This is a genomic window from Bradyrhizobium sp. SZCCHNS3016 (assembly GCF_032484535.1).
Classification (GTDB): domain Bacteria; phylum Pseudomonadota; class Alphaproteobacteria; order Rhizobiales; family Xanthobacteraceae; genus Bradyrhizobium.
The window spans coordinates 261,438-319,108 of record NZ_JAUETE010000002.1 but is presented as its reverse complement, the minus strand read 5'-3'; the positions used below and the strand labels follow the sequence as shown (position 1 = coordinate 319,108).

Below are 57,671 nucleotides of genomic sequence, written 5' to 3'. Positions count from 1 at the left end.
GACGTCGGGAATGTCGGAACTACAAAGCCGGAACGCATCGCCCGTGCACGCCTGCTCCTGCTCGGGGGTATAGGCCCGTGCGGTTACGGGGACTAACAGCGCGGCGACTACGATCAGTACGGCAGAGATGCATGGATCGAGATCAATCCCTCTCATCGTCCCCTCCCCCTCGTTGCCGCAAAGTGTGATTGAAGGAGACAGGATTCGCAAGCAACAGCGCCACGCCGTGCTTCTGATCCGGCGCAGCAAACCGCAAGCGAGCGCACGCCCCGGCGATATATCCGTCGAAATACGGAGACCGGGCTCAGGCTTCCGCACAGCTCTGCGCACACGCCCAGTCTACAGCCATACGCGAGAGGACAGGGCTACAAGTCACGGCGCACGATCAATGGGGCGCGGAGCACGTATAGAGGTGAGCTAGCGAACGGCACAGCGATGGTCCTGGCCATGGTACAGTTGGGTGGGCTCGAACCACCGACCTCCTGTTCCACAGACAGATTTTTGGGTCCGCCGAGCTTACGACAGGGTATCCGAACGCACGAAAACCTCAATGATTTCAATGCGTCCGACCGCCACTGCCCGCCATACCTACGCTCCAATTTCTGCTACGGTGGTTGCTACGTGGTAGCTAGCAACCAAGGTAACCGATGGCAAATTTGGGTATCACAGTCCGAACGGTACAATCGCTCGGTCCCGGTGAAGCGATTTGGGATGCGGATCACAAGGAGGCCGTGCGGGGATTTGGCGTGCGGCGCCAGCGCGGTACGCCAGTCTATATCCTGAAGTTTCGCGCGTCCGGCCGACAGCGCTTCTTTACCATTGGTCCCCATGGATCCCCCTGGACCCCTGAGAAGGCGCGGAAGGAAGCGAAGCGCCTGCTCGGGCTGGTTGCTGAGGGAAAGGATCCGGCTGCCGAACGGGAACTTTTGACGTTGCAGACGGCAGACACGTTCCGAAAGGTTGCTGGCGAGTACCTAAAGACCGCCAAGCAAAAGCAGCGCCCCCGGACCTACGCGGAGATTGAACGCTATCTGCTCGGCGCGTGGAAACCGCTCCACCCGCTCCCGATGTCGCAAATCAGCCGTCGGCATGTTGCCGCTCGCGTCGGCGATATCGCGACGAAAAATGGAGCGGTCACGGCAGCCCGCGCACGCTCGGCTTTGTCAGCCATGTTCAACTGGGCCATTCGAGAGGGCCTTGAGATTCCGGCGAACCCGGTGCTCGGAACCAACCGCCCGGTCGCTCCGAGATCGAGAGAGCGGGTCTTGACCGATGCGGAACTGGCGGAGATCTGGACAGGCCTTGAGGACGACGACTACGGACGCATCGTCAAGCTGCTCATCCTGACTGCCCAGCGTAGAGACGAAGTTGGCGGAATGCGTTGGGCCGAAACCGACTGCTCAAGATGTCTCTGGACCATCCCCGGCTCCCGAACGAAAAACCATCGCGAGCACACGCTTCCGTTGACAGAAGCGGCGGTGTCGCTGCTCCCCGCTTCCCCAGTAAACCGAGAGTATGTTTTCGGCGACGGACCGCGACGGAAGGGCGATGCACCGCGCGGCTACTCCGGGTGGTCGAAATCCAAGGCCGCGCTCGATGAGCGGCTACTAGCCAGGCGCAAAGACAGGGCCGTAACCGGTGAAACGGTCGCTCCCATGCCCGAATGGTGGCTGCACGATCTTCGTCGCACCGCCGCGACGGTGATGGCCGATCGGCTAGGAGTACTGCCTCATATTATCGAGGCGGTGCTCAATCACGTCAGTGGCCATCGGGCGGGAGTGGCCGGCGTTTACAACCTTGCCCGATACGAAGCCGAAATGCGGGCTGCACTGACCGCGTGGGCAGGCCATGTCGACCGAGTTGTTCGAGGTATCGAGGCAATCGACCCAACAAGAGAGGATCTGGTGCGAGAGGCTCCTCCTGGCTTCGACCTGTAAACCCAAATTCGCGGAGACGAGGGATCAAAGCCGGTGTCACACAGGGCTTACTCATCGGTGGTTGTGGGGACGTGCAGCCACTGCCACACGAAAAGGTTAGGGCGTGGACTCATAAACTCTTGTCCAGAGGCGTGCTGAGGCAAGAGCTACCGCGGCGAGGAAGTTGCGCGCGAGCTTATCGAAGCGGGTAGCGATGCGCCTGAAATGCTTAAGCTTGCAAAAGAACCGCTCAACGAGATTGCGCTGGCCATAGATGCGTCGGCTGATGGAATGTTGGACTACTCGCTGGCTGGTGGAAGGAATATGAGCCCTAGCTCCGCCGGCTCTGATCATGTGCAGGAGGGCATCGGCGTCGTAACCACGGTCGGCCACGACATCACGACATTTGAGCCCTTGGAGCAGAAATGGCGCGGCACGCAGATCGTGGGCCTGCCCCGGGGTTAGCATCAGCCGGACCGGCAATCCGTTCTCGTCGACGACCGCATTGATCTTGGTGCTCAGTCCTCCACGAGAGCGGCCAATGGCGTGATCCTCGCCCCCTTTTTACCCCCAGCGGCGTGCTGATGGGCGCGGACGATGGAACTGTCGATCAGCGCCATCGACTGCGGCGAGCGAGCTGCCAGCACCTCGAAAATCTGGACCCAAACGCCTGCCTTGGCCCAGCGGTTAAAGCGGTTATAGACCGTCGTGTAAGGACCATAGCGTTCCGGAAGATCTCGCCAGGGCGAGCCTGTCCGCACAGCACATAGAAGATGCCGTTGAGAACCCGCCGGTCGTCGACCCGACCGACACCGCGTGGCTTATTCGGCAGCAAGGGCTTGATCAAAGACCATTCTCGATCGCTCAGGTCAAACCGCGCCATGTCCCCCCCCCAAATCACTTAAGGGGAGTGAATCACCGTTCGCCAGCTAACGGAACCCATTTAATGAGTACATGACCTAGTCCGTTGATTTCCCTTGGTATTCGAGAATTCGAGGATACCCATCAACTCGCCGCGCAACTCCCGCGTGGACCTCGCCACGCTTCCTACCGGATTGAGCACGATCTCGCCGATGAGCGAGCGCAGCGCCTCGGCGGCCTCGCGCCCGCCATCCGGATCGGTGAGCGCCTTGCTGAACCGGGCCACATTCTTGCGATAGCCATTGGCGATGTTGGGATGCATGTCGGGAATGTCGGCGGGAGCCTCTGACAGGCGCTGTGTGATCTTCGCCTTTTGCCGTTCAAGCTCGTCCTTCCGCTCCTTCCTCGACGGCTGGTAGAGCCCATTCTCGATCGCTGCCAATGATGCTGGCACCCGTCCGCTTGATCTTCTGAAGCGCGCTGTGGTCTGATTCCGCCTGTGCGCGCCGGTCGTAGTTCAGCCGGTTCGTCTCCTTGGCATAAGCGCACACGGCTTCTGCGACCGCCTCCGAGGAGACGAGGCGGTCCTTCAAACCCGCCAGCCCCCTCACCTCGATCTTGTCGCGCATGATTGTGCGGTTGTTCGCACAAGTCCCGCGACGATCGTGGTTGAGGCAGCCGTAGCGGTTCGGTTCGGCGGAGATGCCGAACTTGCCGCCGCAGCAGCCGCAGGTGAGAAGGCCGGAAAAGGAGAGAGACGGGCCGGTTGGCGAGCTGCAGCCGCTTGGCCCAGCTGATCTGAGGCCGGAAAACTGGACCAATTTTGGGTAGAGTCTTGCGCTGCCGAATCCCCTCGGCTGGGAGGAGCGGAAGACGATGAAAGCCTCGAAGTTTTCGGACGTCCAGAAGGCGTTTATCCTGAAGCAGGGCAATGACCTGTGGGCCTACCAGCGCGGCGTCGCGCTGGACTTCTCACGCCGGGGAAACCGACCGACAATGCCTTCATCGAAGCCTTCAATGGCCGCTTCCGAACCGAATGCCTCAACGCCCATTGGTTCCTGTCCCTTGCGGACGCCCGGCAAAAGGTGGAGACTTGGCGCAGATACTACAATGAGGAACGGCCCCACGGGGCGATCGGCAATCGGCCACCGATTTTGCTGCAAAATCACGCCGGCGCCACCAGCCCGCCAACGTGATGAGAAGCGCAAAACTCTAGTTCCGGGTGGTCCAAGTTCGGTCTCGCTGCACAGCCCCAACAGGACTCAAATGCTACTGGACGAAACTTCGGTGGCAGTTCAAACGATCGACGGGCCCGCACTCACCAAGCAGACAGCGCGAAATGATATCGGCGCGCCCGACTCTTCGAACGCGCCGATTACTATCTTGCCCAACTTTCTATGCGTGCCATGCCGCCGCAATTGATGCCTGCAGTGCCGGATCGTCGGGAGCAGTCTGGTTGCTTGAGCTGGTCGGATCGAAACCGGCATGGCTGGACGAATAGCTCGCCATCGCCTGCACCAACTGAGAAATCTGGCTGTCGATCTTGAGGCCGCCAGCGGTGATCTCCTGCAACTGGCTCGACGGAACCGAAAACCAGTCCTTCACTGTGACCTTGCTGTTCGTTCCCAACAAGTCGACTTCCAGGTTGTCGCCAGACTGAACAAGCCAAAGGTTGGTATCTGCAATACCTTCGCTAAACTCAAGCCGTCCGCTGGGCGCACCGCCCGACACTCCGTTCAAGATCGTAAGCGCGCCGGCATCTGACCCGAAAAGGTAACGATCACTACCCCCGCCACCGACAAATATGTCGTCGCCCCCTCCGCCTACGAAGGTCTCATCGCCTCCGGTACCCCACAGCGTGTCCGAACCCGAGGTTCCGGTGACAACTTGCCCCGATTGATCCGCGGCTGATGGCTGTGCCGTTTCCGCGGGCTGGTCGGCATTGGCCGCTGGATCAACACTCAGGTCCGTCGAAACAAGAGCGGATTGGACGAGATTCTGCATTGCCCCTAGCGCAGGCTGAATCACGCCATCGCCAGTCAAGTCCTGCTGGAACAGAGTCTCATACGATTGAATTGCGGAACTAGTGGGGGCCGCTGAGACAAGAGTACTCACGTAGTTCCCATTAGCGTCGACGCTCCAGATCGCCACCAGACCGGCAGTCGCGTTCTTGCATGCCACGTTGTAGCCGCCCTGAACTCTTTCGGCCCCTAGCAACGTCCAGGGCACCAATTGATCGGCGGTCAGCGGTGCTCCATTGAAATAGAGCACAGTTCCCGAGCCACCATCCGATGGGACCAGAGCGAAGTTCGCGCCGATCTGAAGAACGCTGGTCGTTCCATAAGATTCAACGAGCGTGCCGACGAATCCGATTGTCCCGTCACCATTCAGATCCTGCTGAAGTATCGGCTCGTATGCTTCGATCGACGCGCTGTTCGGTGCCGCACTGACTACTGTACTCATATAGTTTCCACTGCCGTCGACGCTCCAGATCGCCACCAGACCGGCAGTCGCATTCTTCCATGCCACGTCGTAGCCGCCCTGAACTCTTTCGGCCCCTAGCAACGTCCAGGGCGCCAACTGATCAGCCGTCAGCAGTGCACCATTGAAATAGAGCACCGATCCCGAGCTACCGTCCGATGGGACCAGAGCGAAGTTCGCGCCGATCTGGAGGACACTGGTCGTTCCATGAGATTCAACCAGCGAACCGACGAATCCGATCGTCCCGTCACCATTCAGGTCCTGGCGGAACATCGGCTCGTATGCTTCGATCGACGCGCTGTTTGGTGCCGCACTGGCTATTGTGCTCAAATAGTTTCCACTGGCGTCCACGTTCCAGATAGCGACGAGACCAGCACTCGCATTCTTCCAGGCGACGTCGTAGCCGCCGGAAACCGCCTCCGCACCAAGCATCGTCCAGGGGGCGAGTTGGCCCACCGTCAACGGTGCACTGTTGAAGTACAGCACCGGCCCTGAGCCCCCGGCGGCAGGAACCAGCGCGTAGTTATTATTAATCTGTACGACTCTGGTCGCGCCCCAGGCGTCGATGGTTGTGCGATTTGCCGCTTCTGCGATGGCGGCGACATCCCAGACAGTACCATCAGCAAACTTGATGGAGCTCAGCCCATAGACAGAGGAGCCGCCATTGTAGAATTGCCAGAGCGCCGTGAACGTATCACCGGTCGACAGAACCGAAACGATTAGCTGATTGCCAGATCGACTCAGCACCACGTCTGAAGGCAGCAGGTCCACGAGCTCCAACTGATCGCTGCGCTGATAGCCGCTCCCAGTATTGTCGAGGACATCATGGCCGTCGCCCTTCTTGAAGACGATACGGTTGGCACCCGTTCCAGAGACGGAGAGGCGATCATCTCCTGGACCTGCTTCAACATTCACTCCGTTTGATGGCAACGTGATCGAGTCATTGCCGTTCGTACCGCGAATCCAGGCATTGGCAGCGATGGTGGCCGCATCCCAAGCTGTCCCATCGGCAAACATGATGGACTCGATTCCCGACGCTGCGCCGGAGATCTGATTGTCTATCGTGATCCTGTCTCCCGTCGCGTTCACGACCACAATGACGTCATTGAGATCGGCAAGTGAGCGCGAAAACGTCAAGTCAGATGCGTTCAAGGTATCGAAAACCAGAACATCCGTATCCGAGCTCGCTCCATTTTCCTGGATCAGGCCACTGCCGCTTCCCGCTGCGTACCGATAGGTATCGCTTCCGCTGCCTCCCTGGATCGTCTTTCCGTTCTGGACAATGATCTGGTCCGCGCCCGAGGTTCCGGATACAATTCCGTCGCCATTGACATCGGCAAAAGTCGCCAGTGTCTGCAGGTTCGCAACTGTCCAGACCGTTCCATCTGCAAGAATGATCTGCTCCACGCCCTGGCTGTTGGAGCTGTTGAACTCGTTCCTGAGCCGGATGGAGCCGCCGTCTCCCGCGCCAGCCGAGCTCTCGGCCACGATCACTGCCGCCTCTGCTCCGTCACGCTGAACTGAAATGCGTGACGTGCTGATGCCGGAGAGCACCAGCTTGTCGGTTGCACCGTCATAATTCATCCCCTCTGTGATGACGTCCTTGCCGTCGCCCGAGCTGTAGACGAAGGTATCAGCGCCGCTGCCGCCATCCAGCTGGTCATCCCCTCGACCGCCGGTCAGCGTATCGTTGCCACCGAGACCCGACAGCGTGTCTGCGCCGCTCGTTCCCACGATGACGTCGCTGTTCTGGTTGAACCCTGTGATGGAGGTTGCCCCCGCCGCCATCTGCTGCGCCAGGAATGCATTCTCGAGGCCCTGCTTGCTCCAGACCGTGCCGTCGCCAAAGACGATCTGCTCGATCCCGCTTGCGTTGCCGACATCCTCGTTGACCAGGTTGACCGACCCGCCGACGCTGAACGTCAGCTTGATGTCGTTGCCGTTGCGGCTGATCGTTGTGGTCGATGGGGTGAGACCCGCCCCGAGAACGAGCTTGTCGACCGTCGTATCGTAGGTCTGCCCTTCAAGGATCGTGTCGTTGCCGTCACCGGCATTGTAGATGAAGGTGTCGGAATTGTACCCGCCATCCAGGATGTCATCACCAAGACCGCCGGTCAGCGTATCGTTGCCACCGAGACCCGACAGCGTGTCTGCGCCGCTCGTTCCCACGATGACGTCGCTATTCTGGTTGAACCCTGTGATGGAGGTTGCCCCGGCCGCCATCTGCTGCGCCAGGAATGCATTCTCGAGGTCCTGCTTGCTCCAGACTGTACCGTCGCCGAAGACGATCTGCTCGATCCCGCTCGCGTTGCCGACGTCTTCGTTGACCAGATTGACCGACCCGCCGACGCTGAACGTCAGCTTGATGTCATTGCCGCTGCGGCTGATCGTGATGGTTGACGGGGTGAGGCCTGCCCCGAGAACGAGCTTGTCGACCGTCGTGTCATAAGACTCTCCGTCCTTGACGGTGTCGTTGCCGTCACCGGCGTTGTAGACGAAGGTGTCGGAACCGTAGCTGCCATCCAGGATGTCATCACCCTCGCCGCCGATCAGCGTATCGTCTCCGCTATTGCCGCTGATCGTATCGTTTCCGGCACCGCCGCTCAGGTAGTCATTGCCGTTGCCGCCGCTCAGCGTGTCGTCACCGGCCAGTCCTTCCAGATGGTCGTTACCAGTAGTTCCCACCAGCGTGTCGTTTCCGCTGGTCCCCTTGATCCAGGTCGCCTCGGTGATGGCCTGCCTGTCCCACACCGTGCCATCCGCGAACACGATCTGCTCGAGCCCGGAATAGTCGGTGGCGGAGACAAATTGCTGCTTGACGGTGATGATATCACCCGTGCTCAGGACCTTGATCGTGAGGTCGGCGCCCTGCAATGCAAAGGCAAGATCAGCTGCATTGAGATCCACGAACCGCAAAGCGTCGATCTGCCCCGCGGCGTTGACCCCGTCGTTGATCGTGTCGCTGCCGTCGCCGCGCGCATAGATGACGGTGTCGTTTCCTGCGCCGCCCTGGATGACCTGATTGCCTTGACCAGGCTGCAACACATCGTCGCCGGCCGTGCCTGTGACGGTGCCGTTGGCCGACACCGTGCGGATCGGGGCGTAGAGGGTGATCTGCCCCCTGTCCCAGACCTCGCCATCGGAGAATGCGATCTCCTCCACGCCCCCCGGCGTGCTGGCGAACTGGCCCGCCACCGTGATGATGCGGGCCGTGCTGCGATTGCGGATCACGAGGTCTTGTCCCTCGCGCGAGAACAGCAGGTCGCTCTTCGTCATCCCGACCAGCTCGATCCGGTCGGTCCCGGCCTCGCTTCCTTCAGTGATCGTATCATTGCCGGCGTTGGCTTGGATCCGGTAGACGTCGCTGCCGCCGAGACCGACAAGCGTGCGGTCGCCCGAGCCGGCCTCCAGCACATCCCGGCCTCCGCCACCAGAAAGCGTCGATGTCCCCTGGCTACCGATGATCAGTTCCGGAGTGAGCCTCTGAAGGAGAGTCGCCCGGTCCCAGATCGTGCCATCGGCAAACACCATCTGCTCGATCCCGGCCCCCGGCGTGCCGGAGAGCTGGTTCTCGAGCACGATGGTGCTTCCATCGGTCAGCAGAAGCACGAGATCACTGGTCGTCAGCGATGAATGCCCGACGACCACGCTGGCGGGATCAATCCCTGCGCCAAGAACGAGCTTGTCGGTATCGGTGGCGCCGCCGGCATCGACGATGCGATCGTTCCCGTCTCCCAGCTGATAGCGATACTCGTCCGACCCACCGCCGCCGACCAGCCGGTCGTCGCCGAGGCCTCCGCTCAGGATATCGGCGCCGACGCCGCCGGTGACGACGTCGTTGCCCGCCGTTCCCGTCGCGGTCTCGGTCTGATCCGCAACTGTGATGACGACGGTTGACACCGCCGACAGCCCATCATCATCGGTCGTACTGACCGATACCTGATATTGCGACGCCTGCTCGAAATCGACGATGGCGCCGCTCTTCACCCGGATCTCGTTGCCGACGAGCTCGAACAGCCCCGAGGCATCGGACAGGACGAACGTATGAGCCCCGTTGTCGTTCGGATCGATGGCGCCGAGCGTAGCGACGACCGTGCCGGCCGCAGCGCCTTCGTTGACGACACCCCCGGTCACCGTGATCCCGGTCGGCGCCTGGTTGTCCAATCGCCGGAATTCGAAATTGTCGGCGGTCAGGTCCACCAGATTGACGTTCTGCAGCGTGACGCTGTTGCCGCCGCCGAGCGGGATGACGACGTCGGATCCGACTTGCTGAGCTGCCGCAATGACGGCGGCATAGTTTGCGAACACCAACCGGTCAAAGCGGATGACATCATGGGCACTGCCGCTTCCGGCGGTGAAGTCCGTGATGGTGTCGGAGCCGCTGTTGGTCCCGAACACGAAGATGTCGGACTCCGTTCCACCGGTCAGCACATCGTTGCCCGCGCCGCCGATCAGAACGTCCGCGCCGAGGCCGCCATTCAGGACATCAGCGCCCTCGCCACCATCGAGCAGGTCTGCCCCCATGCCGCCGGTGAGCACATCGTTGCCGTCGCCGCCGGACAGCCTGTCGTCCCCCGACCGGCCATCGATCACGTCGTCGCCGGCGTCACCCAGGATCACATTGTTGCCTGCGTCACCGGCGAGCTGATCGGCGTAGACCGTGCCTGTGATGTTCTCGACATTGGCGACATCAGCCATGTCGCGCCACTCGCCGGTCGAGAGGTTCGCCTGATCCGTGGTCCTGACCTCGGCCCCATTGGTGACCAGGTCGACCCACACGGCCGCGCCGAACCCGGACAGATCGAGCGTGTCCGTGCCGACGCCACCATCGGCCGTGACGTGGTCGCCGGCATTGCTGACGCTCAGCACCAGCGTATCATTGCCGACACCACCGTAGAGCAGATCGCTGCCGCCCTGGCCGTCGATCGTGTCGTCGCCAGCTTCGCCGTACAGGTTCTGATCGGCGCCTGAGCCGACGAGATGATCGTTGCCGTTGCCGCCCACGATGAACGGCGACGAGCTTTCGGCGATGCTGCGGATGGTCTCCCGCCCCCATTGATCGCCATTGGCGAACTGGATGTATTCGAGCCCATTGCCGGGCGCATCCGGCGAATCGTTGAACTGCGCCAGAATGGTGATGGTCTCGTTGGTCGAGAGCACCTTGATCAGGAGGTCATTGCCGGACCGCCGCAGAGAAATATCGGAGCTGTAGATATCCCGGAACTTGAGCGTGTCGATCTCGGTCGGGCCAAAACTCGGCCAGGTCTGTTCGCGGATGACGTCGTTACCGTCACCCCGTGAATACACGAACGTGTCGTTGCCGCTGCCGCTTTGAAAGCCGGAATAGATGATGTCGTCGCCCTTGCCGCCCTCGACGGTGTCGTTCAATCCGCTGAGATTGATTGCATCATTGCCGTCGGTTCCGCGGTACCAGGCCTGCTGCTGCATCTGCAGCCGGTCCAACTGCGTGCCGTCGGCGAAGACGATCCGCTCCAGCGCAGAATCGGAGCCCGTCAGACTGCCATTGAACTGCGAGATCACCGTGATGACCTCGCCGGTCCCGAGCACCTTGATGAGAAGATCGTCGCCCGATCGGCTCAATTCGACGTCGGCCGCGTTCAGATCCGTGAATTTCAGCGTATCGACAGCTGTGGGCGCAGAGCCATTGTTGGCGCCGTCGATGATGGTGTCGCTGCCGTCACCGCGGGCGTAGACGAACGTGTCGCTGCCGCGCCCGCCGTAGACGATGTCGTTGCCCCTGCCGCCATCGAACGTGGAATCAAGCTGGCTAAGCGTGTCGGTGCCGTTGATGATGTCACGACCATCCGTGCCGCGGTACCACGCGGCCTGCTGTATCTTGACACGATTCCAGTCCCCATCAAGGAAGCGGATCGTTTCGATACCCGCGCCATTCACGGCGAAGTTTGAACCGAACAGATACGTGAACTGGCCGACGACGGTGATGATCTCCCCGGTGCTCTTGATCTTGACGAGCAGGTCATTGCCCGCGCGGGACATCTCCACATCGTCGGACGCGAGATCACTCAGCACCAGAACATCGGATTCCGCCGCCGCGTCGGTCGAGCCGGACTCATAGATCGTGTCGTTGCCGTCGCCGCGCGCGTAGATGAAGGTGTCGCTGCCCGACGTGAACGAATCATTGGCGACGAGAACGTCGTCGCCTTTGCCGCCGACGAACGTGTCATTGCCGGTGGAGCCGTAGATAAAGTCCTTGCCGTCACCGCCGGAGAGAAAGTCGTTGCCTTCGCCACCATAGATGAGGTCCATGCCCGGACCGCCGTAGACTGCGTCGTCGCCTTTTCCGGCATCGATGATATCGTTGCCACCCGGAGCGCTTGGATCGACATAATCGCCGTAGAGAATGTCGTTGCCGTCGCCACCGCTGAGAACATCCTGCCCATCGCCGCCGGCAAGAATGTCTATGCCGCTGCCGCCGTTCAGGACGTTGTTGCCGCCGCCATGGAAGGGATTGGGCTGCAACGCATCGGGAATCCCCAGGATGCCGCCATAGCCGCCGTAGCTCGATGCGTTCCAGATATCGTTGATGCCATCAATGCCGTGACCGACGATGTTGCCGGAATGCCCGAACTCATCGACGAACACCTGCCACGTGATCACGCCCGCAACGACATTGGTCCAGACCACCGGGTTTCGGCCCATATAGTCGATGCCGGCTTGATATGTGATCTGCTGCCGGCTTGCGATCGAGCCGTCCTGGAACCTGATCTGATCGATACCGACATTATTGGCGCCCTCACCAGTCAGAAGGCTCGTCACGCCTGAGAAGAAGTCGATGACCCTGATGATCTCGCCGGTCGGCTTGATGGTGATGAGCAGCGTGTTGCCCTGATAGGAGTAGGACACGTCGCCCGGCGAGACGTCCGTCAGCCACAGCGTATCGACATCGGTGCGCGGCGAGGCGTCCGATATCTGGTCGTTGCCATCCCCCATCTTCCAGATGAACGTGTCGTTTCCGGCGCCCCCCTCCAAGATGTCGTCGCCCTTGCCGCCGACGATGGTGTCGTCGAGCTCCGAGCCGCCGATGATGTCGGCGCGATCCGTGCCGCGATACCAAGCGTTCTGCTGGATCTGCGCCCGGTTCCAGGTCGTCCCGTCCGCAAACTGGATCGTATCGATGTTACGGCCGGTGGTCGCCCAGTCGCCGGTATTGACCGGAAAGAAGTTGTCGAAATCGATATATTCACCGGTCGCCTTGACGGTGAGGATCAAATGGCCACCGACTCGCGACAGCTGGATATCGGAGGCGTTGAGATCGGTCAGGACCAGCTTGTCGTTCTCCGACTTTACCCCCGACCAGTCTTCCACCACGTCATAGCCGTCGCCCTTGGCGTAGAAGATTGTATCATTACCGGCGCTGATGCGGATGAAATCGTCGCCTTTGCCGCCGTGTATCACGTCATCGGAAGAGGAGTCGTAAATTGCGTTGTTGTGCCCGTCGCCGCGGTAGACGCTGGCATGCTCGATCTGCGTACGCCCCCACTCAGTACCATCAGCGAAACGGATGACGTCGACGCCGTTCCCGCCAAAGAAGCTCTCCACCGAAACTGTCTTGCCAGTGCTGGTAATCCGCATCAGCAGATCGTCGCCGATCCGGTCGAACGTAACGTCCCCCGCGTTGATGTCGGTTAGCACCAACCGGTCGGTATCCGTCGCAGCCCCGTAGTCCTTTATCCACAGATCGCCATCCTGCTTGCTGTAGACATAGATGTCGCTGCCATCCCCGCCGCTGAGCAGGTCACCACCGCCACCGCCAATGAAGACATCCTGGTTGGATGTACCGCTAATGCCCTCCGCCGCGAGTGTGCCAACAAGGGCACTCCCATCAACGATATGAGCAGTGATCTCGTGCATAACCGGATCGGAGACACCAGCTAAATGTGGAAGGACCGCGTTCGCATAGCCCGACCGATCTCCACTAAACGCGACGCTTACCATACCGTCCAAGCCCAACAGAGCCCGCTCAAGGTAAGCAACGGCAGCTCCGGCGTGCTCCGGCACCGCCATTGCGATCAGGTCGACGACCATCCCGATATTACCGGGCGTATTGGGTTGAGGATCGCCTGGTTTCGGCTGCGCAAGCTCCAGCATGGAATAGAAAAAGTAGGGACTGCTGACGGCAGCACCGATGTCTCCACCGCGTGCGACCACGCTTCTCGCCTGCTGGGCAAGGAACGCAACTTCGAGTACGGCGATAATACTCTCAAAACTCGCTTCGATGCTCGCTCCGGCAGAGGCGGACCCTGGATAGGTACGCAACTCATTACCAGCCCGCACTTCACGGTAGGGCTGGCCAAAAAACGCTTCGACAAACGCAAGATGACGGGCATCGACGAACTGCCCTCGACTTTGAGGATCTACGCCACTCACCCCCGCCCATTGAAGCAGAAGATTGCTGAGCGCCGCACGCAGCTCGGCAGGTGTCATTGATGACGCTTGATCAGTCAGCGAGGTCCAGGCACCGCGAAACTCTGACTCTGTGGTGGCCTTGTACGCGATAGAATAAATTGTACCCGAGCCAGGCAGCAGGGGAAGCAGATCAACGCCGTCCGCGATCGTAAAATCTGGCGTGGTGTCGGCGCGCGTATCCCTATTATCGGTCTGAAAATAGATAGTCTGGGCGATTCCCGTTGTACCATCGTTTCGCGTGAATACCGCCTCATATCCAATCGTATTCCCCGCGTCAGTTCCCGAACCGGGCTGACGGACGAGCGATATCGATTTGATTCCGGCCTGAGCCAGAGTCTGCAGTTCTCCGTCGTCCGACACACCGTTCTGATTTAGATCGCGCCAGACACGCAGCTTAGCGAAGACCGGGTCGGCAGCGTCGATCACTCCGTCCCCATTCGCATCGAACGTCTCAAGCACCGCGAAACCATCTTGGGTAGCCGAACCGAATAGCTCGACCGCGCTATCGATCCGACCATTCCCATTGGCATCGATCGCGAGAATGCCATCATCAGGAGAAACCCAGCCCGTAAGCTCCGCAAAACCGTCGACATTATAGTCGAAATGGACCGTGGATCCCGCGAGGCTGGTGGTACGAACACCATCGCCATTCAGGTCAAGGATCAGCGGATCTCCGAGAAGCTTGAGCAGCGGAGAGATCAGATTGCCAAGCGCAACACCGATATCCCTTCCGATCAATTGATTAGCTTCTAGGTACAGCTCTCCAGCGTGCACTCCGAAATATGCACCGATGAGAGCCGCGACCAATATGGTCAACTCGGCAAGTGCGCCCGGTGGAAACAGAAGGGTGGCAAGAAACAGCCCGGCGCCCATGCCAAGCTCAGCACCATAAAATCCGCCAAGAACCCGACCAAGCATTCCAGATTCGGTTGCCAGGGCCCCTTCTCTGTCGTTATTCCGGTATTGCGCGAGCGCCTGTTGCGTACTTGTCACGATATCGTAGGCGGCGGCGGCAAGCCCTGCCGCGCCGAGGATCTGACCAAAGGCACGGACGGCCTGCGCTCCGTTGATATCGGGCAGCGTTAGTGATCCGGTGTCATCGCCGAGAAATCGTCCAAGCAACGACTGGAGCCGTACAGTGACCTCGTCTGAAAAATACTTGACTCTGTTAGACGTAATCCTAACGGCTTCCCAAAATGACTGGGGATCAATTGCGCCTCCGAAATTTACGAGTGAACCAAAGCTGGTGATTCGCTCGGAAATCGCCGTTTTTTGGAAAATGTCTCCGAAGGTGTCTTTTATGCTTTGGTAGGATGACGCTTGTTTGTTCTCAATAAAACCGAGAAGATTCTTTGCTCCGCTCAACACATCGGCGGCGAAACCGTCATCCATGAAGACTTTTGCACCGGGATAGTTTTTTCCGGCCTCATAGATTGAGAGATCTCCAGCGTTTTTAGTTACCGCCCCATCCCCCTTCAGCTGAGAAGTTACGGGGTTCTCGTCAACAACGAAGTTGTTCGGATCATTGAGCCAATTGCGTATCGATGAAGCAAGATTTGTACTAGAGAGTTCAAACAGGACTTCCCGCGTGATGTGCAACTGATATCGCGCGGCCTGCTCCGCCAGGATTCCACCTCCGATCTGATTACCTAGGAGGGAAAGAGTAGAGAGCCAACTAGCGTCGACGAATGCAACCTGACCTGACATTATGGTGCCCCTAGGATCAATCGTTTTTAGATATAGACGCCCGATCAGGGCTACCCTTAACGAATTCCGCAGCCGCTTGAACTGCATTACCCAAGTCGATCGTAAGGCGCGTCAGCGCTCCTCCTTTGTCTTCCGCTTTTACAACGAACGACACCTCAGGCAAGACCACGCCAAGCACGCGCGTAATTGCCGTCATTTCTCTTTCCTGCTCTTCGTTCAAAGGGTCGGTTATCGAAGCCATCTTCGTCATTCTTTTGAAGATGCCAGGCGAGTAGCTTTCCAAAGCTCCGATCGCTTCCTGTATCTGATCGTCGGTGAAGAATTTGCCCATGACAGCTAGCCTTTGAAAGTTTCAGCTCGGCGATATGCGAGAGTTCCGACGCGGATAAAGTATACCTATTCCCGCCGGCTTCTCTCTTTGTTCTCAACAGCATCAATGACTACCCAAGTGCGCAACCACATCGCAACTAGATTCAATGATCACACCGAGACACGGCTGCCACCACGAGCATTCATGTTTGAAGATTACCTTTCCCTCAGACTTTCATGCTTATATCGCAGCAACGGCGACATCACGTATTCGATGATCCGCCGTGTCCCCGTCTTGATCTCCACGGTCACGGCCATGCCGGGCGCCAGCGCAACCATCTTGTCCTCGACCTGCATCTGCTTCTCGTCCAGTGACACCCGCGCCGAGTAGATGAACTCCTGTCCCGCCGGCTCGCTGGTCTCGGCCAGTGCGCCCGCGGCCTTGCCGCCGTTCTGTTTGTCGGCCGGCTTCTCGCGGGCGATCGAGTCCTGGGAGACGCTCAGCACCTTGCCATGAACCAGGCCGTAGCGGGTGAAGTTGAAGGTGTCGATCTTGATCTCGGCGGGCTGGCCGGGATTGACGAAGCCGATGTCGCGGTTGGAAATCATGGCTTCGGCCTCGAGCTGGCTGTCGGCCGGAACAATTAGCATCAGTTGCTGCGCCGGTGTGACGACGCCGCCGACGGTGTGCAGCGCGAGCTGCTGCACGGTGCCGTCGATCGGGGCGCGCAGCACCTGCTCGGCGATCTTGCGCTCGGCCTTGACGAGATCCTGCGTCAGCTCCTCGGCCTTCTTCTCGGCGTCCGCGAGATCGGACAGCACCTGGCGCTCGAACCCCGAGCGTGCTTGTGCCAGTTGCTGCTCCAGCGCGAGCCGCGCCGCCTCGATCTCGACCAGGCGACGGGTCTGCACGATGCGCTCGTTCTGCTGGTCGATCAGCCGCGACTGCGCGTCGATATAGGCGATCTGGTTGCCGTACTGGATCTCCTTGGCATTGCGGCGGATCTCGGCGGTCTCCTGCAGGAACGGCAAGGTGGCGTCGATCTTGCCGATCGCAGCCTCCACCGACTGCGCCTCGGCGCGCTTCTGCGCGATCTGCTGCAGGTTTGACGCAAGTTTCGAGAGCTGCTCGGCGGCCTGGGCCTGCAGCGCGGCGCGGGTGCGCGCGACATCGGTCGGCGATGCGCCCTCGGGCACGTTGAGCGACCGCAGCACGGCCAAATCGGCAAAGCTGTCGCGGAGCACGTTCATCCGGGCGGCATCGAGCCTGGCCTGCATCAGGCCCTGCGCGACGCGGCGGCGCTCGGCCTCGGTGACGGTACGATCGAGCTCGACCAGCACATCGCCGGCACGGACCTTGTCACCGTCCTGGACATGGATCGCCGCGACCACGCCCGCCTCCAGCGGCTGGATCGTCTTGGTGCGGCCGGTCGGCACGATCTTGCCTTGCGCCGAGGCGATGATGTCGACGTGGCCCACGATCGACCAGCCGATCGCGATCGCAAAAAACAGGATGATGGTGCCGGCCACGGCGCGGCCCGCGGGCGACGCCGGCGTCTCGACAATCTCCAGCGCTGCGGGGAGGAACTCGCGCGCGTCGTTTCGGCGTTTGCGCCGTGCATCCAGCGAGATCGGGGCATTGTCCTGCGGGTGCGTCTCAGCCGACGACATGAAGCCCCGCCTGGATCTGGTGCAGGGTGGCGTAGCGCCCGGCGCGCTTGATCAGCTCGTCATGGGTGCCGTCCTCGACCAGGCGGCCGCTTTCGATGGTGATGATGCGGTCGGCATTGCGCACCGCCGACAGCCGGTGCGCGATGATGAAGACGGTGCGCCCGGCGCAGATCTTGCGCATGTTGCGCTGGATGATGTTCTCGCTCTCATAGTCGAGCGCCGAGGTCGCCTCGTCGAAGATCAGAATGCGCGGGTTGGTGACCAGCGCACGCGCAATCGCGATGCGCTGGCGCTGCCCGCCGGAGAGACTCGCGCCGCGCTCGCCGACGACCGTGTCATAGCCGTCGGGCAGGCCGAGAATGAAGTCATGGGCGCCGGCGAGTTCGGCCGCCTGGATCACCCGCTCCATCGCCATGCCGGGATCGGCGAGCGCGATGTTGTCGCGGATCGAGCGGTTGAACAGCACGTTCTCCTGCAACACCGCGCCGATCTGCCGCCGCAGCCAGGTGACGTCTGCGACCGTCAGATCGACGCCGTCGATCAGGATTCGGCCGCTCTCGGGGACATAGAGCCGCTGGATCAGCTTGGTCAGCGTCGACTTGCCGGAGCCGGAGGGACCGACGATGCCGACCACTTGGCCTACCGGCACCTTCAGGCTGACATCATGCAGCGCCAGCGGACCATCGACGCGATAGCGGAAATGGACATGGTCGAACACGACCTCGCCGCGCACCGGCGGCAGCGCCGCACGGCCGGGATTGAAGGCCGGCTCCGGCGTGGTGTTGAGGATGTCGCCGAGCCGCGCCACCGACAGCCGTGCCTGGTGGAAATCCTGCCACAGCTGCGCCAGCCGCAGCACCGGCTGCGCCACCCGGCCCGCCAGCATGTTGAAGGCGATGAGCTCGCCGACGCTGAGGCTGCCTTCGATCACCAGATGCGCTCCGAAATAAAGCGTCAACGCGGTGACGATCTTGCTGATGAACTGCACCGACTGGCTCGCCCAGTTGCCGAGCGACAGCACGTCGAAGCTGGCGCCGACGTAACCGGCGAGCTGCTCCTCCCAGCGCCGCTGCATCTGCGGCTCGATCGCCATCGCCTTCAGGGTCTGGATCGCGGTGACGCTCTCGACCAGGAAGGCCTGGTTCTCGGCGCCGCGGTCGAACTTGACGTCGAGCCGCTTGCGGAAGATCGGCGTCACACCGGCGGACAGCGCAATGTAGAACGGGAACGAGCCGACCACGATCCAGGAGAGGAACGGCGAGTAGTAGAACATCACCCCCAAGAAGACGAAGGTGAAGGCGAGATCGATGACCAGCGTCAGCGCCGAGCTGGTGATGAAATTCCTGATGTTCTCGAGCTCGCGCACCCGGGCCACCGAATCGCCGGCCCGCCGCGCCTCGAAATAGGCGATCGGCAGCGCGATCAGATGCCGAAACAGCCGCGCGCCGAGCTCGACGTCGATCCGGTTGGTGGTGTGCGAGAACACGTACGTTCGAAGACCGCCCAGCACCGTCTCGAAGATGGTCACGGTGACCAAGCCGAACACCAGCACGTCGAGCGTGGTGTAGCCGCGATGGGTCAGCACCTTGTCAGTGACGACCTGGAAGAACAGCGGCGTCACCAGCCCGAACAGCTGCAGGAAGAACGAGGCCAGCAGCACCTCGCCGAGCAGCCGGCGATATTTATGCATCGCCTGCACAAACCAGGTGATGTCGAAGCGCCGCGCCAGATCGGACAGCGAGGCGCGCCGGGCCATCAGCACCACCGTCCCGGTCCAATTGGACTCGAACTCCGCGCGCTTGAGGCTCTGCGGCCGATTCACGACGGGGTCCTGGATCAGCGCCGCATCCGCGGTGACCTGGCCGAGAATGACGAACGAGCCATCGGCCCGCGCTGCGATGGCCGGCAGCGACAACTTGGAGAGGCCATCCCAATTCTGCCTGACCGCACGCGCCTTGAGCTTCAACTGCCTGGCGCAGCGAAGCATCTCGGCCACGCCGATCGGCTCTCCCGCGAATTGGTGCGCGATCTGGGCCGGATCAATGGCCACCTGATGGAAACGCAGCAGCAATGTCAGGCAGTCGAGCCCCGTATCCTTCTGCCCAGCGTCCATTGCCCCAGCACTACTTCAGGTCGTAGCGACATAGTGCATATCGGAAACGTTCGGACAAGACATCTTTCAGCCTTTATTTATCCACGGTGCTGGCACCGTCCCGAAACGGCTGGTGCCAGCTGATAAACATAGATTTCAATTTACAACCAAGATATGACAGCCGCAAACTTCTGACCGCGCGTAATTTACGACAATACAACCCATGACCAGCTTTCCAAGGGCAACCGCCTCGCGCTTGCGGATGAGTCGAGTCAATTCCCTGGCTGACCGTGGGCGGAAGCCGCACCGCATTCAGGACGAAATGTTCAACACAGCAACGTTACGTATTGCCCTCAAATGAAGGCCTTTCCGATCTCGGCGAGTCAGCCGGCCGACGGGCCCGGCCCGGCGGCCCTGCATCGCTTGCGGATTGGCCGTAGCCGCGCGCCGGGGATTTCGACCCTCGGCGCGGATCGCGCGGCTCCGCGACAGCACTCTCTCGCCGACGCTCTACCTGTCGATAAAACGAGAAGCGCAACTCTCACCACAGGCAGCGGACTTATCTCCAATTCGCTCAAATGCGACCAGACAGACTCGTCCGCGCGATTCAGATTAGTTCGGTGCAACCGGCACCTGATTTTGCCGCTACGTTTGATTAAGCATCCTCGCACGGTATTCGCGTATTTTGCCCGCCGAGGTTGATTTTCGGATCGGGACCGCCGTAACAAGACACCGACGGAAAGCATATCGAAATCTATCGAAATGAGAGAGCGGACGACAATGTCGGAAGCCGCAACCGGTGGCCTATTGTCTTTTTTCACCCGCACGCCGCTGGCGCTATGGGCGCACGTTTTGCGCAAACCTCACGACGACAGCGAGGCAGCAACCGCATGGGCGATCTTTCAGTTCAACTGGGGTGTGATGGCAGGCTTGTGGCTCCTGTTCGGGCTATGCTTGATTCTCACGGACTTTCGCGTGGAGCCGATAGGCTACCTTATCGTCCTATCAACGTCGGCGCTGTATGGTTACATCGGCTACTTGAATGCGCGGTCGGCTCAGCGTGCCAAACCGTGGATCTTCTCGTTGCTGACCGGGATTGCCCAGACCACCCTGGCATCGATCGTCCTGGCATCCCTCTCCTACGTTGCGACTGCCGCCAATCTGCCGCTCCAGGACGCAAACCTGCTCGCGCTCGATCGAGCCCTCGGCTTTGATTTTCGCGAGTACCTGTCATTCGCCAATGACCGTCCTTGGCTCGTCATGATCCTCGCGTTCGGTTATCGAGCGATCTCCTTGACGGCCTGCATCATCATCGTGGCGCTTCCCTTGTTCGGCCACTATCGCCGCCTGGCCGAGTTCAATCTCGCGATAAGTCTCGCCCTGGCTCTGACCTGTGGCATCACTCTCCTAATCCCCGCAGTTGGCGTTTACCACGTCCTGGGGCTATTACCATCCGACTACCCCAACATCGTTCCCCAGGCGTTTTACGACTCGGCGCGCGACATGCTCCTGGTTCGCGACGGGACGCTGCGCCTGCTGGATACGAACCACCTCGCCGGGATAGTGACGTTTCCGAGCTTTCACGCGGCAGCCGCGGTCCTCGATGGCTGGGCGCTGTGGTCTTTTCGTTGGCTGCGGCCATTCAACGTCATGATCCACGGAGCGATGTTGTTGTCGACCCCAATAGGAGGCGGTCACTTCCTTGTCGACATGATCGCAGGGATCTCGATCGCAATCTTGTCCATTCTCGTCGCGCGCCTTGTTGCCCTGAGGCTACGCGAACGCGATGGCCGTTTCGCTGCGCAATCTCATTGCATCCCTGCGGCTCGAGAGGCTTGGGTCACAGCTCACCGATGAGCGCCGGGAAGGACCCCTCAGGCCGCAGAACGGCGTGGCAGACGCGGAGAATACCGAGCCGGCGAGGGCACCACCGGGCCCACAACAGTTGATCACGTGCGCGCCATTGAACCGACTCACCCATGTCGATTCGAAATCATGCACGCGGTAAAACACTCCTGGCGGTCGATGGAGCGAGGCGCACCGGACTTGAGCGACCGCCGAGAGCACTGTTTACTCCTCGCCCCCCGCCATTTTCGCTGCCAGCAGCTTGATGCGCATGATCCTGTGCTCGACCGGCTGCTCCGCATTCCCCATATGAACCTGCGCCAGCCAATCGTCGTATTTTTTGGGTGCCATATGCGCCATCAACCAATTCCGGCGTCAACGCGGAGACGTAAGCGGGGCCACGAACTCCGCATTCCCCCTGCTGCCGCCGGTTTCTGGATCCCTCAGCCTGTCCTGACTGTCGTCGTCTCTCGATCACCGTTTCCGCTATTGCGTCAGCGCGTACCGCCCACGCCCGCACATACTGGTCGCGAAATTCCAGGTGTGCGGTCAACCATCGTGGCATTGCCCGGCATGCCTTTGTCACGGCCGACAGATCGAAGGCTTTAGCCCTCAACCGTCCGCTCGCAGATCCGCAGGACAATATCCGAGCCGTAGTCACTTCGCTTTCTAGCAATTCCTAAAGCGTGGCCCAACATGACCGTTGCCGGAGCGCCATCCACATCTTGGCGGACAAACATCTGTTGTCCGTCCCGCTCGTCCAATTCACCAAGCCTGCCTTCGTCGTTCAAATCTTGCAACCGAGCCACTTCTTCGAGCTCCACTCTGCTCTTCAGCTTCTACGCGCCGCCCGATTGCGCCGGAGCACCGCCGCTGCAATGATGAGTTGCCAGTGCATGTCCCTGAAAGAACGCAGCCCCGCGTTTGGCCCATGCCTCTCCTCTTTTGTCTCGGTCAGGATGATCAGGGCGCCTGCTGGCTCATCGGCGCTTCAGCCATCTGCGCCAGTAGCGATCACTTCAGCATTAGAGTCCCGTGGCTTTCCCACGTCGCTCCCTTGAGCGGCGACGGAGAAATGGTAGCTGGGCAACGCGCGCAATGCTGTAGAGTCATCAGGACAGCCTGGGACGCGGTAGTCCCTCCCGAGATTTTTTCGAGGGAGGGCGCGCTTATACGTCGTTCCGACGTGCGCTTCGCTGTGCCAGTGATCTGGTCGCGATGGCGATCTATCATCTTCATGTCAAGGTCATTGGCCGAAAGGCCGGGAGCAGCGCGGTGGCGTCGGCCGCATACCGCTCGGGCTCACGGCTGCGTGACGAGCGGCTCGGCCGCGAGCAGGATTTCTCCGCCAAGCGCGGCGTCATCCATTCCGAGGTGATGCTGCCGGAGAACGCACCGGAGGCATGGGGCGATCGCGAGCGGCTTTGGAATGATGTCGAAGCGTTCGAAATCCGGAAAGATGCCCAGCTGGCCCGCGAGGTGGAGTTTGCGCTTCCGCGCGAGATGAGTGAGGCGCAGGGCATCGAGCTAGCCCGTGATTTTGTTCGGAGCGAGTTCGTGGACTTTGGCATGATCGCCGATCTCAATGTGCATTGGGACAGGGCCGAGGACGGACTGCCGAAACCTCATGCTCATGTCATGCTGACCATGCGCGCGGTCGATCAGAACGGCTTTGGCAAAAAGGTACGAGACTGGAATCGCACCGAGATGGTCGAGCGCTGGCGCGAACGCTGGGCGGAGCTCGCCAATGAGCGGCTGGCTGAGCTCGACATTGACGCACGGATCGACCATCGCAGTCTGGAAGCCCAGGGCATCGCGCTGGAGCCGCAAAGCCAGATCGGCGCGCCGGCCAAACGGATTGAGGTTCGGGGCGTCGCTGGAGAAGTCGGTGAGGCCGACCGGGCCGAGATGCACCGCGAGATTGCGCGAAACAATGGCGCGCGGATCATCGCCGATCCCTTGCTTGGACTGGACGCCATCACCCAGCAGCAATCGACTCTCACACGCCGCGACATGGCAAAATTCGCGCACCGGCACAGTGACGGGCTCGACCAATTCAATGCGGTCATGGGCGCGATGCAGGGAGCGCCGGATCTGGTCGAACTGGGCAAAGACTCTCGTGGCGAGGATCGATTCACAACGCGTGCGATGATCGAGGCGGAACAGCGCCTGCACTGTGCCGCCAAACTCATGGCGGACAGGGAGCGCCATCAGGTGCGCGATGCGGATCGCCAAGCCGCTTTGGCGCGCGCGGAAGTGCGCGGCCTGGTTCTGTCGTCCGAGCAGGCGGAGGCGCTGGCGCATGTGACGAGCGGACGCGATCTCGGTGTCGTCATAGGCCATGCCGGGACGGGAAAGAGCGCGATGCTGGGTGTGGCGCGGGAAGCGTGGGAAGCGGCGGGCTTCGAGGTCCGGGGCGTGGCGCTGTCCGGCATTGCGGCGGAAAACCTCGAAAGCGGATCGGGCATATCTTCTCGCACGATCGCCAGCCTGGAGCATGGCTGGGAACACGGCCGTAATCTGCTCAAATCGAGCGACGTGCTGGTGATCGACGAAGCCGGTATGGTTGGCACGCGCCAGCTCGAGCGCGTGCTGTCCCATGCGGCCGAGGCGGGAGCCAAGGTTGCCCTGGTCGGCGATCCGCTACAGCTGCAGGCCATCGAAGCGGGTGCAGCCTTCCGCTCCATCCATGACCATCACGGCGGCGCAGAAATCGGCGATGTGCGCCGTCAGAGGGAGGACTGGCAGCGCAATGCCACGCGCGATCTGGCGACCGGCAAAGTGAGCCATGCGCTGGAAGCCTATCGTGCCCATGGCATGGTGCATGAGGCTCAGACCCGCGAGCAGGCGCGCGGCGATCTTATCGAGCGCTGGGACCGCGACCGGCAGGCATCACCGGATCGGAGCCGGATCATCCTCACCCACACCAATGACGAGGTCCGGGTGCTGAACGAGGCAGCGCGCGAGCGGATGCGGGCCGCCGGCGATCTCGGCGACGAGGTGCACGTGGCGGTCGAGCGCGGCGCGAGAACCTTCGCCAGCGGGGATCGCGTGATGTTCCTGCGGAACGAGCGCGGCCTTGGCGTGAAGAACGGCACGCTTGGGACCATTGAGCTGGTCAGTCAGCAATCCATGACTGTGCAGACCGACGATGGCCGATCCGTGCGTTTCGACCTCAAGGACTACAACGGGATCGACCATGGCTATGCGGCGACGATCCACAAGGCGCAGGGAATGACGGTGGACCGCGTCCATGTCCTGGCAACGCCCGGCATGGACGCCCACAGCAGCTATGTCGCGCTGTCGCGGCACCGCGACTGCGTCGACCTGCATTATGGCCGTGACGACTTTGCCAATGAGGATCGGCTGGTCCGCACCCTATCGCGCGATCGGGCCAAGGACATGGCTTCCGACTACGACCGTGCCAATCCGATCCAGAGCTACGCCGAGCGGCGTGGGATCACGTTCCGCGAGCGCGTGGCCGAGATCGTGCGCAAGGTCATGCCGGAGAAGCTGCGCGACGTGTTCGACGGCCTTCGCGTTCCTGGGGAAGTGTCCGACCGGCATGGCGGACAACGGCCCGAGCGGGGGTCGCCGGAAAGGGAAAGGAGCGGTACGGCAGCCGACCGGCGCGAAATCGAAGTGCCGGCAAGCAACGTGGCGCAAGATCCCGAGGCGGAAGCACGTCGCGTGCGGACCCGCGCGCTAGTGCGCCATGCCAGGGCCGTGGATGCGATCTTCGCGGCGCAGGAGACGGGCGGCAAAGCAGGTCCCGAACAGGTGAAAGAGCTGCAGACGGCCCGCCAGGCCTTCGAGGAAGTGCGACCCTATGGCTCCCACGACGCCGAGGCTGCCTACAAGAAGAAGCCGGAGCTTGCACGCGAAGCGGCAGGCGGAAGCCTAAAACGCGCCATCCGCGCGCTCCAGCTCGAGACCGAACTTCGCACCGATCCAAGCCGACGCGCCGATCGCTTTGTGCAGCGCTGGCACAAGCTCGACCACACCAGCCAGCGCCTATACCAAGCTGGCGACATGTCCGGCCACAAGGCTGCGCGCTCGGCAATGGGCGACATGGTCAAAAGCCTCGAACGCGATCCGCAAATGGAATCTATCCTCGCCGGCCGCAAGAAAGACCTCGGCATCCCCTTCGAATCAGGCCGCCGCCTCGGCCAAGACCTCGCCTTCGCTCACGGGATCGACCTGGGCAGAGGCCGGAGCATCGGAGTTTGACTCGCCCCGTTTGCCGCGGGCTCTACGCCACAGTCGGCATTGCCCGAGATCCTATTGCTCGCCTAACTGCTTGGCCTGCCTAGTCTCACAAACCTTCAGAAGCAGCCAGCAAGAGGCATCGCGGCCCATGCGCGAACCAGACCGCATCATCAGGTTGAAATCCGTCCTTGGCAGGACTGGGCTGTCCCGGTCCACCATCTACCGCAAGATCGCCGAGGGCACGTTCCCTGCCCAGCTCAGGATCAGCACCAATGGCAGCAGTTGACATGAATGAGGTATGCCGCTGGATCGCAGATCCGGTTGGATGGCGAACCAAAGATCGATTCACCAAATCCGGCCACGACCAAGGGTTAAGGTCCGCAATGAACACGAATAGCTGGGCGCCGAGGGTAATCCGGAAACGTGGTTCCCCGCGGCCGTGCCGATCCACATTTGCGGTCTCGAGACTTACGGGCCTGCCGACCAAGCGCTGCTGGGACGAGCGGATCATGTGTCCGCAAATTTTTCTCGACGGGCTTAGCGACGTCGATGCTTCGCTCGACCGTGGTTGCTAGATGGTAGCTAGTCCGAAAAGCCGGCGAGCCAAATTTCGCTTAGGTTATTGATTTCGTTGGTACAGTTGGGTGGGCTCGAACCACCGACCTCCTGTTCCACAGACAGGCGCTCTAACCAACTGAGCTACAACTGCATCCGCCATGGACTGCCCGCGAGGGGGCGTCCGAACGGGCCGGAAACTAGGTGCAACGGGCCAATTTGGCAAGGCCGAGAACGGATAAAGTCCCCGGCCATGCCGGCGTTTTTTGACGCCGTTTCGGCTCGAGTGAGCCCCCGTTCAAGCGGGAGCCCAGAAAGCATCGAACCCGGCCGCAACGCGTCCGGGTCCTGGATCTTCCGCTGGCCTCACCGGCGCACGGCCGTACCGCGCACCTGGCTCGAACCAGGCCGGCCTCAGGCCGCCGTCTTGAACAGCTTGCTGGCGCTTTCCTTGATCGGCTCGACCGTCTCGGCCGCAACCTTCTGGCCGAGCTCGCCGAGCTCCTTGGCCTGGGACGTGAAGGTCTCGAACTGCTTGCGCGCGAAACCGGTCCACAGCTCCATCGCCTCCGACGGCGACTTCACGCCGAACAGCTCCTGGGCGAAGTCGAGCGAAGCCGTCGTATTGGCCTTCGTAAATTCCATGACCTTGGACGAGTAGACGCCGGCGCCCTTGCTGGCGTTTGCGAAGAAGGCCTCGATGGCCGAATTGTGCGTTTCCGCAGCGTCCTTGAACTTGGCGTAGTTCTCACGGGCCTGCGACACGCCTTTTTCGGCGAGCGCGCGCACCTGCTCGGGAACCTCAAACGGGATGATGGACGCGGAGAACGGATCGGTGGCATTGGTCATGGCATGTATCCTTCGAAACATTGAGACTGGACCGTCCCGGCAATCGGGAAGTCGCTTCGGATCACGCAGAGGAACCGCCCCTGGGAGGTAACAACCTCGCGTAGAGCTATATCGTGTCGTTTTTGTGCAACGCAATGGAAATTCCATTATCAGGAACTCTTTGTCGCGCCCGCTTCCAAAATTTACGGGAGCGGAGAACGTCCCCTCAGGCCTTGGGCTTGGTAGTGTCGATCGCAGCCTTGCCGATGGCTTGGCCCATTTCGCTTGCCTGTTCGGCGAGCGACCGCATCTGGCCCTGAACAAATTCGCGGTGCAGCCGCAGCACCTCGGGCAGGTTTTTGGCGTGCACCAGCGATTGAGCGTCGTCGAGCGACGATTGGACGTTCTTTTCGGCATAGGACGAGACCTTGGCGCCGATGTCCTTGGTCCCGGCCCGTACCGTCGCGCTGCGCTGTTCGAGCGAGCCTGCCGTCGCCTCCGCTCCAGCCAGGAGCTGCTCGAACGTCTGACGTGCCTGGTCGAAGCCTGCCTCCGCCATCGCTCGCATGTCTTTCGGAATCTCGAATCGTCGCCCGTCGTCGGTCATGGTTCCCTGGCGTCCCGATTGGCTTCGCCCGCAGCGCCTCGTCTCGAAGCGGCCGTCCCCGCTGCCGCTGCCTACGCAACTCATGGTCCCCAACGGGGGGATTGCAACGAGCCATGCCCGGTTTCGCCGCAATACCGTGCGCTGCGGCTCACGAGGAACACATTAAGGTTATCCAAGCTTTAGCAGGACGGGAGTACGGCCCCGCCGTGGACCTTGGCCCTCAAAACGCGCGATAGTAACGAATTCTTAACGCCACCAGTTCCGGCCGCCGATCAACGTCGACCGATCAACATCACAAGAGCCGTTCGCCGTCGTCGCCCATGACCTACGCCGATCTCGAATTGCAGGCGCTCAGCGACCCCCGGCTGGCTGTCCACGCCGCCGGCAGTCTGCCGGCTTGGCTATGGTCGGCCGATGGCAGCCGTGTGCTGTGGGCCAATGCGGCCGGTGCACGCGCCCTCGGCGCGGCGAGCGCAACGGCGCTGATCGCGAAGGCGCTCGGCCCCGCCGACGCGCATCGCCGCCAGGTCGCTCAATTGGGACGGCGTCTGCCCGAGAACGGCAACTTGCGTCTCGAACGCCTCCGTGGCTTCGGCGCGCCGCTCGGCACGCTCGCGACCTGCGGCTGCACCAGGATCGATCTGCCGGATGGCACGCGCGCGGTGTTGATCACCAGCACCGACGGGGGCGGACGCAGTGTCCCGCTAGCAGAACGCCTGAAGCGGCTCGTGGAAGCCAGCGGACATGCGCTGATCGCATTCACCCCGGATGGCCAGTTCGCCGGCATCAGTGCAGCCGGACGGCGTCTGTTTGGCATGCGCGACCTGAGCGAGCCGGATTTCGTCGGGATACGCAGGGCGGCGCTTATCGACGGCATGGCCGAGGTGACGTTCGGCACCGAGCGCGCAGCGCTCTACCGCATCGGCAACGGCAACCAGGTCGGGCTGGTGGCCGTCCCGATGCCGGCCCTAGCCGACGGGATGGAGGCGCCAGGCTCGGCGCAGACATCAGAGCCAACCGCAGATGCCGCCCCGGCATCACCAGCCCCCGTGCACGTTGCCGCTGGGCCCGTGGTCGTGATTTCGCCTCCTCTTCCGGTGGATGCAATGACTGAACGCCGAACCGATTATGAATCCCCCGCGCTGTCGAACGAAGCGCCGGCCGAGTTCCTGCTGATCGACGCTCAGGCCAAGGCCGACCTGTTCGAGGCGCCGGTGCCGGTGCCGCAAACGACGGATGAGACGCATCCTGCCGAGTCCGGCGCGGCGGACCCTTCAGTCGGCCGCCGCCACCCACTCCGATTTTCCTGGCAGATGGATGCCGAGGGACGATTCTCGATCGGCTCCGACGAATTCACCCGCCTGATCGGGCGGCACAGCGCCGCCAAGCTCGGCCGTCCCTGGCATGAGCTCACTGCATCGCTAGGCCTCGATCCAGACGGGCGGGTCGGTGCGGCGATCGAAACGAAAGAGACCTGGAGCGGGCTCGTCGTCAGTTGGCCCGCGGACGGCGAGCGGCTTGCGGTCGAATTGTCGGGACTGCCTGTCCTGACGGAGGACAGGACCCATGCCGGCTATCGCGGCTTCGGCGTCTGTCGCGACCTCGACGCTCTGGACCGGCTGGCCGCACTGCGTCGCCCCGCATTGGCCGATGCAGACGCGGCCGATGCTCCGGACGCCGACGAAACCGAACCTGCTCAATCCGACCATGTGCAGGCCGCAGATGTGCCGCCGCAGCAGGACAACGTCACTGCGTCATCGCGTGAGGCTTCCATTGCGCCGGACGTACACCACATCGACGGCATCGGGCTCGAAACGACCGGGAACGTGGTCCCGTTCCGCGCTCCGGGCGAGTCCAAGCATCCGGTGCTCACGCCGGTGGAGAACAGTGCGTTTCATGAACTCGCGCGTCAGCTGTCGGCCCGGCTCGAAGGCGAGATCCGCAACTCAGCCGCGGACGTCGCGAATACGGCGTTCGAGCCGGGATCGCGCGTGAGCGATCCGTTGGTCCCGCCGCAGCAGCAGACCCCATCGGCGACGGAGACGGCGACCGATCATGGCGCGGGGCTGCAGACCGAATGGCTCATCCCCGAGGAGCCGCCGGCCCAGGGCGACAGCCAGCGCGACCGCATCCTGCTCGACCTGCTGCCAACGGGCATGCTGATCTACCGGCTCGATCGCCTGCTCTATGGCAATCCGGCCTTCTTCAGGCAGATGGGCTACGCCGACCTTGCGGCCCTGGAGCAGGCGGGCGGGCTCGATGCGCTCTATGTCGAGCCGGGCGTGTCGTCAGCGTCGAACAAATCCGAGGCCGGCACCCCCGTCACGATCTCGGCAGCCGACGGCTCCTCCAGCGAGGAGATGAAGGCGGAAGCCCGCCTGTTCACGATCACCTGGGACGGCGATACCGCCCATGCCCTGATCTTCGCTCCGGTGCCCGGAACCGCGGCCGCGGTTCCGACGGCGACCGACGCTGCACCGATGCCGGTGCCGGCCTCGGCTGCACCAGCCCCCCTGGTCGTGGCCCCTCCTCCGGCCGCCGGCCACGCCGAAGCCGAAGATCTTGCGGCGATCCTCGACGTCACAGCCGAGGGCATCCTGATGTTCGACGCCGGCGGCAACATCCACGCCTGCAACCGCAGCGCCGAGGCGCTGTTCGGTCACGACGGCGCGGCGCTGGTGCGCCGTAACCTGATCGAGCTGTTCGCGCCGGAAAGCGCCCGCCTCGTGCTCGATGACCTCGACAGCGTGCAGCAGGCCGGCGCGTCGAGCGGGCTCGATCAAGGCCGCGAGGTGCTCGGGAAGATCGCTCAGGGCGGCCTCATTCCGTTGTCGATGGCAATTGGCCGGACCCGGCCCGACGGTCCGAACTTCTTTGCCGTGTTCCGCGATCTGTCGCAGCTCCACCGCGGCGAAAGCGAGTTGCTGCAGGCTCGTCGCGTGGCCGATCGGGCCGCCAACGCCAAGGCCGACATGCTGGCCCGGATCAGCCACGAAGTACGCGCGCCGCTGAACGCGATCATCGGCTTTGCCGAGGTGATGATCGGCGAACGGTTCGGCACGATCGGCAACACCCGCTACGCCGAATACATGAAGGACATCCGCACCTCGGGCGAGCGCGTCGTCTCCCTGATCGACGATCTGCTGGAGCTGTCGCGCATCGAGACCGGCAAGCTCGAGCTCGCTTTCACCAGCCAGAATCTCAACGAACTGGTGGAGAGCTGCGTCGCAGCGATGCAGCCGCAGGCCAACCGCGCCCGCATCATCATCCGCACCTCGCTGTCGCAACTGCTGCCGCCGGTCATCGCCGACGCCAGGGCGCTGCGCCAGATCGCGATGAACGTGATCTCGGCCTCGATCTCGCTGGCCAATCCCGGCGGCCAGGTCATCGTCTCGACCGCGCTGACCGATTTCGGCGAGGTCGCGCTGCGCGTCCGCGACACCGGTCATGGCCTGAACGATCAGGAGGTGGCCGCGGCGCTCGAACCGTTCCGTGCGCCCTCGGCTTCCGAGCAAGGCTCCGATGGCGCCGGTCTCAGCCTGTCGCTCACCAAGGCGCTGGTCGAAGCCAACCGGGCGCAGTTCCATATCAAGGCCGCGCCGAAATCCGGCACGCTGATCGAGGTGGTGTTCTCGCGCGCCATGGCGCGCAATCAGAGCACCGGCTGAACCGATCCTGCCCGGCGTACGGCCAGCGCACGCCACTTGAGACCGAGCAGCAGCGGACCGAACGCCAGAACGAAGCCGGCGAATGCGACCACCCAGGCAAGCGCCGCGACGTGTAGCAGCACCTCGGTATGCGCCGGCGCCAACACGGCGCAGACCCGCGTGACTGCTGCGACGATGATCGCCAGATAGATCACCTGGGTCGCGGGCGCGGCCGTCAGCGCCTGGCCGGTGTGGCCGAGCGTGGCCCGCGTCATCACTGCAAGCGTCGTGATGCCGGCGGCCCCGACCATCCAGGCGTGCAGCCCGGCGCTTGGCAGAATCCATCCGAGGCTAGCGGCCGCCGTGAGCAGGAAGCCGAGCGGGACGAACACGTAGCCGACATGCAGGATGACCAGCAGCCGTTCGCGCAAGGTGCGATCGCCGGCCCAGCGCGCGAGCCTCACCACATGCAACAATCCGGCCGCAGCGAGCGCAAGCGCGGTCGGCGCGCTCTCAGGAACCAGAATCCAGCCGAGCAGGCTCAGCGCACTGAACAGCACGACGGCGATGTCGAAGCGGCCGAACGGCGCCGGCAGCCGGCCGGGATTGTGCTTGACCAGCCAGTTGCGGGTGAAGCTCGGCGTGATGCGGCCGCCGATCAGTGCGAGCAGCAGCACGATCACGGCAACACCGACGCGAATGGCGTAGTCGGCCGAACCACGCAGATGAGCCTCGACATGGAACGCGATGTTGCCGGCGCACAGCACCGCGACGATTGCGACCACCGGCAAATTCCGCCAATTGCGACCGGCGACGATCTCGCGCGCGGCGGCCAGAACGACAAGCATAAGGAAGCTCGCATCGATCAGCAGCGCGGCCCACCAGGGGCCCAGCGCGGACATCGTGACGGCCAGTCGCCCGGCCATCCACACGATCACGAGGGTGAGCAGCGGCAGGCCCCGGATCGGCAGACGTCCGGTCCAGTTCGGGATCGCAGTGAACAGGAAGCCGGTGACGATGGCCGGCAAATAGCCGTAGAGCATTTCATGCACGTGCCAGTCTCGGGGAGCGAAGCCGGAGCTCAGCTTCAGCTCGCCGTAGAAAGCCGGGACCCAGATCAGGATCGCCAGCGCGGCCTGGAGCGCGCCCAGCAGAAAGAACGGCCTGAACCCGTTGGCGAGAACGGTCCAGCCCTGATAGTTGCGTGGAATGGCCATGTGCATGCTCGTTGGATGGTCGACCGGAACCGCGCCGATCATGGCGCCCTATCCCATATGTAGTTGCGTACTGCGGACGACCGCTTGCGCCAGCACAAACTTCCGACAGATCGCAAAAACGTGCTATTGAGCGCCGCAAAACTAAGCCGAATCCGGCCCCGGAGAACACCATGGCTTCCATCGACCGTTCGCTGGTCGCGCATCTGCCGCTGTTTGCGGGGCTGTCCGCGGAGGATCTCACGGACGTGCTGCGGGAAGCCCGCTCCCTTCGCGTCCCCCGCAACGGCGCAGTGTTCGAGCAGGGCGCCGATGCGACCTCGTTCTTCCTGCTGCTCCACGGTCATGTCCGCGCCAGCAAGACGACGCCGACCGGCGACCAGATCGTGGTGCGCTATGTCGTGCCAGGGGACACTTTCGGCGTCGCCCCCGCCATCGGTCTCCAACATTATCCGGCGACAGCGACCGCCGTCGACGACAGCATCGTGCTGGCCTGGCCGTCCGCCTCATGGCCGCGGCTGGTCGCGAAGTTCCCGTCGCTGGCGGCGAACACGCTGCAGACGGTCGGCCAGCGGCTGCAGGAAACCCATGCGCGCGTGATCGAAATGTCGACGCAGCAGGTGGAGCAGCGCATCGCGCATGCCCTACTCCGGCTCGCCAACCAGGCCGGCCGCAAGCTCGATCACGGCGTTCAGATCGACTTCCCGATCAGCCGGCAGGATATCGCCCAGATGACCGGAACGACCCTGCATACGGTAAGCCGCATCCTCTCGGGCTGGGAGCAGCTCGGCCTCGTCGAAAGCGGACGTCAGAAGATCGTGCTGCGCGAGCCGCACAAGATCGTGCTCCTGGCGCAGCAGAACGCCGGTGACGCGGCCGCGTCGCGGACCTGATCACGCGCAGGCACACAGGGCCGCGAGGAACGCGTCGGGATCGACGCCATGCTCGTGGCAGGCATCCGCGACGTTGTGAAAACAGGCGATCGGGCAACCGACGCAACGCATCTGGAAAGCAAGAAAGACGCGGATCGTCTCCGGCCTTCGCCGCATGACGTCGTCGACCAGTTCATCGAAGGAGATTGGCATGCGCGCCTCCATTCCAGCGCGAATGGTAGCGGGCATGCCCTTGGCGGTCTTTGTCGCGGCACAAGCACCGCGGCAGCTGGCCGGTCAGACCGCCCGGCTGTGCAGCTGCTTCGACGCGTCGAGATGCGCATCGAACGCCGCAGCGACGCTGCGCACCAAGAACCGGGAATGCTCGGTCACCGCGAGCGCACCGCCGTTGAGCTCGACCACACCGTCGGAGATCAGCGATTGCAGCCGCGGCGCCGATCTCAGCATGTCGTCGGTGTCCGTGCCATGGCGGGTGCAGATGACGTCGAGGTCCACGCCGTAGTCGCACATGATGCGCTCGATGATGTCGGCCCGTAGGCGGTCGTCATCCGTCAGTCCATAGCCTTTCACGGTCGCGAGGCTGCCGGACGCGATCTTCTGCTCATAGGCCCGGACCTGCGGCGCGTTCTGGACATAGCCTTGCGGCAGCTGCCCGATCGCCGAGGCGCCGAACCCGAGCAGCAGATCGTTGGCATCGGTCGTGTAGCCCTGGAAATTGCGATGCAGCCGGCCTTCGCGGAACGCGATGGTCATCGGGTCGGTGGGCAAGGCGAAATGATCGAGCCCGATCTGGACGTAGCCTGCGTTCTTCAGCGCATCCGCGATCGCACAGGCCTGATCGTAGCGTTCCAGACTGTCCGGCAGCGCCGAGTCCTGAATCTTGCGTTGGTGCGTCTTGAACGATGGCACATGAGCGTAGCCGAACACGGAGAGCCGGTCGGGGCGCAGGTCGATGGCGCGCCGGACGGTGTCGAGACAGGACGCCACGCTCTGATGCGGCAACCCGTAGATCAGATCGAAATTGATGCCGGCAACGCCAGCCTGGCGCAATCCATTCGTGGCCGCCGCGGTCTGCTCGAAGCTCTGTACCCGGTTGATGGCCTGCTGCACCCGCGGATCGAAGCTCTGCACGCCCAGGCTGGCGCGATTGACCCCGCTCACCCCCAGCGCGGCGATCATCTCCGGCGTCAGCGTGCGGGGATCTATCTCGATGGCGATCTCCGCCGATGGCAGCACGAAAAATGAATGGCGCAGCGATCCGACGAGATCCACAAAGGACTCCGGCGCCATGATGGTGGGCGTGCCGCCGCCGAAATGAATGTGCCCGACCTGCAGCCGCCGGCCAATCTGGCGCGCCACCATGTCGATCTCGCAACGCAGTGCCGATTCGTAGACCGCAATCGGCTCGTCGCGCTTGGCGACCATGGTGTTGCAGCCGCAATACCAGCACATCGAGCGGCAGAAGGGCACATGCAGGTAAAGCGATGCCGTCGCGCTCGCCGGTATCGCGCGCAGCCATTCTGCGTAGGTGGACGGGCCGACCGCGGCGGAGAAATGAGGCGCCGTGGGATAGCTGGTGTAGCGCGGAAGGCGCTCCTGTCCGTAGCATGCTGCAAGATCTGGTCTCATGTCCTGCCTGTCACCTGAGCGTGTCGACCTGGGTTTCGGAGGTCCTTGACATAAGGCAAGAGGGGCGGCCTTGAGCTTTCTCAAGGCGCGGCCGGCAGATGCCCGTTGGATGACCAGTAGAACGCCGGTTATCGCCTCGGACTTTGCGCTTCCTCAAAGTGGCCGGCTCATTTCACATCATCATTGATCTACTGACGATTCGAGGAAAACCGCAATGGAAGCTCTGCAACTGCTGATCCGTTCATTTGCTCTCCTCGCCGGCATCCGCGGCCATATCCCCCAGTCCGACGGATTTGAATCGTTCCGCGACGAGTCGGGGCCGACAGGCCTGCTCGGCAATATCGCCATGTTCATGACCACGATGTTTTGCCTCGCGGCGGCAGTGGCCTTCGCCGCGTTGCTGGCGGTGCGCTGGCTGAGCTGACGAGTTCGGTAGCCCATCGTCGACCGGTGCAATGCCTTGAACCTCGCATCCTGGTGCTCGTGACTGTCCGGCCATCTCGGCAAACGGATGGATCATTTCTCGGCGCGTAGTTGCGCGGGGACAGTCCAGCCCCCTTTGCTCCGCGCCCCGTCCGGACTCCCCAAGAACTACTCGCCGATGCAACTCATTCGCGCGCTGCGCTGGCGCAGCCGCGCCAATTTCGCTCCGAACCCGCCATCGCATTCCGCAAATGCGAAGTTGCTTGTTGCAGCACAAACAAGCCGGGTTCCAACGGGAGCATGATGATTGCGGCACTACAACAGATCCAATGAAGGAGCGATCCATGTTGACCCGCCGCACCGCCATGTTCAGTGCAGCCATCGCCGCGATGATGCTTGCGGCTCCCGCGATGGCCGAGGACCTCAAGCTGCCGCGCCAGAAGGTCGATCTGGTGGCTCCGCCGTTCGTGCATGCGCACGAGCAGGCGACGAAGCAGGGGCCCAAGATCATGGAGTTCAAGCTCGTGGTCCAGGAGAAGAAGATGGTGATCGACGAGAAGGGCACCACCTTCCAGGCCATGACGTTCAACGGCTCGATGCCGGGCCCGCTGATGGTGGTCCATGAGGGCGACTATGTCGAGGTGACCCTGGTCAATCCCGCGACCAACAGCATGCCGCATAACATCGATTTCCACTCCGCGACCGGAGCGCTGGGTGGCGGCGCGCTGACCCTGGTCAATCCCGGCGAGCAGGTCGTGCTGCGCTGGAAGGCGACGCGGACCGGCGTGTTCGTCTATCACTGCGCCCCAGGCGGACCGATGATCCCCTGGCATGTCGTCTCCGGCATGAACGGCGCCGTGATGGTGCTGCCGCGCGACGGTCTCAATGACGGCCGCGGACACGCGTTGCGCTACGATCGCGTCTACTACATCGGCGAGCAGGACCTCTACGTCCCGCGCGACGACAAGGGCAACTTCAAGTCCTATGACTCGCCCGGCGAGGCCTATAGCGACACCGAGGAGGTCATGCGCAAGCTCACGCCGACCCATGTGGTGTTCAACGGCAAGGCCGGCGCGCTCACCGGAAAGAATGCGCTCACGGCCAATGTCGGCGAGAACGTGCTGATCGTGCACTCGCAGGCGAACCGCGACAGTCGTCCGCATCTGATCGGCGGCCACGGTGATTATGTCTGGGAGACCGGCAAGTTCTCCAACGCGCCGGAGACCGGGCTCGAGACCTGGTTCATCCGCGGCGGCTCCGCCGGTGCCGCGCTCTACAAATTCCTGCAGCCCGGCATCTACGCCTACGTCACCCACAACCTGATCGAGGCGGCCAATCTCGGCGCAACGGCCCATTTCAAGGTCGAAGGCAAGTGGAATGACGACCTGATGATGCAGGTGAAGGCCCCGGCCGACATTCCGACCGGCACGACGAACTGATCGGCCCAGGGGGCCGGCATGTCCGGCCCCCCACTCTTCTCAGTGTGCTGCCATGCTGCTCGCTTTCAAGATCAAGCTCACCCTCGCCTGCGTCGTCGGATTGGCTGGCCCGACCACAATGGCCCCGATCCTTGCAGGGCTGCCAGACCGCGCCGCCGGTCTCGACGGCCCCGCCCTCACCGAGATCGCACCTGGGACGATCAGCTACCGCGACTCCGGCGACCATCTCCGCAACGGCCGCCAAGCCGAAGCTCCCATCGTGACGGTCCGCTTTGATCATCCGCTGACCATGATGACGAACCAGGTCAGTGCCGCCGACTACCACGCCTGCGTCGAAGCCCATGCATGCCGCGCGCTCGATCGCGACGTCCCCATCGCCATCGATCGTCCGGCGGTGCAGGTGAGCTGGCACGACGCCGTTGCCTACGCCGAGTGGCTCTCGCACAAGACCGGCGATAGCTATCGGCTGCCGACCGATACCGAGTGGGCCTATGCGGCCGGGAGCCGATTCAAGGACGATGGCATCTCGATCGACGACGCCGATCCCTCGCGGCGCTGGATCGCCCGCTACGAACGGGAAGCCGCCCTGCAAGACGATCCCAAGACGCGCGGCTTCGGCGGCTTCGGCGTCAACGAGCACGGCATTGCCGACCTCGCGGGCAATGTCTGGGAATGGACCTCGACCTGCTTCACACGCAAGCTGCAGGATAGTGCCGGTCGCGTCATCAAGACCGTCAGCAATTGCGGCGTCCGTCTGGCCGAAGGCGCGCATCGAGCCTACGTGACCGACTTCATCCGCGATGCGCGCGCCGGCGGCTGCGCCTCCGGCACGCCACCTGCCAATCTCGGTTTCCGGCTTGTCCGCGAGCACCCCTCATGGAGCCGCAGCATGACGCGGCGCCTCGGCCGGCTACTCGGCGCCATCCGCGCCTGACATGCTCGGCCTCCATAAGTCCGCTCGAAAAGTGCGCTCGAAGCACGCTTGCCTGCAACCTACGCCGGCGCCGGATCGACGGTGCCCTGACACTGGCACAAATGACAGTCACTCAAAAACAACTTTCGGTTGCGAAATCTGAGTTGCAAACGTTAGACAATTGCCGTTGAGCGACGCGATGAGCGGACCAGGAGGCGAGTGTGATTTCTCGACATCCGCCGGTCTTCTTCACGTCCGACCTGCATGGTTACGGGATCGGCAACACCAGCTGGTTCGACGACGATTCGCCGAGCGCACTGGCTGGACGCTGCCTCATCGACGCGCTCGAATATCTGCGGACGTCGCCTAAATTCGCCGCCAAGGACTGGCACGTGGTGAATGCGGGCGCGGCGCGTCTCGTGCATCAATGTCTCACGGACGGCGCGCTGGCGCGCAACGATATTCTCGATCGCGTGGCTCCCGCCATCGAACGGATTTGCGCACGGATCGTCGCGAGCCGCCAATATCGCATTCCGTTCTATGGCGACGACTTCTGGGACTGGGCTAGTGTGGTCGACGGTCTGTGCGAGGTACAGCAGGTTTCGGTGACCGCGGCCCAGGTCGCAAGACGCGAGCTCGACCAGTTTCGCAGGACCGTCCACATCCGCATGCCGAGCGGTCTCTCGGTCGGCGACCCCGAGCACGAATGGTTCGGACCGGCGATCGCAACACGCGCCTATCGTCTGCTGGATTCCCGCGCATCGGGAATAGATCCCGACCTGCGCAACGAGTTGCAGGCGCAATCCCTCGAACGCATCGAGGGCGGCAGGTATCGCGGACGGCATGTGACGCCGTGGCAATTGAGCTGGCACTACGGTCAGGTCGTCGGCGAATTCCAGCGCGCCGCAAGCGAGCAGGCGGCCGAGCTGGCTGATTTTGCCTGGCTCGCCGTTCCCCTCGAACTCAGCAAGCGCGCCCAGGTTCTCGCGCGCATCCTGCAAGGCGCCTGCGCGGTGAAGGACCGCAGGACCGTCCTGCAGGCCTTCGAAGAGCTCTATCGCTGCGAGACACCCGGCCGGCCGCTCGGCCAGGGCGTGATCGGCGCCGACATCGAGGCCTCCCTGGACGTGCTCGAAGCGCTGTGGCAGCAGCTCGACGGTCGTGAGAAGGCCAGCATCAACGCGATGCTCGACGCGCTGCGATTTCTCCATGCCAAAGCCAACACGATCGGTTTCGTGGTCGAAACGCCGGAGGATATCGAAGCCCTGGTCCAGGCTATGGGCCCGGGCACGCTGATCGAACAGCGCAACGCGGCGCGCGCCATCATCAGGCATTCCTGCTTCCATGCGGTCGTGTGCCTCGGGCGATCGATCGCCGAGGTGGCGAACGCGGCCGCAGTGGCGATCGAAGAGCATGGGGCGCAGTGGCTGATCATGCCGGGACGGGCCGATGCCCTGGGAGCGAATCTCCCGCAAGTGGCCCGCGGCCCGCGATTCGTCGGCGCCGGCCCCGGCGATCTCGTCATCGCCACCTCGGTCGCGCCATTCCGGATTCAGATCAAGCTGCGCGACGCGCTCAGCATGGCCGAGCCGCCCTCGGTCGATGACAGCGGAATGATCATTCCGGCCGATCCCGAGCTTTGCCGCCTCGCGCACGAGGCCGCAAATGGCATGCTGAACGACATCGACATGTTCTTCGAAGGAATGACAGTGACGTGCGATGGCGACGGCACCGACGCCGAAATCTCGGCGGCGTTTCCAGGCGCGCTTGCGGCGGATGACACGGCCTATGCGATGGGACTGATCTGCCTCAGCCGCAGTGTGCCGTGCCTCATCATTCAGGGGTTGGCGGAGACGGCGCCGCCCGCTGCTGCGAGCCGGGCGCGGCATGCGGCATGCCGGCTCGCCGTCAAGGTCGCGGAGATGCTCTGCCGGCGCTGGTAGTCGCGCCCTCAGGCATTCTTCAGCGCGACCCGGAACTCGGCTTCGGTCTTGGCCTTGACCTCGTCGAGCGTCACGCCATCGGCGAGCTCGATCAGGGCCATGCCGTCATTGCCGTGCTTGTCGATCGTGAACACCGCCAGATCGGTCACCACCATGTCCACGACGCGCTCGCCGGTCAGCGGCAGCGTGCACTGCTTGAGCAGCTTCGGACCGTCCTTGGCGCTATGCTCCATGACCACGACGACGCGCTTGACGCCGGCGACGAGATCCATCGCGCCGCCCATGCCCTTGACCATCTTGCCGGGGATCATCCAGTTGGCGAGGTCACCGTTCTGGGCGACTTGCATGGCGCCGAGGATCGACAGGTCGATGTGGCCGCCGCGGACCATGGCGAAGGAATCGGCCGACGAGAAATAGCTGGTGATCGGCAGCTCGGTGACGGTCTGCTTGCCGGCGTTGATCAGGTCAGGATCCTCCTCGCCCTCATAGGGGAACGGACCCATGCCGAGCATGCCGTTCTCGCTCTGCAGCGCCACGTCGACGCCCGGCGGAATGTAGTTCGAGACCAGCGTCGGAATGCCGATGCCGAGATTGACGTAGTAGCCGTCACGCAGCTCCTTGGCGGCGCGCGCCGCCATCTGCTCTCGCGTCCAGGCCATCAGACTTCCTCCCCGGCTGCAGCGGCGGCTTCACGTTTGCGCACGGTGCGCTGCTCGATACGCTTCAGTTCGGTTCCGACCTGGATGATGCGTTTGACGAAGATGCCGGGCGTATGGATGTGGTCGGGATCGATCTGGCCGGCCGGCAGCAGGTGCTCGACCTCCGCGACCGTCACCTTGGCCGCAGTTGCCATCATCGGATTGAAGTTGCGCGCAGTCTTGCGGTAAACGAGGTTGCCGGCGGTGTCGCCCTTCCAGGCGTGCACGATCGCCAGATCGGCAAACAGGCCGCGCTCCATCAGATATTTCTCGCCGTCGAACTCCCGCACCTCCTTGCCCTCCGCGACCAGCGTGCCGACGCCGGTCTTGGTGAAGAAGGCCGGGATGCCGGCGCCGCCGGCGCGGATGCGCTCGGCCAGGGTGCCCTGCGGGCAGAATTCGAGCTCCAGCTCGCCGGCCAGATATTGCTGGGCAAACAGCTTATTCTCGCCGACATAGGACGAGATCATCTTCTTGATCTGCCGCGTCTCCAGCAGCCGGCTGAGGCCGATGCCGTCGACCCCGGCATTGTTGGAGATGACGGTGAGGTCCTTCACCCCGGACTCGCGAATGGCATCGGACAGCGTTTCTGCGATGCCACAAAGACCAAACCCACCCGACATGATGGTCATGCCGTCCTTGAGGAGGCCAGCAAGGGCGGATTTGGCGTCCGGATAGACCTTGTTCATACGGGAATGACCTGCTGCAGAGCGGCGTTCGCGCGGATATCGACCGGATTATTAGGCGAAATCTTCGCAATGCGTCAATGATGCCTTCCCAACGCGCACATCCTGCTTTAGCTGTCGCACCAGCCTGCGCCTCCGAGGCGATCCGGAGTCCGGGATATCAGGGCTCCGCCGCAATCCGGCCACACCGGCGGCATGGCCTTGAAAGCGTCAAGAAAGCGCATCAAGTTGTTGATGTTGGCAGGGGTTTTCGGCGCACCCTGCCCATCCCGAGTAACCAGCGATCCGACGATCCCAGGACATGTCCGTGACCATGGCCCAAGGAATGAGGCGCCTCGGCACACCGATCGCGGTGCTGCTGGGCATCGCGTTCGTGGGCCTGCTGGCGAGCTCCTGGCTGGTCAATCGCGAGGCATTGCGGCAGGCGGTGGAGAGCCAGATCCGCGCCGTGACCGGGCTCGAGCTCGTTGTCAAGGGACATATCGACGTCTCCTTGTTTCCGGGCAGCTATGTCTCGTTCCACGATGTCGGTCTGAAGGGCAGCGGCACCGAGGATCCGGCCCTGCGCGTCGACGTGCTGACCGCCAATCTGCAATTGTTGCCGCTGCTGTTGCAGCGGTTCGAAATCGCCGATGTCATGATGCTGCGGCCGCAGATCAACGTCACCCGCGAGGCCGACGGCAACAGCAACTGGACACCCTTCATCGAGACCATCGCGCGCACGATGCGCCCGGGGCCCGACAGCCAGATGTCGTTCTCCGAGATCCGCATCCAGGACGGCATCCTGGTCTACGAGGACACCGGCCATCATGCTTCCGAGCGGCTCGACGATATCGACCTGTCGCTCGCCTGGCCGTCGATCTCGCGCTCGTTCGCGGCGACCGGACAGTTCGATTGGCGCGGTCAGCGCATCGAGGGATCCATCAGCGTCAGCGACTTCCTGGCTGCGCTGTCGGGAGACCGGTCCGGCTTGAAGATGCGGCTCGCCAGCCCGCCGCTGAAGGTCGCCTTTGACGGCACGGTCGCGAATCGCACCAGCGCGCTGATGGAAGGTACGCTGACGGTGGACAGCCCGTCGCTCCGCGACGCGCTGCGCTGGACGGGGCAGACGCCGCTCGGCGGCGGCGGCTTCGGGCGCTTCGCCTTGCGTGCGCGCGCCAACGTGGTCGGCGCCTCGATCGCACTCACCAATGTCAATGTCGAGCTCGACGGCAACACCGCCGAGGGCGTCATGACCTACGCCAATAACGGCCGGCAGACGCTGCAGGCGACGCTGGCGGCCGACGCGCTCGACTTCACCCCCTACATTTCGACGATCCGGCTGCTGGCCAATGGGGCCCGCGACTGGAATCGGCAGCTCTTCGACCTCAAGGCCTTGTCCACCACCGACCTCGACATGCGGCTATCGGCCGCAAAGGTCACGGTCGGCTCCTCGAAAATCGGACGCACGGCGTTCGGCGCCAACCTGCGCAACGGCGTGCTCGCCCTCTCGGTCGGCGAGGCGCAGATGTATGGCGGCATCGTGCGCGGCTCGTTTGGGATCGCCCGTGCCGACACCGTGGCCGACGTGAAGGCCGAGCTGCAATTCAACGACGTCGATCTGCAGGCCTGCGCCAACGAGATGTTCGGCGTGTCGTCGCTGTCGGGACGCGGCAATCTCAACGTCTCGCTGACGGCTTCGGGCTCGAGCCCGTTCGGGCTCGCCCAGTCGCTCGACGGCAGCGCCAACCTGCAGGGCCGCGATGGCGCGATCTCCGGCTTCAACGTCGAGCAGCTCCTGAAGCGCCTCGAGCGCAGCCCGCTGTCGCGCGGCGGCAATTTCCGCTCCGGTTCGACGCCTTACGACTCGCTGACGATCGCGGTCAAATTCTCCGAGGGCATCGCGACCGCCGAGGACATCCGCGTCGAGAGCCCGACCGCGCGCATCACCATGACCGGCACGGCCTCGGTGCCGACACGGGAATACGATTTCAAGGGCGTCGCGAGCCTGCTGTCGTCAGGCAATGGCAGCAACGGCTTCGAGCTGCCTTTCGTCGTCCAGGGCCCCTGGGAAGATCCGCTGATCTTTCCCGATCCGGAAAGCCTGATCCGCCGCGCCCCAGCCGCCGCCCCGCTGCTCGATGCGGTCAAGGACCGCAAGACGAGGGATGCGGTGCGCTCGGTGCTGGAACGATTCACCGGCGGCGGATCACGCCCGGCCCAGCCGGACAACGTGCCGCAGGCTGACGCTCCGACAGGCGACACTCCGACCAAGCAGAACTGACCAACGCGGCTTGCTTCGCGTGCCGATACACGGCCGCCGCCACGACCTATGTCTGATATATTACTTCTGGATCACGTCGGGTCCCTGGGCTAGTGTCCCGCCACAACCGATCAAGCAAGATCGGCGGATCAGGGAGAGACACGTGAAATCCAGGGGAATGGGTGCGCTTTCGATCGCAGTCGCAGCCGCCGGGCTTTTTTGCGCTGCAGCACCGGCCATCGCTCAGGACACCATCACGATCTGGTGGAGCAAGGGCTTCTACAAGTCCGAGGACGATGCGCTGCTCAACGTCGTCAAGAAGTTCGAGGCCAAGACCGGCATCAAGGTCGAGCTGTCGCAATACGCGATCCAGGACATGATTCCGAAGACGGTCGCCGCGCTCGATTCGGGCACCGTGCCCGACGTGGCCTACGCCGACACCTACGACGTTCAGGCCCAGGGCAAGTGGGCCTACGAAGGCAAGCTCGAGGATCTCACCGACATCCTGGAGCCGATGAAGTCGGCGTTCGCTCCGAACACGCTCGAGACCGCCTACCTCTACAACAACGTCACCAAGAAGAAAGCCTATTACGGCTTCCCGCTGAAGCAGCAGAGCATGCACGTCCAGATCTGGGGCGACCTGCTGAGCAAGGCCGGCTTCAAGCAGAGCGACATCCCCACCAAGTGGGAAGACTACTGGACGTTCTGGTGCGACAAGGTGCAGCCGGCGGTCCGCAAGGCCACCGGCCAGCGCATGTATGGCGTCGGTCAGCCGATGGGCGTGGAATCCACCGACTCGTTCCAGTCGTTCTACACCTTCATGGACGCCTACAACGTCAAGCTGGTCGACGACGACGGCAAGCTGCTGGTCGACGACCCCAAGGTGCGCGACGGCCTCGTCAAGGCGATGAAGGATTATACCGACACCTACATCAAGGGCTGCACGCCGCCCTCGTCCACGACCTGGAAGGATCCGGACAACAACGTCGCGTTCCACAACAAGACGATCGTGATGACCCACAATTTCACGATCTCGATCGCGGCCAAGTGGTTCGAGGACTCCACCAACCCGGCGCTGACGCCCGAGCAGCGCGCGGCCGGCAAGAAGGCCTATGAGGAGGACATCATCACCGCGTCCTTCCCCAACAAGCCGGACGGCACGCCGATCAAGTACCGCTCCGACGTCAAGACCGGACTGATCTTCGCCAATGCTCCTCACAAGGCGCAGGCCAAGGAATTCATCAAGTTCCTGATGCAGGAGGAGAACCTCGGCCCCTACATCGAGGGCGCGCTGGGCCGCTGGTTCCCCGTGACGACCGCAGGCCAGAAGAGCCCGTTCTGGCAGGCCGACCGCCATCGCAAGGCCGTGTACACCCAGTTCACCGGCGGCACCACGCCGTTCGACTTCACCAAGAACTACAAGTTCACGATCCTCAACAATGAGAACGTCTGGGCCAAGGCGATGAACCGCGTGGTCAGCGAGAAGGTGCCGGTCGAAAAGGCCGTCGACGAGCTGATCGCGCGGCTGAAGGAGGTCGCCGGCTAGTCTCTCGCCTCGCGAGGCACTAGCTTGAGATCCTGAAAACGACAACAAGTGCCGGCCGCAGTGTCTGCGGCCGGTTCGGCAATAGGCTTGGAACAGACGACCATGGCGATCACGCTCTCAGCTTCCGATTCCGCGCTCGCGGAAGCGCCGCGCCCGGTGCTGCTGACACCGTCACAGGTATGGGGCATCGTCATGCTTGCCCCCTATTTGCTCGTCTTCCTTGCCTTCGTCGTCTATCCCGTCGGCTACGGCCTGTGGCTCGCCCGCGAGCCGGCCAGCTACGTCGCGCTGTATAACGACCCCATCTTCGCGCGCGCCGCCGTCAACACGCTGATCTTCCTCCTGGTCGGCATCAATCTGAAGATGGTGATCGCGCTGTTCCTGTCCGGCTTCTTCGTGCAGCAGCGCGGCTGGATCAAATGGCTGTCGGTCATCTTCATCCTGCCCTGGGCGGTGCCTTCGATCCCGACCATCCTGTCGGTGCGCTTCATGCTCAATCCTGAATGGGGCGTGGTGAACCAGCTGATCTTCAAGTTCACCGGCGAAGATGGCCCGAACTGGCTGAACGACCCGACGGTCGCGCTGTCGATGGCGATCGGCATGCACATCTGGAAGTCGCTGCCGTTCTGGACCTTGATCCTGATGACCGGGCGGCTGGCGATCTCGCACGACCTGTTCGAGGCGGCCGAGGTCGACGGCGCCACCTGGTGGCAGAAGTTCCGCTACATCACCTGGCCGTCGATGCAGACGCTCTACATCACCTGCACGCTGCTCTCGATGATCTGGACGCTCGGAGACTTCAACAGCGTCTATCTCCTGACCGGCGGCGGTCCGGCCGATCTCACCCACGTGCTGGCGACGCTCGGCATCCGCTATCTCCGGCTCGATCAGCTCAGCCTCGCCATGGCCTCGATCGTCTGCGCGATGCCGCTGGTGCTGCCCCTGGTCTATTTCATGATGAAGCGGTTGTCGCGATGAAGCTCCCCACCCTCCGCGAAGTCGGCACCGAGGCCCGGCTGCTGCTGATCGGCATTCCCGTCTTCATCTGGACGATGATCCCGATCTACCACATGTTCCTGTTCGCGATCTCGCCGAAGGAGGACGCGTTCTCGGGCAAGCTGTGGCCGGACCATCCGACGCTGCACAATTTCTCGATCGTGTTCCACCAGCAGCATTACTTCCTGCGCGATTTCTGGGTCCAGTTCGGCAACTCGGTCGTGATCGCCATGGCCGTGGGCGCGCTGACACTGATCATTGCGACCTGTGCGGCCTATGCCATCTCGCGCCTGCGCGTGCCTGGCAGCCGGGTGGTGATGAACCTCGCGCTGTTCACCTATTTCATCCCCGCCGCGTTCCTCGCGGTACCGATGTATCGCACCATGGGCAAATACGGCCTGCTCAACAACGACTGGTCGCTGATCCTGGCGATGGTGACGATTGCCTCGCCCTACGCGATCTGGGTGCTGAAGCAGGCCTCCGACAAGCTGCCGGTCGAGCTGGACGAGGCTGCCGTCATGGACGGCGCCAGCCCGCTGCAGATCTTCCGCCTCGTCTATGTACCGCTGATGATGCCGTCGCTGGTCGCGATCGGAACGTATGCGGTGCTGCTCGCCTGGAACGAATACCTCTACGCGTTCCTGCTGCTTTCGAACGACAAGGATATCACGCTGCCCGTGGCGCTCGGCAACTTCCTGGCCGCCGACGATTCGCCGTGGGAGCTCCTGATGACCACCGGCTTCATCTACGCGTTGCCGCCCGCGGCGGTCTATTATGCCTTCAAGCGCTACATGGTGGGCGGCCTCACCGCCGGCGCCGTGAAGTCGTGACGGAGCGATGAGGGTCGGATTTCGTCAGGGACGGTTCGAGGACGCTTCGCGGCCGAACTGGGATGGCGACGGGCCGCGCCCGATCGACTGGTTCGCTTGGTATCCAGCCGCCAACGGCGCCGTGGAAACGGCGCTCCCTATCGCACCATGGCCGAAGGACTGGTTCAAAGCGGGACCAGCGGCTTTGAATGTGCCGCTCGCTGCAAGCGCGGGCGCCTGTCCTCTCGTCGTGTACTCGCACGGCACCGGCTGCAACGGCCTGCAGTCCGAATGGCTGGCGCGCGAACTGGCAAGCCGCGGCTTTGTCGCGGTCGCCGTCAATCATCATGGCAACAGCAATGCCGAGCCGTACCGAGCAGAGGGCTTCCTCTGCTCATGGGAGCGCCCGCGCGACGTATCCTTGCTGATCGACCACATCGTCGCTCATCCCGATTTCGAAGGCCGCATCAACCTCGACCGCATCTACGCCGTCGGCTATTCGCTCGGCGGCGTCACGGCCACCGCCCTGCTCGGCGCCATCATGATCCGCTCGCCGTTCGAGCCAGGCGCCAATCACGGCCGCGGGCCTCGCGAGTTTCCCGATCTCGTCGATCATCTGCCGCGGCTGATGGAGAAGAGCCCAATCTTCCGCGACTCCTGGGCGCGCATGTCCGCATCCTATCGCGATCCCCGCATCAAGGCGGCGCTGCTGCAGGCGCCGGGACGCTCGGTTCAGGGCTTCTCCGAGGACAGCATCGCCGCGATCAACGTCCCGACGCGCATCATGGTCGGCGGCGCCGATGCGCTGCTGCCGGCCTCACGCTGGCTGCATGAGCGACTGAGCGGTAGCGCGTTCGAGATCGTCGCCGACGACGCCGGGCACTACGTCTTCCTGCCGGAGAGTACCGAGCTCGGCAGACAGAGCGATCCGGCTTGCTGCGTCGACCCGCCATCGGTCGACCGCGGCACGATCCATCGCGCGGTCGTCACCGCCGCCTTGCGTCTGTTCTCGCGTTGATCAATGCTGTCTCAGCATTCTCTGTCATTATAGCGGAGCTGCGCTCTCGCCGCGATCACTCGACAGCTTCGAGGCCAGCGACGCGATGATGATCACCACGGCAATCAGTCCGATCACCAGCGTGCAAATCGCGTTAATCTCGGGCTTCACCCCGAGCCGCACCTCCGAATAGATCCGGATCGGCAAGGTCGCCGAGCCCGGCCCGGTGGTAAAGCTCGCGATCACGAGATCGTCGAGTGACAGCGTGAAGGCCAACATCCAGCCCGCGACCACCGCCGGCGCGATCAGCGGCAATGTCACCATCACGAACGCGCGCAGCGGATCGCAGCCGAGATCCATCGCGGCTTCCTCCAGGCTGCGGTCGAGCGAGACCAGCCGCGACTGCACGACCACCGCGACGAAGCACATCGTGAGGGTGGTGTGGGCGACCGTCACCGTCCAGAAGCCGCGCTCGGCGTCCAGCGCCACGAACAGCAGCAGCAGCGACAGGCCGGTGATCACCTCGGGCATCACCAGCGGCGCATACAACATGCCGGAGAACAGCATGCGGCCGCGAAATCCCTGGCCACGCGACAGCGCCACCGCAGCCAGCGTGCCGAGCACCGTCGCCGCGGTGGCCGAGGTGGCGCCGACGCTCAGGCTCATCCAGGCCGCATCGATCATGGCGCGATCGCTGAAGAACTCGTGATACCAGCGCAGCGACCAGCCGCCCCACACCGTGACCAGGCGCGAGGCGTTGAACGAATAGATCACCAGGATCAGGATCGGGAGGTAAAGAAAGGCGAGCCCAAGCGTCAGCGACGCGACGTTGAAGCGCGACAGGCGGGAGGGATTAGGCACGATCTCCTCCTCGCTCAATCCCAGTGAAACCCTCTCCGTTCCCTCCCCCCTTGTGGGGGAGGGTCAGGGAGGGGGGCACCCAGCAAAGACCGCCAATGCGGACCCCCACCCCCAACCCCTCTCCGCAAGGGGGAGGGGAGCGAGAGAGCGTGCCTTGCTGTACGCCATCCATCACCTGCTCTCCTCCAACTGCCGGCGCTGCAGCCGGTCGTAGAGCAGAAGCGGAAGCAGCAGCACGACCAAGAGGACCACGGCGATGCTGGAGGCCACCGGCCAATCCTTGTTGGTGAAGAATTCGAGCCAGAGCGTCTGGCCGATCATCAGCGATTTCGACCCGGCGAGCAGATCGGGAATGACGAACTCTCCGACCACCGGGATGAAGCACAGCAGCGCGCCCGCGCCGACGCCGGGCAGCGACAGCGGAAACGTCACCAGCCAGAAGATCTCGCGCGGCGAGGCGCCGAGATCGGCGGCGGCCTCCTCCAATGCCGGCTCCAGCTTGGTCAGCGTCGCGAACAGCGGCAGGATCATGAACGGCAGATAGGAATAGACGATGCCGACATACATCGCGCTGTCGGTCGACAGCCACACCACCGGCGTGGACACCAGATGCAGCGCGAGCAGGATCTGGTTCAGGAGGCCGTCATGCTGCAGGATGTTGACCCAGGCGTAGATGCGGATCAGGAACGAGGTCCAGAACGGCACGATCACCAGCATCATCGCGATGCCCTGCCAACGCTTCGGCAGGCGCGCCATGCCATAGGCGATCGGGTAGCCGATCAGGAGCAGGATCGCCGTCGACGTCGCCGCGACGACGACGCTGCGCAGATAGGATGAAAGATACAGGTCGTCCGACAGCAGCAGACGGAAATTGTCGAGCGACAGCGCCGCAAATGCATCCCGGAGCGACGACAAACCATCAGCCAGCGAGAACACCGGCGTATAGGGGGGCTGCGCGATCGCGGTCTGCGACAGGCTGATCTTGGCGACGAAGGCGAACGGCACCAGGAAGAACAGCACCATCCAGACATAGGGCGCGATCGCCGCGAAGCGGGCCGGGCGCGAGAAGATGCGGCCCGCGCTCATCGCTCCAGCACCACGCAATCGTCGGGCGTGAACCAAGCCACCACGCGCTGGTTCAGGCCATAGCCGTCGGCATCGAGCCGGGCGGTGTTGGCCTGCGCGGCGTGAAGCACGGCGCCGCCGTCGAGCTTGATCTTGTAGACAGTCCTGCCGCCGAGATAGCTCGTATCGGTGATGGCACCCTCGACACAATTGATCGCAGCAGCATCGCCGGCCGGTCGACGGAGCGCGAGGCGGATCTTCTCCGGACGGATCGCGACCGCGACCTTGCTCTCGCTGATCGGTGCCATCGGCTGCGCCACGACCAGCTCACCCGCAGTGTGGGTCACGACCCTGAGCCGGAGCGGCTCCCGCGCGGTCACCTCGCCCTCGAACAGATTGATGTCGCCGACGAACTCCGCGACCCACCGCGACGCGGGCTCCTCATACAGACGTCGGGGGACCGCGACCTGCTCGAGCCTTCCCGCGTTCATCACCCCGATCCGGCTCGCCACCGTCATCGCCTCCTCCTGGTCGTGGGTGACGATGATGAAGGTCATGCCGAGCTTGCGCTGCAGCTCCATCAGCTCGACCTGCGTGCTCTCGCGCAGCTTCTTGTCGAGCGCAGCCATCGGCTCGTCGAGCAGCAGCACCTGCGGCCGGCGCGCCAGTGAGCGCGCCAGGGCGACGCGCTGCTTCTGCCCGCCCGAGAGCTGATCCGGCTTGCGCTTCTCCAGCCCTTCGAGCCGCACCAGCGCCACCATCTCGGCAACGCGCGTGGCGATCTCGGCGCGCGGCATGCCGGCGCGCTTCAGGCCGAAGGCGATGTTGTCGCGCACGTTCAGATGCGGGAACAGCGCGTAGTTCTGGAACATCATGTTGACGGGCCGCTGATGCGGCAGCACCTGCGCGATGTCCTCGCCCGACAGCAGGATGCGCCCTTCATCCGGCGTCTCGAAGCCGGCCAGCATGCGCAGCAAGGTCGTCTTGCCGCAGCCGCTGGGGCCGAGCAGCGCGAAGAACTCGCCGGCACGGATGTCGAGCGAGACGCCGTCGACGGCGCGGAAGCTGCCGAAGGTCTTGACGAGGTTCTCGATCCGCAGGATCGGCGGCTGAGCATCGGGACGCGGTTCCGGCGCTGGTGATGCTGCCGGCTCTCCGGCAGGCGCTGGGTTTGCGATGTCGTCAGCCATGTCCCGATCAAATCACCCTGCGCGGCCACAACGGCCGGCCGGTCGGCAAGCTAGCCGCCCACGGATTGCAGCTCAACCGCGCGGGCCGGACTATCCCCGCTCGCGTCAGCGGCCTGCGGCGTGCCCCGGCCACAGGCCGCAGTGGTCATGAACGCAGCGAGCGCATCGCGTTCGGCAGCGGGAAGCGTCAGACCCAGCTTGGTCCGCCGCCACAGCACGTCGTCGGGAAACCGCGCCCATTCGCGCGCCATGAGGTAGCGGACCTCCGCCTCGGTCAGCTGCGGCCCGAACGCCTGCCCGAGATCGGCCCGGCATCTCGCCTCGCCAAGGATCTCCGCCAGCCGGGTGCCGTAGGCGCCGAGCAGCCGCCGGGCCTCGGCTTCGCTGAGAAAGCGCCAGCGCTCCCGTGCGTCATCGACAAGATCCTCGAAACGGTCCCACGCGAAATCGCCACCCGGAAGCGGCGCTCTCGCAGTCCAGCGTGGCGACATCCGATAAAAGCGCGCAAGGCGGGAGACCGCCTGCTCGGCCCGGTGCCGGGCTGTCGTGACGTCGCCGCCGCACATGGTCAGGAGCGGCGCCTTGGCGCAGCCAGCATCGAGGCTCACGACCGTTTCCAGCCGCCCGCTGTCGGCGGCGCGCAGCACCATCATGTTGGCGCCGGCCACGCTCCGGACCACGTCCGCAGGCTGGATGTCCGAGCGGAAATAGCGGTTCGCCGCCTTGCAGAGATAGGCCACGTCTGCCGCCGGCACCGCCACCACGGCTGGGTCGCCCTTGAAGCCGTGGACCACCGTGCCGATCAGGGTGAAATCCTGCTCGTAGGGCTGGGCAAAGATCAGCCGTCCATCCGAATTCTGAAACACGTAGACCGCTTCGACATCGAACAGCCGCGGCACGATGATCTGGCTGACCTGCCGCGCGGTGACCCGCGGCGGCGGCTGACGCAGCACGGTCTCCGCCGTCGAGACGCTCCACGCGCCGGTGGCGTTGGCGAGCGCGCGGGAGGTGATGATGCGGCGATGGCCGCGGTCGATGATGGCGAGACGCCATATATGGTCGCGGTCGGCCCGCACGCAGCGGGCGCCGGTGCGGATCGACGCGCCGCGCTCGGCAGCATCCATCGCGGTCAGGACCACCAGGCGGGAATCGTCGACCACGCAATCGGAATAGTCGAATGCCGTCCCGATCGGACGCTTCAGGGCATCTCCGATCGGATGATGCGTGACGTCGAGCGCCGACGCAGCCGGCAACCGGTTGCGCGCAGCGAGGCGGTCGTAGAGCCAGAGTCCTGCGCGCAGTTGCCATGGCGGCCGCTCATTGGCGTGAGCTGGAATGGCAAAGCGGATCGGTCGGACCAGATGCGGCGCGACCGTGAGCCAGACGTCGCGCTCGGCAAGCGCGCGGCGCACGCGCAGAAAGCTGCGGCGCTCCAGCGCTGCGAGATCCCCATGCACCAGCCGCGACGTGGCCGACGAGGCCGCGCCGCCGAGATCGCCCTGCTCGACAAGGAGCACGCGCAGACCGCGGCCAGCCGCATCACGCGCCAAGCTGACGCCGTTCAGACCTCCGCCGATGATCGCAAGATCGTAGTCCGCCATACGCAAGGTCTTCGAGCGTGCCAGGACGAACGATCGTAGACCGGCGGAGATGATTCTCGTAGCGGCTTAGCTGTCATGCGCGCGGATAAATTCGCGCTGTTGCGCAACGGCCTCTGACCACGAGTGCCCGGTCAGCCGGTCTTGCGAACGGACGCGTCGTCGTCGTGAGCGCGACCGACGATGCCGTCGTATTTGTCGATCGGCAGGGGCTTGCCGAGCAGATAGCCCTGAACCGAGTCGCAGCCCTGCTCGGCGAGGAAGCCGAGCTGCTCGGGCGTCTCGACACCTTCCGCCACGATCGACATGTTCATGCCGTGACCCAGACCGATGACCGCACGAATGATCGCCGCCGATTGCGGGTTGCGGCCGATATTCATGACGAAGGCGCGGTCGATCTTGATCTTGTCGAACGGGAAGGCCTGCAGGTAGCTCAGCGACGAGTAGCCGCTGCCGAAATCGTCCATCGAGACGCGAACGCCGAGCGCCTTCAGCCGGCGCAGCAACGCGACACCACGATCGAAATCCTCGATCAGCACACCCTCGGTGATTTCGAGCTCGAGCCTGCCAGGCGCGAGCCCCGTCTCGAGCAGGATCGAATGGACCAGTGCGACAAGGTCACCATGAACGAACTGGGCCGGAGACAGGTTGACCGCGACCTGCAGCGGCTTCGGCCACGACGCCGCCTCGCGGCAGGCCTCGCGCAGGATCCACTCGCCCATCTCGACGATGAGGCCGCTCTCTTCCGCGAGCGGAATGAAGTCGCTCGGCGGCACGAAGCCGCGGACCGGGTGCTGCCAGCGCGCCAGCGCCTCGAAGCCGATGATCTCGCTGGCGTCGACAGTGCGGCCGGAGGCGGCCTGCGGCTGGAAGTACAGCGACAGTTCGCCATGCTTGATCGCGACAGACAGCTCCTGATGCAGAACGCGGCGGTCGCGGATCTGCTGATCCATTTCAGGCTCGTAGAAGGTGATGCTGCCGCGCGATTTGGCCTTGGCGCGGAACAGAGCGGCACCCGCATTGGCGAGCAGCGACGCCGGATCCGAACCATTGTGCGGGAACACCGAGATGCCCGTCGTCAGCGCTGTGCGAATCGACTTGCCGTCGATCTGGAAGTCCACCGCGATCGCCGCCGCCAACTGCTCGGCCAGCGCCCTGCCCGTCTCCGGTTGCTTGCCGTCGATGATCAGCCCGAACTCATCGCCGGAGAGACGCGCGACCACCCCGCCCCGGGCAACGGCATGGACGCGGCGGGCGACCTCGATCAACAGCTTGTCGCCGATGGCGTGGCCGAAGACGTCGTTGACGTCCTTCAGGCCCTTGAGATCGACATTCAGGACCGCGAACTCCTCGTCCGTGTCCGCGCAGGCCTCGATCATCTGGCTCAAGGCCTGCAGGAACGCGGCGCGGTTAGGCAGATCGGTCAGGCCGTCGTGATAGGCCATGTGCGCCATCCGCGATTCGGTCTGGCGCCGGTCGGTGACGTCCTCATAGGTCTTGATCAGATATTGCGGCTCGCCGGTCTCGCCCAGCACGGTTGCCCGTCGGGTCAGGAACAGCCGCAGACCGTCTTTGGTCGAGATCGGATGTTCCTCGGTCAGAAGGCTGCGCTTCTTGATGGCGGCTTCGTCGCGCGCCATGATCAGTCTGGCCTCGCGCGGATTGAAGATGTCGGCGGCGGTCAGGCCCGTGGCATCCTCGCGCTTGCGGTTGAGGATGATCTCGGCGCTGCGGTTGGCGAGCAGATAGCGGCCGTCGCTGACGCTCTCGACGATGAGCGAGACCGGAATGTTGTCGACGACCAGCTCCAGGAACTTCTTGCTGTTCTCCAGCTCGCGGCTCAGCGATCGCCGCTCCGTGGCATCGTCGAACAGCGCGATGAGGAACTGCGGCTCGTTCTTGTCGTTGCGTGCAACGACCCGATGGGCTTCGAGGATGCGCTTGTCGTTGCCGCGTTGAACGACCAGCTCGCTGCAATAGGTAGTGCCGGGCGCCAGCATCGCTTCGCGGTCGGCAGCCGCGATGTCGGCCGCGGTCGCGTCGCCGAAGAGGTCGCTCGGGCGCCGTCCGATGATCTGATCCCGCGGCATCCGAGAGAACTGCTCGAATGCTCGGTTGGCGAAGATGTAGCGGCCGTCGTCGATGTTCTTGGCGGCGACGCAGACGGGAACCTGATCGACCACCGATTCCAGGAACTGCTTGGTCGAGGCGAGCTCGCGCTCCAGCCGGCGCTGCACCGTGCAGTCTTCGTGGATGCCGATCGATCCGCCGGTCGGAAGACGGAATATCTGGGCTCGCACCACACGTCCGCCGGGCAGCTCGGTCAGGCACCCGTCCGGCTCCCGCGCCTGGCGCGCATAGTCTTCGACCGTCAGATTGAGCAGGCCGCGCTGCCGCCGCAACTCGACCAGATCCCGGCCGGTGCAACCGGGCGGAATGTCGGCCCGGCTCATGCCGTAGATCTCGAGGAAGCGATGGTTGTAGAAGACGACGCGGTTGGCGGCGTCCGTCAGCATCAATCCCTGGCTCAGATTGTTGAGCGCGGAGCTGATGAAGACGTTACGCCGCAGTTGAGCGCGCTTGGCGCGCCGCAAGGCCGAATGGATCCAGATCACGACCGAGGCGAGGAAGGCGCAGACGACGACCCCGGCGATCAACACTTCCCAGAGCACGTCCGGCTCGATGGTGCCCAGGTAGCCGGAGGGCGAGAAATCGGACGACGCAGCCCAGGCGCGCGTCGGCGCAGCCGCCCACGCTGCCATGGCGGCCATCGAGGCCGCAACGACGCACGCAGAAAACGCGTTTCGGTCGCTCGCCTGCCAATTCTTGCCAGCCATCAATCACCCGCGGTATTCGGCGACAGTATCTGGCTTCACCTATTGGGATCGGGTAAACGGGTTCGGCAAACTTCGAAAAAGACGAAGCAAATTTGGTCAATGGCCGCCCTATGATGAACGGTTTGCTAAGGGCGTGCGCACTCCGGACCGAGGTTCCACCCACCAGGGATTGCAGCAAGCCATGATTTCTCCGAATCGTCTCAGGACCGTGCATGGATAGAGTGGATTGCGTCGTCGTGGGCGCCGGCGTCGTCGGACTTGCCGTCGCACGACAGCTGGCCCGCGCCGGACGCGAGGTCATCGTTCTCGAGGCGGCCGAGGGCATCGGGACCGTCACTTCGTCTCGCAACAGCGAAGTGATCCACGCCGGCATCTACTACAAGGCTGGGAGCCTGATGGCCCGCTTCTGCGTGGCCGGCAAGCGCATGCTTTACCGCTATTGCGACGAGCATGGCGTGCCCTACCGCAATTGCGGCAAACTGATCGTTGCAACCAATCCGGCCGAGACCGAGAAGCTGCAGGGCATCCGCGCGCACGCCGAAGCCAACGGCGTCGAAGGAATGCGGCTGCTGGCTGGATCCGAAGCGCTGGCGCTGGAGCCGGCCCTGGCCTGCGAGGCGGCCCTGCTGTCGCCGTCGACCGGCATCCTCGACAGCCATGCCTTCATGCTGTCGCTGCGCGGCGAGATCGAGAACGCCGGCGGCGCCTTCGCCTTCCACACGCCGCTGCTGCGGGCCAAGGCAGCCGGAGAATCGATCGAGGTCGACGCGGGCGGCGCGCAGCCGATGACGCTGAGCTGCCGGCTGCTGGTGAACGCTGCCGGCCTCGACGCGCCCCCGGTGGCCCGGCGGATCGACGGCATGCCGTCGCCGCTGGTGCCGACGACCTATCTCGCCAAGGGCAACTATTTCAGCTGCAGCGCCCGGGCACCGTTCAGCCGGCTCATCTACCCGGTGCCGGAACCGGGCGGGCTCGGCGTCCACCTCACGCTCGACATGGCAGGCCAGGCCAGATTCGGCCCCGACGTCGAGTGGATCGACCGCATCGACTACACGGTCGATCCGGCGCGCGCCGAGCGCTTCTACCCGGCGATCCGCAAATACTGGCCGTCGCTGCCAGATGGGGCCCTGATGCCGAGCTATTCCGGCATCAGGCCGAAGATCGTACCGCCGGCCGTGGCGTCGCAGGATTTCGTCATTCAGGGCCCGCGCGATCACGGCGTGCCCGGACTCATCAATCTGTTCGGAATCGAATCGCCTGGATTGACGTCATCGCTCGCGATCGCGGCTCACGTCGGCGATCTCGCCTCGAGCTGAAGACCCTCGATATCGCGATGAACAGCCTGTCGCGATAGACACGCTGGGAGACAACGCAGGCAGATGCGTTCGCGTCGTCGTGTATCGTAACTAATTCGATTGAAGTTGCGTCTGGGATGGACTCGTCGCCATCCCAGGCGCACGGTCTTGCGATCAGATGATACGGCGGATGATGGTCACATGTCAGTGAAGTGTTTCGCTGGTTACCTGTCTCAAGCGCTCGATCTCATCCTTCACCATCAGTTTGCGTCGCTTCAGTTCGGCAATTCGCAGGTCGTCCGTCGATGGATGCAGGAGAGCTTGATGCAATTCGTTTTCAAGAACTTTATGCTTACGCTCCAGTTCAACGAGATGCGCCTGAATGGCCATTCGAAACCTCCTCGGTAGGTGAACCTGAGATTCGACCAGGGCTAATGAGTGTACACAAGTCGCTTGACCTGTCGATGGGGCCAAAAGACCGCACATGCAAATTTGAGCGCCGTGTGTAACGAAACGTGAGCTGATCCGGGCGAATCTAACGCCGGCGCCAACCTGAAATTCACGGGACAGCTGCACGGATCTTGAGGGGTGCGACTTGCTTATCAGCTTCGCAGGCGCAATATTTGCGCCCGCCTTCGCAAGGCTTTCCACTTCCTTCCGCTTTTTTGCTATCATAGATCATGGCTGACCAAGACGAGCGCGAACTGCAGGCCGAACTCGCGCGCCTGCAGCAGGAGCACCGCGACCTCGACGCGGCGATCGACGCTTTGCATCAATCGCCCGCCCCCGATTTGTTGCGGCTGCAACGACTGAAGAAGCGGAAGCTTCTGCTACGCGATCGGATCGCCTTCATCGAAGACCAGATCACGCCCGACATCATCGCCTGAGGCGAAGCGTCAGCACGGCTGACCGTATGCACCCAGGCAAGACAGCGATGCAGGATTTGCCGAAGCGCCTTGACAAAAGGAACAAAAAGGGAACAATTAGGCCATCCCTCGTAGTCCCCGGACAACAACAAGGATGGTTGTGATGCCCGCCTCCTTCTCCCCACAGGATCGCCTCTACGAACAGGCATGTGACCAAGCCATCGCGATGTGCGACGGCAATCTGCGCTCCACGATCAAGGCGCTGATCATGGCGAACGAGTATCTCGAGCTGGAGCTGCAGGAGCTGCGGGCCGCGATCTCCTGCGGCTGCATGCCCAACACCGCCTCGGACGCC

39 protein-coding genes, 1 tRNA gene and 4 pseudogenes (2 of these 44 cut by a window edge) are annotated in these 57,671 nt (G+C 63.3%); 19 read left to right on the top strand and 25 right to left on the bottom strand.

Annotation, left to right across the window (positions count from 1 at the left end):
• A protein-coding gene (locus QW881_RS05720; RefSeq protein WP_315758803.1) for a hypothetical protein crosses the window boundary here: on the bottom strand, positions 1–156 show its 5' portion. It extends 195 nt beyond the left edge of the window; 156 of the gene's 351 nt are visible here — the first part of the coding sequence; the start codon lies at positions 154–156; the stop codon falls past the left edge of the window.
• 491 nt (positions 157–647) lie between these two features.
• Between QW881_RS05720 and QW881_RS05715 the strand changes: the two genes are divergently transcribed.
• The gene (locus tag QW881_RS05715; protein WP_316158349.1) at positions 648–1,937 is read left to right on the top strand and encodes a site-specific integrase; all 1,290 of its coding nucleotides are present in this window, start codon (positions 648–650) and stop codon (positions 1,935–1,937) included.
• A gap of 96 nt (positions 1,938–2,033) precedes the next feature.
• Here the strand turns inward: QW881_RS05715 and QW881_RS05710 are convergent.
• From QW881_RS05710 to QW881_RS05695, 4 genes and pseudogenes are all read right to left on the bottom strand, one after another.
• Positions 2,034–2,799 (bottom strand): annotated as a pseudogene (locus tag QW881_RS05710) (IS5 family transposase).
• Positions 2,800–2,859: 60 nt separating this feature from the next.
• Complete coding sequence (locus tag QW881_RS05705; RefSeq protein ID WP_316158371.1) at positions 2,860–3,219, bottom strand: hypothetical protein; 360 nt, start codon at positions 3,217–3,219, stop codon at positions 2,860–2,862.
• The gene (locus tag QW881_RS05700) at positions 3,158–3,406 is read right to left on the bottom strand and encodes a hypothetical protein (RefSeq protein WP_316158370.1); all 249 of its coding nucleotides are present in this window, start codon (positions 3,404–3,406) and stop codon (positions 3,158–3,160) included. Before QW881_RS05700 ends, QW881_RS05705 begins: the two co-directional genes overlap by 62 nt.
• Before the next feature lie 42 nt (positions 3,407–3,448).
• Positions 3,449–3,598: pseudogene (locus QW881_RS05695) on the bottom strand (hypothetical protein); the annotation flags it as partial.
• A 112-nt stretch (positions 3,599–3,710) separates the two neighbouring features.
• Here QW881_RS05695 and QW881_RS05690 point away from each other — a divergent pair.
• Positions 3,711–3,973 (top strand): annotated as a pseudogene (locus tag QW881_RS05690) (integrase core domain-containing protein); the annotation flags it as partial.
• A 199-nt stretch (positions 3,974–4,172) separates the two neighbouring features.
• On the opposite strand, the gene QW881_RS05685 reads toward QW881_RS05690, so the two are convergent.
• From QW881_RS05685 to QW881_RS05670, 4 genes are all read right to left on the bottom strand, one after another.
• Positions 4,173–15,413, bottom strand: a complete 11,241-nt coding sequence (locus QW881_RS05685; RefSeq protein ID WP_316158348.1) for a calcium-binding protein — start codon at positions 15,411–15,413, stop codon at positions 4,173–4,175.
• Between the two features lie 16 nt (positions 15,414–15,429).
• The gene (locus QW881_RS05680; protein ID WP_316158347.1) at positions 15,430–15,744 is read right to left on the bottom strand and encodes a hypothetical protein; all 315 of its coding nucleotides are present in this window, start codon (positions 15,742–15,744) and stop codon (positions 15,430–15,432) included.
• 194 nt (positions 15,745–15,938) lie between these two features.
• Positions 15,939–17,393, bottom strand: a complete 1,455-nt coding sequence (locus QW881_RS05675) for an HlyD family type I secretion periplasmic adaptor subunit (protein WP_316158346.1) — start codon at positions 17,391–17,393, stop codon at positions 15,939–15,941.
• A complete protein-coding gene (locus tag QW881_RS05670; RefSeq protein ID WP_316158345.1) occupies positions 17,380–19,506 on the bottom strand; it encodes a type I secretion system permease/ATPase in 2,127 nt (708 codons plus the stop codon). The genes QW881_RS05675 and QW881_RS05670 overlap by 14 nt, the downstream gene beginning before the upstream one ends.
• Before the next feature lie 759 nt (positions 19,507–20,265).
• Here QW881_RS05670 and QW881_RS05665 point away from each other — a divergent pair.
• The gene (locus tag QW881_RS05665) at positions 20,266–21,342 is read left to right on the top strand and encodes a phosphatase PAP2 family protein (protein ID WP_316158344.1); all 1,077 of its coding nucleotides are present in this window, start codon (positions 20,266–20,268) and stop codon (positions 21,340–21,342) included.
• Positions 21,343–21,555: 213 nt separating this feature from the next.
• Here the strand turns inward: QW881_RS05665 and QW881_RS05660 are convergent, their stop codons facing one another.
• Entirely contained in the window at positions 21,556–21,690 is a 135-nt protein-coding gene (locus QW881_RS05660; protein ID WP_316158343.1) for a hypothetical protein, read from the bottom strand.
• 245 nt (positions 21,691–21,935) lie between these two features.
• Positions 21,936–22,154 (bottom strand): hypothetical protein, encoded by a 219-nt coding sequence (locus tag QW881_RS05655; RefSeq protein ID WP_316158342.1) that lies wholly within the window; start codon positions 22,152–22,154, stop codon positions 21,936–21,938.
• Positions 22,155–22,548: 394 nt separating this feature from the next.
• On the opposite strand from QW881_RS05655, the gene traA reads away from it, so the two are divergent.
• Both traA and QW881_RS05640 read left to right on the top strand, forming a co-directional pair.
• Positions 22,549–25,560 carry a Ti-type conjugative transfer relaxase TraA gene (gene traA / locus QW881_RS05645; protein ID WP_316158341.1) on the top strand — a complete coding sequence of 1,004 codons (3,012 nt, stop codon included), beginning with the start codon at positions 22,549–22,551 and terminating at the stop codon, positions 25,558–25,560.
• 127 nt (positions 25,561–25,687) lie between these two features.
• Positions 25,688–25,886 (top strand): annotated as a pseudogene (locus QW881_RS05640) (helix-turn-helix transcriptional regulator); the annotation flags it as partial.
• Between the two features lie 285 nt (positions 25,887–26,171).
• Here QW881_RS05640 and QW881_RS05635 read toward each other — a convergent pair.
• The 3 genes from QW881_RS05635 to QW881_RS05625 form a co-directional block, all read right to left on the bottom strand.
• Positions 26,172–26,248, bottom strand: a tRNA-His gene (locus tag QW881_RS05635).
• Between the two features lie 260 nt (positions 26,249–26,508).
• Complete coding sequence (locus QW881_RS05630) at positions 26,509–26,943, bottom strand: phasin (RefSeq protein ID WP_315736365.1); 435 nt, start codon at positions 26,941–26,943, stop codon at positions 26,509–26,511.
• 205 nt (positions 26,944–27,148) lie between these two features.
• Positions 27,149–27,529, bottom strand: a complete 381-nt coding sequence (locus QW881_RS05625) for a phasin family protein (protein WP_315756085.1) — start codon at positions 27,527–27,529, stop codon at positions 27,149–27,151.
• A 320-nt stretch (positions 27,530–27,849) separates the two neighbouring features.
• Here QW881_RS05625 and QW881_RS05620 point away from each other — a divergent pair, with 320 nt between their 5' ends.
• Complete coding sequence (locus QW881_RS05620) at positions 27,850–31,197, top strand: PAS domain-containing sensor histidine kinase (RefSeq protein WP_315756084.1); 3,348 nt, start codon at positions 27,850–27,852, stop codon at positions 31,195–31,197.
• Here the strand turns inward: QW881_RS05620 and QW881_RS05615 are convergent.
• Complete coding sequence (locus QW881_RS05615) at positions 31,182–32,393, bottom strand: NnrS family protein (RefSeq protein WP_315756083.1); 1,212 nt, start codon at positions 32,391–32,393, stop codon at positions 31,182–31,184. The two genes, QW881_RS05620 and QW881_RS05615, sit on opposite strands and share 16 nt — an antisense overlap.
• 170 nt (positions 32,394–32,563) lie before the next feature.
• Here QW881_RS05615 and QW881_RS05610 point away from each other — a divergent pair, with 170 nt between their 5' ends.
• Positions 32,564–33,283, top strand: a complete 720-nt coding sequence (locus QW881_RS05610) for a Crp/Fnr family transcriptional regulator (protein WP_315756082.1) — start codon at positions 32,564–32,566, stop codon at positions 33,281–33,283.
• Here QW881_RS05610 and QW881_RS05605 read toward each other — a convergent pair whose 3' ends face one another.
• Together QW881_RS05605 and hemN are read right to left on the bottom strand one after the other, a co-directional pair.
• A complete protein-coding gene (locus tag QW881_RS05605) occupies positions 33,284–33,487 on the bottom strand; it encodes a DUF1858 domain-containing protein (RefSeq protein WP_409997646.1) in 204 nt (67 codons plus the stop codon).
• Positions 33,488–33,559: 72 nt separating this feature from the next.
• Entirely contained in the window at positions 33,560–34,912 is a 1,353-nt protein-coding gene (gene hemN, locus QW881_RS05600; protein WP_315736361.1) for an oxygen-independent coproporphyrinogen III oxidase, read from the bottom strand.
• 214 nt (positions 34,913–35,126) lie between these two features.
• On the opposite strand from hemN, the gene QW881_RS05595 reads away from it, so the two are divergent.
• The 4 genes from QW881_RS05595 (at position 35,127) to QW881_RS05580 (ending at position 39,630) form a co-directional block, all read left to right on the top strand.
• On the top strand, positions 35,127–35,336 hold the full coding sequence (locus QW881_RS05595; protein ID WP_315736360.1) for a hypothetical protein: 210 nt from the start codon (positions 35,127–35,129) through the stop codon (positions 35,334–35,336).
• A gap of 343 nt (positions 35,337–35,679) precedes the next feature.
• On the top strand, positions 35,680–36,774 hold the full coding sequence (gene nirK, locus QW881_RS05590; protein ID WP_315736359.1) for a copper-containing nitrite reductase: 1,095 nt from the start codon (positions 35,680–35,682) through the stop codon (positions 36,772–36,774).
• Positions 36,775–36,826: 52 nt separating this feature from the next.
• Positions 36,827–37,708: a formylglycine-generating enzyme family protein gene (locus QW881_RS05585; protein ID WP_315756081.1), complete on the top strand. Its 882-nt coding sequence runs from the start codon at positions 36,827–36,829 to the stop codon at positions 37,706–37,708.
• A gap of 200 nt (positions 37,709–37,908) precedes the next feature.
• Positions 37,909–39,630, top strand: a complete 1,722-nt coding sequence (locus tag QW881_RS05580) for a hypothetical protein (protein WP_315756080.1) — start codon at positions 37,909–37,911, stop codon at positions 39,628–39,630.
• An 8-nt stretch (positions 39,631–39,638) separates the two neighbouring features.
• Here the strand turns inward: QW881_RS05580 and QW881_RS05575 are convergent, their stop codons facing one another.
• On the bottom strand, positions 39,639–40,289 hold the full coding sequence (locus QW881_RS05575; protein WP_315736356.1) for a CoA transferase subunit B: 651 nt from the start codon (positions 40,287–40,289) through the stop codon (positions 39,639–39,641).
• Positions 40,289–41,017: a CoA transferase subunit A gene (locus QW881_RS05570; RefSeq protein ID WP_315736355.1), complete on the bottom strand. Its 729-nt coding sequence runs from the start codon at positions 41,015–41,017 to the stop codon at positions 40,289–40,291. Before QW881_RS05570 ends, QW881_RS05575 begins: the two co-directional genes overlap by 1 nt.
• A 310-nt stretch (positions 41,018–41,327) precedes the next feature.
• Here QW881_RS05570 and QW881_RS05565 point away from each other — a divergent pair, with 310 nt between their 5' ends.
• The 5 genes from QW881_RS05565 to QW881_RS05545 all read left to right on the top strand — a co-directional run bounded on the left by QW881_RS05565 (position 41,328) and on the right by QW881_RS05545 (position 47,625).
• Positions 41,328–43,277: an AsmA family protein gene (locus QW881_RS05565; RefSeq protein ID WP_315756105.1), complete on the top strand. Its 1,950-nt coding sequence runs from the start codon at positions 41,328–41,330 to the stop codon at positions 43,275–43,277.
• Between the two features lie 142 nt (positions 43,278–43,419).
• Complete coding sequence (locus QW881_RS05560) at positions 43,420–44,802, top strand: ABC transporter substrate-binding protein (protein WP_315717541.1); 1,383 nt, start codon at positions 43,420–43,422, stop codon at positions 44,800–44,802.
• A gap of 102 nt (positions 44,803–44,904) precedes the next feature.
• Positions 44,905–45,780: a sugar ABC transporter permease gene (locus tag QW881_RS05555; RefSeq protein WP_315736354.1), complete on the top strand. Its 876-nt coding sequence runs from the start codon at positions 44,905–44,907 to the stop codon at positions 45,778–45,780.
• The gene (locus QW881_RS05550; protein WP_172109925.1) at positions 45,777–46,628 is read left to right on the top strand and encodes a carbohydrate ABC transporter permease; all 852 of its coding nucleotides are present in this window, start codon (positions 45,777–45,779) and stop codon (positions 46,626–46,628) included. The genes QW881_RS05555 and QW881_RS05550 overlap by 4 nt, the downstream gene beginning before the upstream one ends.
• 7 nt (positions 46,629–46,635) lie before the next feature.
• Positions 46,636–47,625, top strand: coding sequence for an alpha/beta hydrolase family protein (locus QW881_RS05545; protein ID WP_315756079.1), 990 nt, complete (start codon positions 46,636–46,638; stop codon positions 47,623–47,625).
• A gap of 27 nt (positions 47,626–47,652) precedes the next feature.
• On the opposite strand, the gene QW881_RS05540 is transcribed toward QW881_RS05545, so the two are convergent.
• The 5 genes from QW881_RS05540 to QW881_RS05520 all read right to left on the bottom strand — a co-directional run bounded on the left by QW881_RS05540 (position 47,653) and on the right by QW881_RS05520 (position 55,155).
• A complete protein-coding gene (locus QW881_RS05540; RefSeq protein WP_315756078.1) occupies positions 47,653–48,465 on the bottom strand; it encodes an ABC transporter permease in 813 nt (270 codons plus the stop codon).
• Between the two features lie 171 nt (positions 48,466–48,636).
• Positions 48,637–49,551, bottom strand: a complete 915-nt coding sequence (locus QW881_RS05535) for an ABC transporter permease (RefSeq protein ID WP_315756077.1) — start codon at positions 49,549–49,551, stop codon at positions 48,637–48,639.
• On the bottom strand, positions 49,548–50,720 hold the full coding sequence (locus QW881_RS05530) for an ABC transporter ATP-binding protein (protein ID WP_315756076.1): 1,173 nt from the start codon (positions 50,718–50,720) through the stop codon (positions 49,548–49,550). Before QW881_RS05530 ends, QW881_RS05535 begins: the two co-directional genes overlap by 4 nt.
• A 50-nt stretch (positions 50,721–50,770) precedes the next feature.
• Positions 50,771–52,321 carry a glycerol-3-phosphate dehydrogenase gene (locus tag QW881_RS05525; protein ID WP_315756075.1) on the bottom strand — a complete coding sequence of 517 codons (1,551 nt, stop codon included), beginning with the start codon at positions 52,319–52,321 and terminating at the stop codon, positions 50,771–50,773.
• Between the two features lie 131 nt (positions 52,322–52,452).
• A complete protein-coding gene (locus tag QW881_RS05520) occupies positions 52,453–55,155 on the bottom strand; it encodes an EAL domain-containing protein (protein ID WP_315756074.1) in 2,703 nt (900 codons plus the stop codon).
• 212 nt (positions 55,156–55,367) lie between these two features.
• Between QW881_RS05520 and QW881_RS05515 the strand changes: the two genes are divergently transcribed.
• A complete protein-coding gene (locus QW881_RS05515; protein WP_315756073.1) occupies positions 55,368–56,471 on the top strand; it encodes an NAD(P)/FAD-dependent oxidoreductase in 1,104 nt (367 codons plus the stop codon).
• Between the two features lie 183 nt (positions 56,472–56,654).
• Here QW881_RS05515 and QW881_RS05510 read toward each other — a convergent pair whose 3' ends face one another.
• On the bottom strand, positions 56,655–56,840 hold the full coding sequence (locus tag QW881_RS05510; protein WP_315736346.1) for a YdcH family protein: 186 nt from the start codon (positions 56,838–56,840) through the stop codon (positions 56,655–56,657).
• 290 nt (positions 56,841–57,130) lie between these two features.
• Here QW881_RS05510 and QW881_RS05505 point away from each other — a divergent pair, with 290 nt between their 5' ends.
• Positions 57,131–57,337, top strand: coding sequence for a YdcH family protein (locus QW881_RS05505; protein ID WP_009028242.1), 207 nt, complete (start codon positions 57,131–57,133; stop codon positions 57,335–57,337).
• 142 nt (positions 57,338–57,479) lie between these two features.
• A protein-coding gene (locus tag QW881_RS05500) for a hypothetical protein (protein ID WP_315736345.1) crosses the window boundary here: on the top strand, positions 57,480–57,671 show its 5' portion. 21 nt of this gene lie beyond the right edge of the window; the window shows 192 of its 213 coding nt (coding positions 1–192); its start codon is at positions 57,480–57,482; the stop codon falls past the right edge of the window.

What these genes read in the sequence shown, in the direction of transcription:
- QW881_RS05715 (WP_316158349.1), top strand. Translation starts at nt 648, where the DNA reads ATGGCAAATTTGGGTATCACAGTCCGAACGGTACAATCGCTCGGTCCC.
- QW881_RS05700 (WP_316158370.1), bottom strand. Translation starts at nt 3,406, where the DNA reads ATGCGCGACAAGATCGAGGTGAGGGGGCTGGCGGGTTTGAAGGACCGC.
- QW881_RS05685 (WP_316158348.1), bottom strand. Translation starts at nt 15,413, where the DNA reads ATGTCAGGTCAGGTTGCATTCGTCGACGCTAGTTGGCTCTCTACTCTT.
- QW881_RS05680 (WP_316158347.1), bottom strand. Translation starts at nt 15,744, where the DNA reads ATGGGCAAATTCTTCACCGACGATCAGATACAGGAAGCGATCGGAGCT.
- QW881_RS05675 (WP_316158346.1), bottom strand. Translation starts at nt 17,393, where the DNA reads ATGTCGTCGGCTGAGACGCACCCGCAGGACAATGCCCCGATCTCGCTG.
- QW881_RS05670 (WP_316158345.1), bottom strand. Translation starts at nt 19,506, where the DNA reads ATGGACGCTGGGCAGAAGGATACGGGGCTCGACTGCCTGACATTGCTG.
- QW881_RS05665 (WP_316158344.1), top strand. Translation starts at nt 20,266, where the DNA reads ATGTCGGAAGCCGCAACCGGTGGCCTATTGTCTTTTTTCACCCGCACG.
- QW881_RS05660 (WP_316158343.1), bottom strand. Translation starts at nt 21,690, where the DNA reads ATGGCGCATATGGCACCCAAAAAATACGACGATTGGCTGGCGCAGGTT.
- traA (WP_316158341.1), top strand. Translation starts at nt 22,549, where the DNA reads ATGGCGATCTATCATCTTCATGTCAAGGTCATTGGCCGAAAGGCCGGG.
- QW881_RS05630 (WP_315736365.1), bottom strand. Translation starts at nt 26,943, where the DNA reads ATGACCAATGCCACCGATCCGTTCTCCGCGTCCATCATCCCGTTTGAG.
- QW881_RS05625 (WP_315756085.1), bottom strand. Translation starts at nt 27,529, where the DNA reads ATGACCGACGACGGGCGACGATTCGAGATTCCGAAAGACATGCGAGCG.
- QW881_RS05620 (WP_315756084.1), top strand. Translation starts at nt 27,850, where the DNA reads ATGACCTACGCCGATCTCGAATTGCAGGCGCTCAGCGACCCCCGGCTG.
- QW881_RS05615 (WP_315756083.1), bottom strand. Translation starts at nt 32,393, where the DNA reads ATGGCCATTCCACGCAACTATCAGGGCTGGACCGTTCTCGCCAACGGG.
- QW881_RS05610 (WP_315756082.1), top strand. Translation starts at nt 32,564, where the DNA reads ATGGCTTCCATCGACCGTTCGCTGGTCGCGCATCTGCCGCTGTTTGCG.
- QW881_RS05605 (WP_409997646.1), bottom strand. Translation starts at nt 33,487, where the DNA reads ATGGAGGCGCGCATGCCAATCTCCTTCGATGAACTGGTCGACGACGTC.
- hemN (WP_315736361.1), bottom strand. Translation starts at nt 34,912, where the DNA reads ATGAGACCAGATCTTGCAGCATGCTACGGACAGGAGCGCCTTCCGCGC.
- QW881_RS05595 (WP_315736360.1), top strand. Translation starts at nt 35,127, where the DNA reads ATGGAAGCTCTGCAACTGCTGATCCGTTCATTTGCTCTCCTCGCCGGC.
- nirK (WP_315736359.1), top strand. Translation starts at nt 35,680, where the DNA reads ATGTTGACCCGCCGCACCGCCATGTTCAGTGCAGCCATCGCCGCGATG.
- QW881_RS05585 (WP_315756081.1), top strand. Translation starts at nt 36,827, where the DNA reads ATGCTGCTCGCTTTCAAGATCAAGCTCACCCTCGCCTGCGTCGTCGGA.
- QW881_RS05575 (WP_315736356.1), bottom strand. Translation starts at nt 40,289, where the DNA reads ATGGCCTGGACGCGAGAGCAGATGGCGGCGCGCGCCGCCAAGGAGCTG.
- QW881_RS05570 (WP_315736355.1), bottom strand. Translation starts at nt 41,017, where the DNA reads ATGAACAAGGTCTATCCGGACGCCAAATCCGCCCTTGCTGGCCTCCTC.
- QW881_RS05565 (WP_315756105.1), top strand. Translation starts at nt 41,328, where the DNA reads ATGGCCCAAGGAATGAGGCGCCTCGGCACACCGATCGCGGTGCTGCTG.
- QW881_RS05555 (WP_315736354.1), top strand. Translation starts at nt 44,905, where the DNA reads ATGGCGATCACGCTCTCAGCTTCCGATTCCGCGCTCGCGGAAGCGCCG.
- QW881_RS05550 (WP_172109925.1), top strand. Translation starts at nt 45,777, where the DNA reads ATGAAGCTCCCCACCCTCCGCGAAGTCGGCACCGAGGCCCGGCTGCTG.
- QW881_RS05545 (WP_315756079.1), top strand. Translation starts at nt 46,636, where the DNA reads ATGAGGGTCGGATTTCGTCAGGGACGGTTCGAGGACGCTTCGCGGCCG.
- QW881_RS05535 (WP_315756077.1), bottom strand. Translation starts at nt 49,551, where the DNA reads ATGAGCGCGGGCCGCATCTTCTCGCGCCCGGCCCGCTTCGCGGCGATC.
- QW881_RS05530 (WP_315756076.1), bottom strand. Translation starts at nt 50,720, where the DNA reads ATGGCTGACGACATCGCAAACCCAGCGCCTGCCGGAGAGCCGGCAGCA.
- QW881_RS05525 (WP_315756075.1), bottom strand. Translation starts at nt 52,321, where the DNA reads ATGGCGGACTACGATCTTGCGATCATCGGCGGAGGTCTGAACGGCGTC.
- QW881_RS05520 (WP_315756074.1), bottom strand. Translation starts at nt 55,155, where the DNA reads ATGGCTGGCAAGAATTGGCAGGCGAGCGACCGAAACGCGTTTTCTGCG.
- QW881_RS05515 (WP_315756073.1), top strand. Translation starts at nt 55,368, where the DNA reads ATGGATAGAGTGGATTGCGTCGTCGTGGGCGCCGGCGTCGTCGGACTT.
- QW881_RS05510 (WP_315736346.1), bottom strand. Translation starts at nt 56,840, where the DNA reads ATGGCCATTCAGGCGCATCTCGTTGAACTGGAGCGTAAGCATAAAGTT.
- QW881_RS05505 (WP_009028242.1), top strand. Translation starts at nt 57,131, where the DNA reads ATGGCTGACCAAGACGAGCGCGAACTGCAGGCCGAACTCGCGCGCCTG.